This window comes from Pseudomonas helleri (genome assembly GCF_001043025.1).
Lineage (GTDB): Bacteria > Pseudomonadota > Gammaproteobacteria > Pseudomonadales > Pseudomonadaceae > Aquipseudomonas > Aquipseudomonas helleri.
Genome location: NZ_JYLD01000021.1, coordinates 1 through 57671, shown reverse-complemented (window position 1 = coordinate 57671; position 57671 = coordinate 1). Strand labels below are relative to the sequence as shown.

Below are 57671 nucleotides of genomic sequence, written 5' to 3'. Positions count from 1 at the left end.
GCCATGCCATTGCTGTGCTCGTTCAGCAGTTCAAGCAAACGGCTCAGGTACTTCTCGTTAACCCAGTCGAGCACAAAACGATTAGGCGCATACACGCGCAACTCGTCGCCTTCGGCTTCGACCTGTAGTGGACGGATCCAGGTGTTGAATTGCTGGGCAGGCAGCTCATCGCGCAAAAGCTCTACGCACTGCTGCCAAAGTTCCACTGACACGGATATCCCCTAAGTTGAAAGCCGGTGAGGCAAAAACAGGCGCCATTGTAGCGACCACTCGCCCACTTATCCACATGTAGGTTGCCTGCCTATAAGGAGAACGAGGTCTTTTTACTGTTAACAAAGCGACCAATGGTATGTGCATAAGGTCTGTGGATAAGCGGGTCTAAGCTCGTTGTACAAGTGGGGGTGAAACACTGTGCATAACTGGCCTGTGGATAAAGAGGCCTTTCGTACACAGCTTATCCGAGGTCGCAGCACAGGCAGAGCACGGCTTCTCGACAGTGTTGTCATTCTCTGTAGGCCATGATTTTTAAGGGCTGTATCGAGTTATCCACAGATAAGTGGCTCACTAAAGTTAATAACATCTTTAAAAAAGCTTTAAATACGCTGTCTTTTTATTTTTATGACTGGCTGAACAAATGCGTGTGCACAACCGTTGGTATCTATTTAGCCGTCAACGTTGGTTGGAAATTGACCTATGGGCCTGCATTCACTAGAATCGCCGGTCTCTTAAAACGGGGGCCATTCCGGCCCGTTGTGGACGAACCAGGTAGCACGACATGAAACGTACTTTCCAACCAAGCACTATCAAACGCGCCCGCACTCACGGTTTCCGTGCTCGCATGGCTACTAAAAACGGCCGTGCAGTCCTGTCGCGTCGCCGCGCCAAAGGCCGTGCGCGTCTGGCAGTTTGATAATCAGACAATGGTGGTGAGTCAGGACTTCAGTCGGGAAAAGCGGTTACTCACTCCCCGACACTTCAAGGCAGTCTTTGACTCCCCCACCGGCAAGGTTCCGGGGAAAAATCTCCTGCTCCTTGCGCGCAGCAACGATCTTGATCACCCCCGTTTGGGGTTAGTGATCGGGAAAAAGAGCGTAAAGCTCTCCGTTCAGCGCAATCGCCTTAAGCGTTTGATGCGTGAATCGTTTCGTCTCCACCAGGATCTACTGGTTGGTTGGGATATCGTTATCGTCGCGCGCAAAGGTTTGGGTGACGTAGAGAACCCCGAATTGATTCAGCATTTCGGCAAACTGTGGAAACGTCTGGCCCGTAACACGCCAGCTCCATCTGTTAAAACCGAAACTGTAGGGGTAGGCAGTCCTGATGCGTAAACTGGCGCTCGTTCCGATCCAGTTTTACCGTTATGCCATTAGTCCTTTGATGGCAAATCACTGCCGTTTCTACCCCAGTTGTTCCTGCTACGCGTTGGAAGCCATCGAAACTCATGGCGTTCTTCGCGGCGGCTGGCTGACCTTTCGTCGTTTAGGTCGCTGTCACCCGTGGAATCCCGGTGGTTACGACCCGGTTCCACCTATCCCTACCTCCCGTTCTTCTTGATGGCCGAGTAATCATGGATATTAAACGCACGATCCTGATCGTCGCTCTCGCAGTCGTGTCCTACGTTATGGTTCTGAAATGGAACCAGGATTACGGCCAAGCTGCCCTGCCGACTCAGAATGTTGCCGCCAGCAGTAATACCGCGCAGGGTTTGCCTGACTCGGTGCCAGGTAACAACGCTTCGAACAGTGCCGATGTACCCAGTGCCAATGCCGACACCAACACACCAACAGAAACGCCGGTGGCTGCAAGCAAAGACCTGATTCACGTCAAAACCGACGTACTGGATATTGCAATTGATCCACAGGGTGGTGACGTTGCCCAACTGCGTCTGCCGCTTTATCCACGTCGCCAGGACCACCCGGATGTGCCTTTCCAGCTGTTCGATAACGGCGGCGAGCGTACTTATCTGGCACAAAGTGGCCTGACTGGCGTTGACGGTCCGGATGCACGTGCCGCCGGTCGTCCGGTTTTCAGTGTGGATAAAAAGACCTATGAACTGGCTCCTGGCCAGGATCAATTGGTTGTTGACCTGAAATTCAGCGAAGACGGCGTTAATTACATCAAGCGTTTCACGTTCAAACGTGGCCTGTACGATGTTCAAGTCAGTTATTTGATTGATAACGAGAGTGGCAAGCCGTGGACCGGCAACCTGTTCGCGCAATTGAAACGCGACGCCAGCTCTGATCCTTCTTCCAGCACCGCCACCGGTACTGCCACTTACCTGGGCGCCGCCCTGTGGACAAGTGCAGAACCGTACAAAAAAGTGTCGATGAAAGATATCGACAAGGGTTCGCTGAAAGAAACCGTTCAAGGTGGTTGGGTTGCATGGCTGCAGCACTACTTTGTAACCGCGTGGATCCCTCAGAAAGGCGATAACAACGTCGTACAGACCCGCAAAGACAATCAAGGTAACTACATCATCGGTTTCACTGGCCCTACCTTGACGGTTGAGCCGGGCAAAACAGGTGAAACCAGCGCTACCTTGTACGCAGGTCCAAAGAGCCAGGGTGTACTCAAAGAGTTGTCCCCAGGCCTGGAGCTGACTGTCGACTACGGCATTCTGTGGTTCATTGCCCAGCCAATCTTCTGGTTGCTGCAACATATCCACAGCCTGGTGGGTAACTGGGGCTGGTCGATTATCTTCCTGACCATGCTGATCAAAGGGATCTTCTTCCCGCTGTCGGCCGCCAGCTACAAATCGATGGCTCGCATGCGCGCTGTGGCACCAAAACTGGCCGCTCTGAAAGAGCAGTTCGGTGATGATCGCCAGAAAATGTCGCAAGCGATGATGGAGCTGTACAAGAAAGAGAAGATCAATCCACTGGGCGGCTGCTTGCCGATCCTGGTGCAGATGCCGGTGTTCCTGTCCTTGTACTGGGTACTTCTGGAAAGTGTTGAAATGCGTCAAGCGCCTTTCATGCTCTGGATTACCGACTTGTCGATTAAAGACCCGTTCTTCATTCTGCCGATCATCATGGGCGCAACCATGTTCATCCAGCAGCGTCTGAACCCGACACCTCCGGATCCGATGCAGGCCAAGGTGATGAAGTTGATGCCAATCATCTTCACCTTCTTCTTCCTGTGGTTCCCAGCTGGTCTGGTGCTGTACTGGGTTGTGAACAACTGCCTGTCCATCGCTCAACAGTGGTACATCACACGTAAGATCGAAGCCGCTACCAAAAAAGCAGCTGCTTAACTTACTCTGTTAATCACCACTCAAAACGCCCCCTAGTGGGGCGTTTTGCTATCTGTCACTTTTGTTTTTGAGGCCTGTTTTTATGAGTGTTCCGGCACAAACCATTGCTGCTGTGGCAACCGCCCAAGGCCGAAGTGGTGTGGGGATCGTGCGTGTTTCCGGGCCACTCGCCCGGGCGGCGGCGCAAGCGTTCACTGAGCGCGAACTGAAACCGCGCTACGCCCATTACGGACCGTTTTATGGTGAAAACGGTGAAGTTTTGGATGAAGGCATTGCGCTGTATTTCCCGGGCCCAAACTCGTTCACCGGCGAAGATGTGCTGGAGTTGCAAGGTCACGGTGGGCCGATCGTGCTCGATATGCTGCTGCAACGCTGCATCGAGCTGGGTTGCCGTCTGGCACGACCAGGCGAATTCAGTGAGCGCGCGTTTTTAAACGACAAGCTCGATCTGGCTCAGGCCGAGGCCATTGCCGACCTCATTGAAGCAAGTTCTGCACAGGCTGCGCGCAACGCATTACGGTCTTTGCAGGGGGCTTTCTCACACCGTGTGCATAACTTGACTGAGCAGCTCATCAGTTTGCGCATCTACGTCGAGGCAGCGATTGACTTCCCGGAGGAAGAAATCGACTTTCTGGCCGATGGCCACGTATTGCGCATGCTCGATAAAGTCCGCGAAGAGTTATCCACCGTTAAGCGCGAAGCCGGTCAGGGCGCCTTGCTGCGCGATGGCATGACGGTGGTCATTGCCGGTCGGCCCAATGCAGGCAAGTCCAGTTTGCTCAACGCGCTGGCCGGCCGTGAAGCAGCCATTGTGACGGAGATCGCCGGTACGACCCGCGACGTGCTGCGTGAACATATCCACATCGACGGCATGCCCCTGCATGTGGTGGATACAGCAGGACTACGGGATACCGAAGATCAGGTCGAGAAAATCGGCGTGCAGCGAGCCCTCAAAGCCATTGGTGAGGCGGATCGCGTGTTGCTGGTGGTGGATGCGACGGCACCGGAAGCGGATGACCCCTTCGCGTTGTGGCCCGAGTTTTTGGAGCAGCGCCCGGACCCGGCCAAAGTCACCTTGATTCGTAACAAGGCGGACCTCAGCGGTGAAGCGGTGAGCCTTGAAGTGAGCGCCGATGGCCATGTCACGATCAGCCTTAGCGCCCGATCGACGGACGGTCTGGATTTGCTGCGTGAGCACCTCAAGGCCTGCATGGGATACGAGCAAACCTCTGAAAGCAGCTTCAGCGCACGTCGTCGTCACCTGGAGGCGTTGCAGCACGCCAGCGATGCCCTTGAGCATGGCCGGGCACAGCTGACGCTGGCGGGCGCCGGTGAATTGCTGGCCGAAGATTTGCGCATGGCGCAGCAATCGCTGGGCGAGATTACCGGGGCATTCAGCTCGGATGATCTGCTGGGGCGGATCTTCTCCAGCTTCTGTATCGGGAAATAATGCCTAGCAACCCGTAGGAGTTGCCGCCCCGTCTTCGACGCCGCGCTGTCGCGCAGCAAACAGGCCACCGAATATCTTCAGCATCCCCCAATCGGTTCCCTCTCCTTCGGGAGAGGGCTAGGGTGAGGGGGGCTCTTAGATCAAGATCAAAAGATCGCGAGCAAGCTCGCTCCTACAAGGTATTTAGAATCAATAACTTATGTTGTGTTTGATAGGAGCGAGCTTGCCTGGCGATCTTTTGATCTGTTAAAAGGTCACGAGACAAGTTCGTCTCCTACAGGTATTAGTCCAATGCGCCATTGATGCCGCCGCAAATCTTGCGGCCAGTTCTTGATTCCCCTGCAACAGGGGGTAGATCTGTGCATCTCTGGAGTGCGTATGACCCACGCGACCTGTGTAACGCTGGAAGGCGTTTCTTATCAGCTGCCCGATGGCAGCCCGCTGTTTTCTGATCTCAACCTGCATCTCGATCAACGCCACACCGGCCTGGTGGGGCGTAATGGTGTGGGTAAAAGTGTATTGGCTCGTCTGATTGCCGGGGATATTGCTCCTACCGCTGGGCGCTGCCTGCGCACCGCAAAGGTTTATTACCTGGCGCAGCACATCACCCATGCCCCCGGGCAGACGGTCGCTGATCTGGCCGGTGTGCAACCCATCATCAACGCGCTGGAACGCATCGAGCAGGGCAGTACCGCACCAGCCGACTTTGACGCGGTGGGCGAGCAGTGGAACATTCGCCAGCAGTTACTCGACCAACTGGCCCACAACAACCTCGAGCACCTCACGCCTTCAACCCCGACCTCACGGCTCAGTGGCGGCGAAGCCATGCGTGTCGCGCTGATGGGGGCGTTTATGTCAGAAGCCGAGCTGCTGATTCTGGATGAGCCGACCAATCATCTGGACCGTGAGCAACGTTTGGCACTGCAGGCGCAACTCAGCCATTGGCCCAAGGCGTTGCTGGTGATCAGCCATGACCGCGAGTTGCTGGAGACGATGACGCGCATCCTCGAACTCTCAGCCCTGGGGCTGACCAGCTACGGCGGGGGTTATTCGTTTTATGCACAGGCCAAAGCCCAGCAGCAATCGGCCGCCGAACAGCAACTGGCCCACGCCAAACTGGAACGAAATAGACAAGAACAACGGTTGCGCGAGCAGGCTGAACAGCTTGAACGCAGGCAGGCGCGGGGTAACAAGTCTGCCAGCACCCGTAATCAGGCGAAGATTTTGCTGGGCCGCCAAAAGGAGCGCAGCCAAAACAGCAGCGGCAAATTCCAGCAACATCAGCAAGCCGCGCGCGAGGCGTTGTCGGTGCGCGTCAGGCAAGCTGCCAGCCAGGTTGAAAGGCAGCAGGCCGTGTTTGTCTATGCCCCCTCAACAAGCCAGCACAGCGCTGCCCACATCGCTGAGCTGGTCGATGCACGTTTGCCGTATGGCCTCGAACCGTTGCGCACACTCAGCCTTACGCTTAGTCGGGGCCAGCGGGTGGCCTTGCTTGGCCCCAATGGCTGCGGTAAATCAACGGTACTTAAGGTGTTGGCTGGCCAAGTGCAGACTCTGGCTGGGCAGGCGGATGTCCATGTGAAAACAGCTTATCTTGATCAACACCTGGCGTTGCTTAACCTTGAATGTTCGGTGCTGGAGCAATTGCAGGCACTCAATCGGCAACTCACAGAGAGTGAATTGCGTACCCGGCTGGCGCAATTAGGGGTCGGCGCCGAGCAGGTGAATCGCCCTTGTGGACAACTCAGTGGGGGTGAACGGCTGAAGGCGGCAATGGCCTGTGTGTTCTATGCCGAGCAACCTGCGCAGTTGTTATTGCTCGATGAGCCCGCCAATCACCTCGATCTGGTGTCCTTGCTGGCGCTGGAAAGCATGCTCAATCAGTACACCGGCACGTTGGTTGTGACCTCACACGACCAAAGGTTTCTCGACGCTATTGGAATAACCCACAGGCTCATCGCGAGTGCCAACGGCTGGTTGAGCACCCCTGTTTGAATAGCCGATAAGCCGCCGTTCATCACCTTTATCCCTGTTGAATCTGCTGGCCGCTGGATGACGTGTTCATCCAGACGGCTTTCGGCCGCCTTTTTGTTGGCCTTGAAGGGGGGATTTCGTCGGATAAGCTCTGTGTATAACTGGCCCTTAGCTCAGTGGGTAAGTGGGCTCGAAAACTGAAGATAAACCCCCCTGTGGATAACGTTATCATTTACCCACAGGCTTAACGCACTTATTCACGCCCCTCATGGCCACATGACCACAGACTTTTGAATCTCTGTACAGTACGTAAAATAAGGCTATTAGCAATCTATCCACAGAAAGGTGCCGCTATAGAAATAAACATAAAAACAAAGCTTTAATAAATTTCTTCTTTATTTATTTTTCTATCTTGCCTTATCCACAAGCTGGTTAAATTTTGTGCAAAGGGTTCTTTAAGGAAGGCGAAGTCCCTATACTTCGCGGTCTATCCAAAAAACCCCTAGTAACAGGCACGAGGTGCGTGGTGAATTTCCCTTCCCGTTTTGCAGTGATCGTCATCGGTGGCGGTCACGCCGGAACCGAGGCTGCACTTGCTTCAGCACGCATGGGTGTAAAAACCCTGCTGTTGACCCACAACGTGGAAACCCTCGGGCATATGAGCTGCAACCCTGCGATCGGCGGGATTGGTAAAAGCCATCTGGTTAAAGAAATCGATGCCCTCGGCGGCGCGATGGCGACCGCAACGGATAAAAGCGGTATCCAGTTCCGCGTACTCAATGGCCGTAAAGGCCCGGCCGTGCGGGCAACCCGCGCACAGGCCGACCGCGCTATTTACAAGTCGGTGGTACGCGAAATTCTGGAAAACCAACCGAGCCTGTGGATATTTCAACAAGCAGCGGATGACCTGATTGTCGAAAACGATCAAGTACGCGGTGTTGTGACCCAGATGGGCCTGCGTTTTCTGGCCGACTCGGTGGTTTTGACCACCGGTACGTTCCTGGGGGGACTTATCCACATCGGTTTGCAGAATTACTCAGGCGGACGCGCCGGTGATCCACCTTCGATTGCCCTGGCACACCGTCTGCGTGAACTGCCTTTGCGTGTCGGTCGCCTGAAAACCGGCACCCCGCCACGCATTGATGGCCGTTCGGTTGATTTCTCGGTGATGACGGAACAACCGGGTGATACGCCGATCCCGGTCATGTCGTTCATGGGCAACAAAGAACAGCACCCGACTCAAGTCAGCTGCTGGATCACCCATACCAATGCACGCACCCACGAAATCATTGCGTCCAACCTCGATCGTTCGCCGATGTACTCAGGTGTGATTGAAGGGATTGGCCCACGTTACTGCCCGTCGATTGAAGACAAGATTCATCGTTTTGCTGACAAGGAAAGCCATCAGGTGTTTATCGAACCGGAAGGTTTGAACACCCATGAGCTGTATCCGAACGGTATTTCGACCTCGTTGCCTTTTGATGTTCAGTTGCAACTCGTGCAGTCGATCCGCGGTATGGAAAATGCCCACATCGTGCGACCTGGCTATGCCATCGAATATGATTATTTCGACCCGCGCGACCTGAAATACAGCCTCGAAACCAAGGTGATCGGCGGTTTGTTCTTTGCCGGGCAAATCAACGGCACCACCGGTTACGAAGAAGCGGGGGCACAAGGTTTGCTCGCCGGAACCAACGCAGCCTTGCTCGCACAGGGCAAAGAGACCTGGTGCCCGCGTCGCGATGAAGCCTACATCGGTGTATTGGTTGATGACCTGATTACCCTGGGGACTCAAGAACCGTACCGAATGTTTACTTCCCGCGCCGAATACCGCCTCATCCTGCGTGAAGACAACGCCGATATGCGCCTGACCGAAAAAGGTCGCGAGCTCGGTTTGGTCGATGACGCCCGTTGGGCAGCGTTCTGCACCAAGCGCGAAAGCATTGCCCTGGAAGAACAACGCCTGAAAAGCACCTGGGTACGCCCGGGGACTGAGCAAGGTGAAGCGATTGCGGCCAAATTTGGCACACCGTTGACCCATGAATACAATTTGCTCAGTTTGCTGACACGTCCGGAAATCGATTACGCCGGTCTGGTCGAAGTGACCGGTGAAGGGGCTAGCGACCCGCTGGTCGCTGAACAGGTTGAGATCAAAACCAAATACGCGGGCTACATCGACCGTCAACAGGACGAGATTGCGCGTCTTCGCGCCAGTGAAAATATCAAACTGCCTGTGGATATCGATTACACGACCATTTCCGGGTTGTCCAAAGAGATCCAGAGCAAGCTCGGTGCAACACGCCCCGAGACGCTGGGCCAGGCATCGCGGGTACCCGGTGTGACGCCGGCGGCGATTTCCCTGTTGATGATTCACCTGAAAAAACGCGGCGCTGGCCGCAAGTTGGAGCAAAACGCTTGAGTTCGCTGGTTACCGCACAACACGCTGAAGAGTTATCAACAGGTGCACGCCAACTGGGCGTCGCTTTGACCCAAACCCAGCATGACCTACTGCTGGGCTATCTGGCCCTGTTGATAAAATGGAACAAGGCCTACAACCTCACGGCTGTGCGTAACCCCGACGAGATGGTTTCGCGTCATTTGCTCGACAGCCTGAGCGTGATGCCGTTTATCGAAAACGGCCGTTGGCTGGACGTGGGCAGCGGCGGCGGCATGCCGGGTATCCCGTTGGCGATCCTGTTTCCTGAGTCGCAAGTAACCTGCCTGGACAGCAACGGCAAGAAAACCCGCTTTCTGACCCAGGTCAAACTCGAGCTCAAGCTGGACAACCTGCAAGTTATCCACAGCCGTGTTGAAGAGTTCCAGCCTGAGCAGGCGTTCAACGGAATTGTTTCCAGGGCTTTCAGCAGCATGGAGAACTTCACCAACTGGACGCGGCACTTGGGCAACAGCGAAACACGCTGGTTGGCAATGAAGGGCGTTCATCCGGCCGATGAGCTGGTAGCATTGCCGTCTGATTTTCGTCTAGATAGCGAACACGCCTTGACCGTACCGGGTTGCCAAGGCCAACGCCATCTGCTGATACTGCGCCGAACGGCATGATTGGGAACGCAAGCAAGAATGGCTAAGGTATTCGCAATAGCGAACCAAAAAGGTGGTGTGGGTAAAACCACCACCTGTATCAACCTCGCAGCATCGCTGGTCGCGACCAAGCGGCGCGTCCTGTTGATCGATCTAGATCCACAAGGCAACGCCACCATGGGCAGCGGTGTGGATAAACATGGTCTTGAGAATTCGGTCTACGACCTGTTGATCGGTGAATGCGACCTGGCCCAGGCCATGCACATCTCCGAACACGGTGGTTACCAGCTGTTGCCGGCCAACCGTGACCTGACGGCTGCCGAAGTCGTGCTGCTCGAAATGCAGATGAAAGAAAGCCGTCTGCGTACAGCGCTGGCGCCGGTGCGTGAAAGCTACGATTACATCCTGATCGACTGCCCGCCGTCGTTGTCGATGCTGACCTTGAACGCCCTGGTGGCTGCCGACGGGGTAATTATCCCCATGCAGTGCGAGTACTTCGCCCTTGAAGGCTTGAGCGACCTTGTGGATAACATCAAGCGCATCGCCGAATTGCTCAATCCGAACCTGAAAATCGAAGGCCTGCTGCGGACCATGTACGACCCGCGCCTGAGCCTGATGAACGATGTGTCGGCCCAGCTCAAGGAACACTTCGGCGAGCAGTTGTACGACACGGTGATTCCGCGAAACATTCGTCTGGCCGAGGCGCCGAGTTACGGCATGCCTGCATTGGCCTATGATAAAAACTCCCGTGGCGCGATTGCTTACCTTGCCCTGGCCGGCGAGCTGGTTCGTCGTCAACGTCGCACCTCCCGCACTGCTCAGCCAACTTAAGGATATTCCATGGCCGTCAAGAAACGAGGTCTAGGACGTGGACTGGATGCACTCCTGAGTGGTCCTACGGTCAGCTCGCTGGAAGAGCAGGCCGTCAAGGTCGATCAAAGCGAACTGCAGCATTTGCCCCTGGACCTGATCCAGCGCGGCAAATATCAGCCTCGTCGCGACATGGACCCGCAAGCGCTCGAAGAACTGGCGAACTCGATCAAGACCCAAGGCGTGATGCAGCCGATCGTGGTGCGTCCGATCGCCGGCGACCGTTTTGAGATCATTGCCGGTGAGCGTCGCTGGCGCGCCAGCCAACAGGCCGGTAAAGACACCATTCCGGCGATGGTGCGTGATGTGCCGGATGAAACCGCTATCGCGATGGCGCTGATTGAAAACATTCAGCGTGAAGACCTGAATCCGATCGAAGAAGCGATTGCCTTGCAACGCTTGCAGCAAGAGTTTCAGCTGACTCAACAACAAGTGGCCGACGCTGTGGGTAAGTCCCGCGTGTCTGTGGCTAACTTGTTGCGGTTGATTTCATTGCCCGAAGTGATCAAAACCATGCTGTCCCACGGTGACCTCGAAATGGGTCATGCGCGGGCATTGCTCGGTTTGCCGGACAACAAGCAGGTTGAGGGGGCGCGACACGTTGTCGCACGTGGTCTGACCGTACGCCAGACCGAAGCCTTGGTTCGTCAGTGGTTGAGCGGTAAACAAGAGCCTGCTGAACCGGTTAAAGCCGATCCCGATATCACTCGTCTCGAGCAGCGTCTGGCCGAGCGCCTAGGCTCTGCGGTGCAGATCCGCCACGGAAAGAAGGGAAAAGGCCAATTAGTGATTGGTTACAACTCCCTTGATGAGCTTCAAGGAGTGCTTGCTCACATCCGCTGAAACATTTCCTTTGTAGCGCGCAGTCGGAAATCACTACCTGACAGTTGAATAGGGGCTTCAGCGCCCCTATACTCTGCGCGCATTTTGTCGGCACAAATTATGCCAAGTTTTAGCTTTTGGCAGCCGACCATTGAGGAGCAGTTGTGATGGAGACACGCACGCCAAACCGCTTGCCATTCCATCGCTTGGCGGTTTTTCCGGTTTTGCTGGCTCAATTTGTCGTTTTATTGCTGGCTGCTCTGGGGCTCTGGCAATGGCATGGAGTTGTAGCCGGATACTCAGGACTCTGCGGAGGCCTGATCGCTTTGCTACCCAATGTGTACTTTGCTCACAGAGCTTTCCGGTTTACCGGCGCTCGAGCAGCGCAAGCCATCGTCCGGTCGTTTTACGCTGGCGAGGCGGGCAAATTAATTTTGACGGCAGTGCTGTTCGCGCTGACGTTTGCAGGTGTGAAGCCATTGGCGCCGCTAGCTGTATTCGGCGTCTTCGTGTTGACCCAATTGGTCAGCTGGTTCGCTCCCCTGCTAATGAGAACAACACTTTCGAGACCTTAGGGCGTTTGAGGCAACCATGGCAGAAACAACCGCTTCGGGCTATATCCAGCACCACTTACAGAACCTGACCTTCGGGCAGCTACCTGATGGCGGCTGGGGCTTTGCTCACACCGTTGCAGAAGCTAAAGCAATGGGCTTTTGGTCATTCCACGTCGATACCCTCGGCTGGTCTGTATTCGTAGGCTTGCTGTTTATCTTCATTTTCCGCATGGCGGCCAAGAAGGCAACTTCCGGTCAACCAGGCGCACTGCAGAACTTCGTTGAAGTGCTGGTGGAATTCGTTGATGGCAGCGTAAAAGACAGCTTCCATGGCCGTAGCGCCGTGATTGCTCCGCTGGCGCTGACAATTTTCGTCTGGGTATTCCTGATGAACGTCATCGACCTGATCCCGGTTGACTGGATTCCACAGTTGGCCATCCTGATCACTGGCGATGAGCACTTCCCGTTCCGTGCCGTACCGACGACCGATCCTAACGCTACCCTGGGCATGGCCCTGTCGGTATTCGCGTTGATCATCTTCTACAGCATCAAAATCAAGGGCATCGGCGGTTTTATCGGCGAACTGACCCTGCACCCGTTCGGCAGCAAGAATATCCTGGTTCAAGCGCTGCTGATTCCGGTGAACTTCCTGCTCGAATTCGTGACGCTGGTTGCCAAGCCAATCTCGCTGGCACTGCGTCTGTTCGGCAACATGTACGCTGGCGAACTGGTATTTATCCTGATCGCCGTAATGTTCGGCAGCGGCCTGCTTTGGCTTAGCGGTCTGGGCGTGGTGCTGCAATGGGCGTGGGCTGTATTCCACATCCTGATCATCACCTTGCAAGCGTTCATCTTCATGATGTTGACCATCGTTTACTTGTCGATGGCGCACGAAGAGAACCACTAAGACCCGTTTCGGCGAGTCTGGTGCCCCTCCCGTTCCGGCGGGAGGGTGTAGCAAATTGATTTTGTTTTACCGCTTTAATCTAAAAACCTAAACCATACGACGTAAAAGTCGGGAGGAAAGATGGAAACTGTAGTTGGTCTAACCGCTATCGCTGTTGCACTGTTGATCGGCCTGGGTGCACTGGGTACCGCAATTGGTTTCGGCCTGTTGGGCGGCAAGTTCCTGGAAGGCGCTGCGCGTCAACCAGAAATGGTTCCAATGCTGCAAGTTAAAATGTTCATCGTTGCCGGTCTGCTCGACGCCGTAACCATGATCGGTGTTGGTATCGCACTGTTCTTCACTTTCGCGAACCCTTTCGTTGGTCAACTCGCTGGCTAATCACTCGAATTTTCGAGTTGATTAGAGTGATGGACAACGAACGAGCGAGGTGTTGGCGTGAACATTAATGCAACCCTGATTGGCCAGTCCGTTGCGTTCTTCATTTTTGTACTGTTTTGCATGAAGTTCGTGTGGCCTCCGGTCATCGCGGCATTGCAAGAACGTCAGAAGAAGATTGCGGCTGGACTGGACGCTGCTAACCGAGCAGCTCGTGACCTGGAGTTGGCCCAAGATAAAGCGGGTCAACAACTGCGCGAAGCTAAGGCTCAAGCAGCTGAAATCATTGAGCAAGCCAAGAAACGCGGTACTCAGATCGTAGACGAAGCCCGTGAACAGGCTCGCGTTGAAGCTGACCGTGTGAAGGCTCAGGCTCAGGCCGAGATCGAACAGGAACTGAACAGCGTTAAAGACGCCCTGCGCGCCCAATTGGGTGGCTTGGCTGTTGAAGGCGCAGAGAAGATCCTGGGTGCCACAATCGATCAAAACGCGCACGCGGAGCTGGTTAATAAACTGGCTGCTGAAATTTAAGCGAGGGCGATCATGGCAGAATTGACCACGTTGGCCCGACCTTACGCTAAGGCAGCCTTCGAGCACGCCCAGGCCCACCAGCAACTGGCCTCTTGGTCAGCCATGCTCGGCCTGGCTGCAGCGGTGTCGCAAGACGACACGATGCAGCGCGTGCTCAAGGCCCCGCGACTGACGAGCGCAGAAAAGGCCGCCACGTTTATTGACGTGTGCGGCGACAAGTTTGATGTGAAAGTGCAGAACTTCATCCACGTCGTTGCAGAAAACGACCGTCTCCTGCTTCTGCCGGAGATCGCCGCTCTGTTTGACCTGTACAAGGCCGAGCAAGAGAAGTCGGTAGATGTTGAAGTGACCAGTGCTTTCGCATTGAACCAAGAACAGCAAGACAAACTCGCCAAGGTTCTCAGTGCACGACTCGACCGGGAAGTGCGCCTGCAAGTTGCGGAAGACAAGTCCCTCATTGGGGGCATTGTCATTCGCGCCGGCGACCTGGTTATCGATGGCTCGATTCGCGGCAAACTCGCGAATCTTGCCGAAGCATTGAAATCTTGAGTTTGAAGGGGCAGCAGAGCAATGCAGCAACTCAATCCTTCCGAAATAAGTGAAATTATCAAGGGCCGCATCGACAAGCTCGATGTGACCTCCCAAGCCCGTAACGAAGGCACTGTCGTCAGCGTATCTGACGGTATCGTGCGGATTCACGGTCTGGCCGACGTAATGTCCGGCGAGATGATCGAGTTTCCGGGCGGCGTCTTCGGTATGGCCCTCAACCTGGAGCAAGACTCCGTAGGTGCCGTAATTTTGGGCGCTTACCAGTCTCTGGCTGAAGGCATGAGCGCCAAGTGCACCGGCCGCATCCTGGAAGTTCCTGTTGGTAAGGAACTGCTGGGTCGCGTAGTCGACGCACTGGGTAACCCAGTTGACGGCAAAGGTCCTCTGGGCAACACCGAGACCGACGCGGTCGAGAAAGTTGCTCCAGGCGTGATCTGGCGTAAGTCGGTAGACCAGCCTGTACAGACTGGCTACAAGGCTGTCGATGCCATGATCCCTGTCGGCCGTGGCCAGCGTGAGCTGATCATCGGTGACCGTCAGATCGGTAAAACCGCTCTGGCGATCGACGCGATCATCAACCAGAAAGACAGCGGCATTTTCTGCGTCTACGTAGCTATCGGTCAGAAGCAATCGACCATCGCTAACGTGGTTCGCAAGCTGGAAGAAAACGGCGCACTGAAAAACACGATCATCGTGGCTGCCAGTGCTTCTGAATCGCCTGCGCTGCAATACCTGGCTCCTTACGCCGGTTGCACCATGGGTGAGTTCTTCCGCGACCGCGGTGAAGACGCGCTGATCGTTTATGACGATCTGTCCAAGCAAGCAGTGGCTTACCGCCAGATTTCCCTGCTGCTGCGCCGTCCACCAGGCCGTGAAGCTTACCCAGGCGACGTGTTCTATCTCCACTCCCGTCTGCTGGAGCGCGCATCCCGCGTTTCGGAAGATTACGTAGAGAAGTTCACCAATGGCGCAGTGACCGGCAAAACCGGTTCCCTGACCGCATTGCCGATCATCGAAACTCAAGCTGGCGACGTTTCCGCGTTCGTTCCGACCAACGTGATTTCCATCACCGACGGTCAGATCTTCCTGGAATCGGCCATGTTCAACTCGGGCATCCGCCCTGCAGTGAACGCCGGTGTTTCGGTATCCCGTGTGGGTGGTGCCGCTCAGACCAAGATCATCAAGAAGCTCTCCGGTGGTATCCGTACCGCTCTGGCTCAGTACCGTGAACTGGCCGCATTCGCCCAGTTCGCTTCTGACCTGGACGAAGCGACCCGTAAGCAACTTGAGCATGGTCAGCGCGTTACCGAGCTGATGAAGCAGAAGCAATACGCCCCAATGTCGATCGCTGACATGGCGTTGTCGCTGTATGCCGCTGAGCGTGGGTTCCTGACTGACGTCGAAATCGCCAAGGTCGGCAGCTTTGAACAAGCGCTGATTGCTTACTTCAACCGCGATCACGCCGACTTGTTGGCCAAGATCAACGTGAAGGGTGACTTCAATGACGAAATCGATGCTGGCCTGAAAGCCGGTATCGAGAAGTTCAAGGCCACCCAAACCTGGTAAGCCGCAGCGGGAGCCGCAAGGCTCCCGCTTGCTAACCTGATAGGTGTTACATGGCAGGCGCAAAAGAGATTCGCAGTAAGATTGCGAGCATCAAAAGCACGCAAAAAATTACCAGCGCCATGGAAAAAGTGGCGGTCAGCAAAATGCGCAAGGCACAAATGCGCATGGCTGCTAGCCGTCCTTATGCGGAGCGCATCCGCCAGGTTATTGGGCATTTGGCCAACGCCAACCCGGAATACCGCCACCCATTCATGATCGACCGCGCAGTTAAGCGTGTGGGTTATGTGGTTGTGAGCAGTGACCGTGGTTTGTGCGGTGGTTTGAATACCAACCTGTTCAAGGCCCTGGTCAAGGACATGGCGGTAAACCGCGATAACGGCGTCGAGATTGATCTGTGTGTTGTTGGTAGCAAGGGTGCGGCCTTTTTCCGTAACTTCGGCGGTAACGTCGTTGCAGCTATCAGCCACCTGGGTGAAGAGCCGTCGATCAATGATCTGATCGGCAGTGTGAAGGTGATGCTGGATGCGTACCTGGAAGGCCGGATTGACCGCCTGTCCGTGGTATCCAACAAGTTCATCAACACCATGACCCAGCAGCCAACCGTGGAGCAATTGATTCCACTGGTGGCGACCCCGGATCAGGAACTCAAGCACCACTGGGACTACCTCTACGAACCAGACGCCAAAGAGCTGCTTGACGGCTTGATGGTGCGTTACGTGGAGTCGCAGGTGTACCAGGCGGTGGTCGAGAACAACGCAGCTGAACAAGCGGCGCGGATGATCGCGATGAAAAACGCTACCGATAACGCCGGTGATCTGATCAGCGATTTGCAGCTGGTCTACAACAAGGCGCGTCAGGCTGCGATCACCCAAGAGATCTCGGAAATCGTCGGCGGCGCTGCCGCGGTTTAACGGTTCAAATATTCAGAGGATCCAGCTATGAGTAGCGGACGTATCGTTCAAATCATCGGCGCCGTTATCGACGTGGAATTTCCACGCGACAGCGTACCGAGCATCTACAACGCGCTGAAAGTACAAGGCGCGGAAACTACTCTGGAAGTTCAGCAGCAGCTGGGCGACGGCGTAGTTCGTACCATTGCGATGGGTTCCACCGAAGGCTTGAAGCGCGGTCTGGACGTAGTCGACACTGGCGCAGCCATCTCCGTACCGGTCGGTAAAGCGACCCTGGGCCGGATCATGGACGTACTGGGTAACCCGATTGACGAAGCTGGCCCGATCGACACCGAAGAGCGTTGGGGCATTCACCGTCCAGCACCTTCGTTCGCCGAGCAAGCTGGCGGCAACGATCTGCTGGAAACAGGCATCAAGGTTATCGACCTGGTTTGCCCGTTCGCCAAAGGCGGTAAAGTAGGTCTGTTCGGTGGTGCCGGTGTAGGCAAAACCGTAAACATGATGGAACTGATCCGTAACATCGCCATCGAGCACAGCGGTTATTCCGTGTTCGCCGGTGTGGGTGAGCGTACTCGTGAGGGTAACGACTTCTACCACGAGATGAAGGATTCCAACGTACTGGACAAAGTAGCGCTGGTTTACGGTCAGATGAACGAGCCGCCGGGTAACCGTCTGCGCGTAGCACTGACTGGCCTGACCATGGCTGAGAAGTTCCGTGACGAAGGTAACGACGTTCTGTTGTTCGTCGACAACATCTACCGTTACACACTGGCCGGTACTGAAGTATCCGCACTGCTGGGCCGTATGCCTTCGGCAGTAGGTTACCAGCCGACCCTGGCTGAAGAGATGGGCGTTCTGCAAGAACGTATCACTTCGACCAAGGAAGGTTCGATCACTTCGATCCAAGCGGTATACGTACCTGCGGATGACTTGACCGACCCGTCGCCAGCGACCACCTTCGCCCACTTGGACGCCACCGTCGTACTGTCCCGTGACATCGCTTCCCTGGGTATCTACCCAGCGGTCGATCCACTCGACTCGACTTCGCGCCAGCTGGACCCGAACGTGATCGGTCAGGAGCACTACGACACCGCTCGCGGCGTTCAGTACGTGCTGCAGCGTTACAAAGAACTGAAGGACATCATTGCGATCCTGGGTATGGACGAGCTGTCGGAAGCCGACAAGCAGTTGGTAAACCGTGCTCGTAAGATCCAGCGCTTCTTGTCGCAGCCGTTCTTCGTGGCTGAAGTCTTCACCGGTGCTTCGGGTAAATACGTTTCCCTGAAAGACACCATTGCTGGCTTCAAAGGCATCCTCAACGGTGACTACGACCACCTGCCAGAACAAGCGTTCTACATGGTTGGCGGCATCGAAGAAGCGATCGAGAAAGCCAAGAAACTGTAATTCGGGCGCCCGGAAACGGGCGCTAATCAGGTTGAGGCAATCAGATGGCTAATATGACAGTCCATTGCGATATCGTCAGCGCGGAAGGAGAAATCTTTTCCGGTCTGGTTGAGATGGTGATTGCGCACGGTGCACTGGGTGATCTTGGTATCGCTCTGGGTCACGCTCCGCTGATCACCAGTCTGAACCCAGGTCCGATCCGCCTGATCAAACAGGGTGGCGAAGCCGAGGTGTTTTACATCTCTGGTGGTTTCCTCGAGGTTCAGCCGAACATGGTCAAGGTGCTTGCCGACACCGTGCAACGTGCTGCCGACCTGGATGAAGCCTCTGCTCAGGAAGCCGTTAAGGCTGCCGAGAAGGCCCTGAACGAAAAAGGCGCAGATTTCGATTACGGATCTGCTGCCGCACGTCTGGCCGAGGCTGCAGCTCAGCTGCGCACCGTCCAGCAAATCCGCAAGAAGTTCGGCAATTAAGCCGTTACTGATTGTGTGATTGATTAAAAAGGGTAGCCTCGGCTACCCTTTTTTCATTTCCGCGAACTACTTTTGGTCGCATTCGCTGACCACCCAGGATTGGTAGCCAGTCATGTCTCTCGATATCGTTATTCTCGCCGCAGGCCAGGGCACCCGCATGCGTTCGTCCCTGCCCAAGGTCCTTCACCCGGTGGCCGGCAACTCCATGCTTGGGCATGTTATCCACAGCGCCCGCCAACTTAAGCCGACCGGTATTCACGTGGTTATCGGCCATGGTGCCGAATTGGTCCGCGAGCGTCTGGCTGCTGATGACCTGAACTTTGTGCTGCAAGACAAGCAACTGGGTACCGGCCACGCCGTGGCGCAAGCCTTGCCATTTTTGACCGCCGAAAATGTGCTGGTGCTGTACGGCGATGTACCGTTGATCGAAGTCGACACCTTGCAACGCCTGCTCAAGCAAGTGAGCCCCGAGCAACTGGGCCTGCTGACCGTGAACCTGGCTGACCCGACGGGCTATGGCCGTATTGTGCGTGATGCCACCGGCAAGGTCAGCGCCATTGTTGAGCATAAAGATGCCACCGATGAGCAACGTGCCATCACCGAAGGCAATACGGGGATTCTGGCTTTGCCAACCGCACGCCTGGCTGACTGGATGAGCCGTTTGTCGAACAACAATGCCCAGGGCGAGTATTACCTGACTGACGTAATCGCCATGGCGGTTAACGATGGTTTGGTAGTGGCCACTGAGCACGCCCATGACCCGATGGAAGTGCAGGGCGCTAATGACCGTAAACAGCTCAGCGAGCTGGAACGTCATTACCAGTTGCGTGAAGGCCGTCGACTGATGGCACTGGGCGTAACACTGCGTGACCCGGCCCGTTTTGATGTGCGCGGTGAAGTGACCGTCGGTCGTGACGTGCTGATCGACATCAACGTGATTCTTGAAGGTCGCGTGGTGATCGAAGATGACGTGGTGATTGGTCCGAACTGCGTGATCAAAGACAGCACCTTGCGCAAAGGTGCGGTGGTCAAAGCCAACAGCCACCTTGATGGCGCGGTACTGGGCGAGGGCAGCGATGCCGGTCCTTTCGCGCGATTGCGTCCGGGCAGCGTGCTCGATGCTCGCGCCCATGTGGGTAACTTTGTAGAGTTGAAAAACACCCACCTGGGTGAAGAAGCCAAGTGCGGTCACCTGACCTATTTGGGCGATGCCGAAGTGGGCCCGCGCACCAACATCGGCGCGGGCACCATCACCTGCAACTACGACGGTGCCAACAAGTGGAAAACCGTGTTGGGTGCGGATGTGTTCATCGGTTCCAACAACTCGCTGGTAGCGCCTGTGGATATCTCTGATGGAGCCACCACTGCGGCCGGTTCGACCATCAATCAAAACGTTGAAGCCGAGCAATTGGCTGTGGGCCGTGCCCGCCAGCGCAATATCGATGGCTGGAAACGCCCGGTGAAACAACCGAAGCCGTAAGTTAATTCCCCACTGTAGGAGCGAGCTCGTCTCGCGATCTTTTGACCCATCGAAAGATCACCGCCTTCGGCAGCTCCTACAAAGGTAGTTATCCACAGCTCGAAATGGTTGTTTTGTTACACATTTAAGTCATCGTATAACTGTTTTAAATCAATAACTTACACAAAGCCTTATCCATCACCTGTGGATAAGGCTTTGTTTTATCTGCTCTTTATTGCCCGCCAAACCCCCGCCTGGTGGGGGCGAAAGTGAGTTATTCACAAAATAATCTGCAACAAATTCTTGACGTGAATTTCGAGATCGGGTTTCATTGCTTTCGTTATCTTTCGAACCGAAACTTAGAGCCCACATGTCCAAGCGCAACACGCCCCAACGCAGACACAACATCATGGCCTTGCTCACCGAGCAGGGCGAAGTCAGTGTGGATGAATTGGCCAAGCGCTTCGAAACCTCCGAGGTTACGATTCGCAAGGATCTGGCGGCACTCGAAAGTAATGGCTTGTTACTGCGTCGTTATGGCGGCGCCATCACCATGCCGCAAGAACTCGTGAGTGACGTCCCTCAGCCTGTCTCCCTCTATAAGCAAGCCATCGCCCGTGTGGCCGTCGGCCTGATTAAAGAACACGCGCGGATCATCATCGACAGCGGCAGCACCACGGCGTCGATGATTCCGCAACTGGGCCTGCAACCGGGTCTGGTAGTGATGACCAACTCGTTGCACGTGGCCAACGCGCTCAGTGAACTTGAGCACGAACCTGTGCTGTTGATGACCGGCGGCACGTGGGATCCGCACTCCGAGTCCTTTCAGGGACAGGTGGCGGAGCAAGTGTTGCGCTCTTACGACTTCGACCAATTGTTTATCGGTGCTGACGGGATCGACCTGCAGCGTGGCACGACAACTTTTAACGAGTTGTTGGGTCTGAGCCGGGTCATGGCTGATGTCGCGCGTGAAGTGATTGTGATGGTCGAGTCCGACAAGATCGGCCGCAAAATACCCAACCTGGAACTGCCCTGGAGCAGCGTCCATACCCTTATTACAGATGATCGCCTGCCCAAAGAGGCACGCGAACAGATTCAGGCCCGGGGCATAACACTGTTATGCGCCGCCCTCGATTAGGAGAAATTTATGTGTGGAATCGTTGGCGCAGTCGCCGAACGTAATATCACGGCCATTCTGCTCGAAGGCCTGAAGCGTCTTGAGTACCGTGGCTATGACAGCGCCGGTGTTGCCGTGTTTACCAACAACGGTACGCTGGAGCGCACGCGCCGTAACGGCAAAGTGTCTGAGCTGGAACAAGCCCTGGCCGGTGAACCGCTGGTGGGCCGTCTGGGCATCGCCCACACCCGTTGGGCCACCCACGGTGCACCGTGCGAGCGCAATGCGCACCCGCATTTTTCGGGCTCGGATCTGGCTGTTGTGCACAACGGCATTATTGAAAACCACGAAGCCCTGCGCGAACAGCTTAAAGGCCTGGGTTACGTGTTCACCTCGGACACCGACACCGAAGTCATCGCCCACCTGCTGCAACACAAACTCAAAGAACAAACCGACCTGACCGAAGCCCTGAAGGCCACCGTTAAAGAGCTGCACGGTGCATACGGCCTGGCCGTTATCAGCGCCAAACAACCTGATCGCCTGGTGGCTGCCCGCAGTGGTAGCCCGCTGGTGATTGGTCTGGGCCTGGGCGAAAACTTCCTCGCGTCCGACCAATTGGCCCTGCGCCAAGTGACTGACCGCTTCATGTACCTGGAAGAAGGCGACATCGCTGAAATCCGTCGTGACAGCGTGCAAATCTGGGATGTGGACGGCCAGACCGTTCAGCGCGAAACCGTTCAATACCGCGACGGTGCCGAAGCGGCCGATAAGGGCGAGTTCCGTCACTACATGCTCAAAGAAATTCACGAGCAGCCAAGCGTTGTCCAGCGCACCCTGGAAAACCGTCTGGGTCAGGACCACGTTCTGGTGCAGGCCTTTGGCCAAAACGCCAAAGAACTGTTCGCCAAAGTGCGCAATGTCCAGATCGTGGCCTGCGGTACCAGCTACCACGCCGGTATGGTTGCGCGTTACTGGCTGGAAAGCCTGGCGGGCATCCCGTGCCAGGTCGAAGTGGCCAGCGAGTTCCGCTACCGCAAAGTGGTGGTTCAGCCAGACACCCTGTTCGTGTCGATCTCACAATCGGGCGAAACCGCTGACACCCTGGCAGCGCTGCGCAACGCCAAAGAGCTGGGCTTCCTCGGCAGCCTGGCGATTTGCAACGTCGGCATCAGCTCGCTGGTTCGTGAGTCTGACCTGACCCTGCTGACCCAAGCCGGTCGTGAAATTGGCGTGGCCTCGACCAAAGCTTTCACCACTCAATTGGTCGGCCTGCTGCTGCTCACCTTGTCCCTGGGCCAAGTGCGCGGCACCCTCGAAGCCGGTGTTGAAGCGCAACTGGTTGAAGAACTGCGCCGCCTGCCGACACGTTTGGGTGAAGCCCTGGCGATGGACGCTACCGTTGAGAAAGTCGCTGAACTGTTCGCCGACAAACACCACACCCTGTTCCTGGGCCGTGGTGCGCAGTACCCGGTGGCGATGGAAGGCGCGCTCAAGCTCAAAGAAATTTCGTACATCCACGCTGAAGCGTACCCGGCGGGCGAACTGAAACATGGCCCGTTGGCACTGGTGGACAACGACATGCCGGTGGTCACCGTTGCGCCGAACAATGAACTGTTGGAAAAATTGAAATCCAACCTGCAAGAAGTTCGCGCCCGTGGCGGCGAGTTGATCGTCTTCGCTGACGAACAAGCCGGCATGAGCAACGGCGAAGGCACCCATGTGATCAACATGCCGCACATCCACGACGTGCTGGCGCCGATCCTCTACACCATCCCGTTGCAACTGCTGTCTTACTACGTGGCCGTGCTCAAAGGCACCGACGTAGACCAGCCGCGCAACTTAGCTAAATCGGTGACTGTGGAATAAGTTTTTCCACGGCATTGGGTGAACACATTCAACCCGCACCCAGCGGGTTGAATGTTGAGCATTGAAACTTCCACAAACCTGCCAGACACGAAGCGTGTGAAAACCTTCGCGCCTGATGGATCAACACGCAGTAAAAGCCGCAATTAAAGGTGGAAGTCGCCCGCAGCCTCCGGCTGGTAAAGCACTTTCCTGATTTCTATCCGGCGGGTCTTGTCTGATATTCGCCAGTCAATGGCGTCCCCTTCCTGATAACCCAGGATGGCGGCACCGATGTCGGAATAAACGGAATGTTTTCCGCTGTTGCTGTCGGCGTCTTCGGGGTAGACCAAGGCCACTTCGATCTCTTCGTCGTCCAACTGCAGCAAGGCTCTGGAGTTCATCGTGACGACATTGGATGCCACCTGCTGCGGCTTGACGACAATGGCACGCTCAAGCTCATGTTCGAGCTCAACGACGGCGGGGCCTGTTTCGAGCGCGATCAGTTGTTCGAGCCTGGCCTTGTCGATTTCAGTAATGAAGATTTTGGTGGCGTTACTCACGGCCCCTTCGCGCAAGAGCTGGAGATAGCGTCCTGCCGCCATGGAAAATGACTTCAATGTCGGCGTTTCGCTCTCAAGCACAAAACCACTGCGCACAAAGGCTTTGAGCGAGCGCGTGTTGTCCGGATGGATCTTGGCGATGAGCTTCTTGGCCCGCATGTCGAGGAAGGCCAGTTTCATGCCTTCCTGGATCGTGCGGGCGCCAAGGTTGCGGCCCCATTTGTCGCTGTCTCCGATGACCAGGACTATCTCGCAATCCGGGCCGGTTTTGATCAGACGGACAAAGCCGACCGGAGCGTCATGCCTGTCAAAGGCCATGAAGAACCGGCCGCCCTGGTTGAATAGATGAGTCAGGATCGGCAGTTGTGTCCGATCAATGGCGTGCCCAATGGCGCGCGAAACATGACGAGAATCGCTCAGGTAGCAGGTGACACGTTCATCCTCCAACCAATCCATCAACGTCAGCGCGTGCGCCCGAGTAATTTCAGGGCACAGCGAAATGAAAGGCTTGTTCATCTTGACCACACTTATTTGTTAAGGATGGAAGCCCTTCATGGCCAGAGTCATGACGGTTCTTCGGCAACCGGCCATTTTATGGCATGACGCCTGTAAAGCCGAATTCAAAGCCGCTTTTGGAGGGATGGCTACGGTTTTTTGGTTGTTTTACCCAACTCTCTACGTTCAAACCCTTCGACCCACTTTATGCAGATCGCAGGCAATCAGGAGCTCGAAAATCGATGGACAGCACCTTTAAAAACATCAGCCAACGCATGAACAATCGCCGGTTCGCCGTGGCGAGTAACGCTAGCGGGTTATCCGACGCCAGCACGGTGTTCCACTACCACGTCGATGGCAATGCGATCACCGGGACTTACCAGGGCGGGCATATCTGCACGGGGCATTTGGTCGGTCGCGCCACCGGCCCCGACAGCATCGAGTTGCTGTACCACTGCCTGACCGCAGAGGGCGAGTTGCTGGCCGGTTGGTCGCGGGGCACGGTCGGTGTCGATCACGCCGGGCGCACCACACTGGAGTTTGTCTGGGGCTGGTTATCGGGTGCGACCGGGGGTGGGGAGTCGAGCTACGTTGAGCTGGATGCGTGAGGCGTTATGAGCTAAATCAACACGCCTAGGCCAAACAGTTATTTCATATCTAAAAAAATGCTCGTTAGGCTATAAAAACCGGGCCGCCGGATATGCACATTTCATTTTCCGATGGCCGGTTCTGCCTGCTCCAGCAGGAGCCGCATCGCACTGACGATGCCGTGATTAATGAGCAATAAACTCTTAAAAAATATAAATCCAATTTACACCGACTTTTATAAATCCATGGACCGTGACAGCAGCTCTCGCCAGGATGCCGGGGATATTGCGCAGGCCAGTGTTGAGCGGTTGCTTAAGCTGCCCGCTGAGCAAGAGGTTCGATCACCTGCGGGGTTGCTTCGGCAAATCGCCCGTAATTTGAAAATCGATCTTGCGCGGCATCGTCGGCGCCTGCCTATGGAATCTTTGGAGTCGCGGGTGGATGCCGAGTCGTTGCCGGCGCTGTCCCACGACATCGACCCGGAGCGCATTGCCTTGGGGCAGGAGCGGGTGGAGCTATTGTCCAAAGCCATTGATAGCATGCCGGCGCGCTGCCGCGAGGCGTTTATCCTCTCGCGCATCCACGGTCTGGCGCATAACGAGGTTGGCGCCAGCATGGGCATTTCGCCCAGCATGGTGGAGAAGCATGTGGCACTGGGTTTAAAAATTTGCCGGGAGTTTATGGATTAATGCGCGTGCCGAGGTGGGTTACTTGTCTTTCATTGCTGCTTTGCTAGCACTCTAATCAGGCGATGAACTTGCCTTTAAATGACTCGGATTACGTTAATCGCTTATTGGCGCGCAGCCGTTGCGGCGACCCACAACGCGAAGCGGACGCTCGCCTGGAATTAGAGCAGTGGGTGGCCGTGAGTGACGACAATCGGCGCTGCTATGAAGCCCAGCGACAAACCGTTATCGCGCTGGATGCCTCACTCGACAGTTTGCGCCAGCGCTACCCGCGCCACCTGGCCCCGGCGTCTGCTGCGCAGGCCCCGGCCGTTCGCAACCCCCGTCGTGGCTGGGCCTGGCCCACATGGAGCAGTGCGCTGGTGCTGCTGCTCGGGGTTGGCCTGACCTTGTGGTGGGTCAACCCGGTGTTGTCCCAGGGCGAATACGTGACCGGTTTGGGCGAGCACCGGGAGGTATCTCTCAGCGACGGCAGCCGGGTGCAGCTCAATACCAATACCCATCTGGATTTCGTGCGCAGGCTGCGCTCGCGAGAGGTGCAACTGGTCCAGGGTGAGGCGCTGTTCGAAGTCACTCACCAGGCCAATATTCCCTTCGAAGTCACGTCTTTGGACACGCGGGTGCGGGTGCTCGGCACGGTGTTCAACGTGCGTCAGTGGCAGGAGGGTAACCAGGTCACTGTGCTTGAAGGGCGGGTTCAGGTGACGCCGGACCACGAAGCCGATGCGTTGCAAATCACCCGTGGCCAGCAGTTGCGCACGCGGCATGGGTTGTTTGTCGATGGCATCCGCGATGTAGACGCCACCCAGGCGGTGAGCTGGCGTGACGGGCGTCTGGTGTTTTCTGGCGAGACCCTGGCCGAAGCGGTGGCCGAACTGCAACGCTACCGCAGCGGGCGTATCCGTATTCATGACAGCAAGCTGGGGGCGTTGCGCATCAGTGGGTCGTTCTCACTGGCCAAGCCCGATGAGCTGCTGCATGTGCTGCCGGAGTTGTTTGCGCTGAATCTGGTTATCAATCCTGACCAGAGTGTGGATATCCGCGCCCGCTAAGAGTTTGCGCAGCCGACCTGAGGCAATCCGCTGATTAAACGTCCCTGAATCAAGGGGGGTAATTTCACCCCCCTGAACCTTCAGGAACCGTTATGACCCTTCAAGAATCCCGGCCTGTCTCTGACCCTTTGCTGGCGTTGCAACAATTTGAGCAAGCTTTCTCCCAAGCGCGCCAATTGCTGATCGATACGCAAACCCTTTCGCCGACCCATGCGGGCAATATTAGCCTGCGTGTAGGGGATCAAGAGAAGCTGTTGATTGCTTCTCTGGCTGGCCCAGACGCGGGTACGGCGGTCCTGCTGGATTTCGATTTGCGCACGCACCAAGGCACGTTGTCCGCCAATCTGCAGGAAGTCGCAGCGCTGCACGTGGCCATTTTGCGCGAGCGTCCACAGGCCACGTCAGTTATCCACACCCACTCGCTGTACCTCACCGCCCATGCCATTGCCCGCCGCCCGTTGCGCCCTTACAGCTCAGGCCTGTTGGGCCTGCTGCGTGAAGACCAGCAAATCCCGGTGAGCGAGTGGGGCCCGCGTTACGCCTCTCAGCCGGTGATCGATTTGCTGCGCGACGACACCACCGCGCCAGCGGTATTGCTCGCCAACCACGGCCCGTTTGCCTGGAGTGAAAAGGGCGTGTTGGGGGCTGCGCGTTTGCTGGTCGCTCTGGAAGATGCCGCCCACCTGGCACTGCTCGCCGAACAACTGGGTGGCGCCCAGGCATTGCCCGCAGGCGCTGCCGAGTTGGCCCGTCGCGGTTGGCAAGCGCCCTGAGCACGGGCATATCTAAAGATCAAAATGATCTTATTGATTGTTGTTTTATAACCTGAGGCTGTTCGCGACCTGGACGTCATTTGTTTCGAGGACCACAAATGATGGCCAGGGAGCTCATAAATGTTTCAACCTCAATTAACGCTGTTAAGTACTGCGATTCTGTCTGGTGGTCTTCTGTTCGGGAGTGTCGCCTACGCCGCGCCGCAAGCCGGTGACGCTGTCACCGTGGCGCAGAGCATCGACCTGCCCGCACAACCTCTGCAACAAGCGCTCAACCAACTGGCGGAACAAACCGGTACCAACGTGCTGGCGCCCCAGGCATTGGTGGCGGGCAAGCAGGGCCGTTCGGTGCGGGGTAGCTTGTCGGTGGAACAAGCGCTGAACAAGTTGCTCGAAGGCTCGGGCCTGGCCGCACGCCAGACCGCCCAAGGCAGCTTTGTGATTTATGCCCTGGCGCCTTCGGCAGCGCAGGTGCCACCGCAGCTGGATCAGGTCGTGGTGGTGGGGACCCGACGCACTGACCTGACCGCGCTGCAAAGTTCTTCGCCAGTCGACACCATCAGCGCCAATGCGATTCAGGAAACCGGCTTCACCAACTTGAGCCAAGCGCTGCAAGCGCTGGTGCCGTCGTTCAACTACCCGCTGGTCAACGGTGTGGATGGTCTGTCGAGCTTCCGGGCTGCCGCCTTGCGCGGGTTGTCGCCTGACCAGACGCTGGTGCTGATCAACGGCAAGCGCCGGCACGTCTCGGCCTTCGTGAACAACAAACCGTTTTTTGGTCGCGGCTCGAACGCCGCCGACCTCAACACCATCCCGATCAGCGCCATCGAGCGCGTCGAAGTACTGCGTGACGGTGCGTCGGCGCAATACGGTTCGGACGCGATTGCCGGGGTCATCAACGTCGTGCTCAAGGAGCGCGACAGCGGCGGCGAAGTCAACACGACGATGGGCAAGTTCACCAAAGGCGATGGCTTCAGCAAAAACGTCGAGACCTGGAAAGGCTTCACCTTGCCGGGCGATGGTTTCCTCACCTTGAGCGGCGACTGGAGCAACAAGAAGCGCACCTACCCCAGCGGCAAGACCGATGACAGCGTGTACTTCTGGAATGCCAACGACCCGCGCGAAGCCACGGCCAACCGCGAATACGCCACCGGCTCGCCCGCGCTGGATGATTACAACCTGGCGCTTAACGCCGAGAGCAGCGTGACCGACCAGGTTCAGCTCTATGGCTTCGCCACCTACGGGCACCGCATTAGCCATTCGCAAAACGCCTATCGCTACCCGTATGACCAGCAAGGCCGTAACTGGCTGTCGGTGTACCCGGAAGGCTTCCAGCCGTGGCTGGACCTCAAAAGCGAAGACTACGAGGCCACCTTCGGTTCGCGCTTTGGCGATGACGATATCGGCAAGTTCGATTTGGCCGCCAGCTACGGGCGCAGCGACATCGAATACATCCTCAACAACTCCATCAACCCTTCGTTCGGCCCCGACAGCCAGCGCCGTTTTCACGCCGGCGGGTATACCTCCGACCAGACCAGCCTGACCCTCGACTACGTCAAGGATCTGCAATGGTCACTCACGGACTTCCCCGTGACCCTCGCTGCGGGGGCGGCCTGGCGCAAGGAAAACTATGACGTTAACGCCGGTGAGTATCAGTCGTGGGCCCGTGGGCCTTACGAGTTCACCGACGTGCCGCGCCGTGGTCCTGGTGTAGACCCGGGGCCTAACCCCAATGCAGGCTTTGGCCCTGCGGCGCCGGGTTATGACGTGCGGGCGGGCGTCGGCTCGCAGAGCTTCCCCGGCTACCAGCCCGGGGATGCCGGCAGCTACGACCGCAACGTCAAGGCGCTGTATGTCAGCCTGGAAAACAACCTGACCGAAAAGCTGCAAATGGGCGTAGCGGCGCGCTACGAAAAATATTCCGACTTCGGTTCGACCCGCACCGGCAAGGTGTCGGCGCGCTATGAGTTCAACCCGATGTTTGCGTTGCGCGCCACCGCCAACACGGGTTTCCGTGCCCCCAGCCTTGGGCAGATCGGCCACTCCTACACCCAGAGCACCTGGAACGGTAGCGTGATGTACGACAGCCGTACCTTCCCGGTCGACCACCCGGTTGCGCGTCTGCTTGGCGCGCAAGACCTCAAGCCCGAGAAGTCGACCAACTTCTCCTTGGGTGCGGTGTTCACCCCGTTGCCCAATGCATCGCTGACTGTGGATGTTTACCAGATCAAGTTGCGTGACCGCGTCACCCTGTCCGAGAACCAGACCAACCTGGGCGGTTTCCTCAACCCACTGGGCTATGACGTGAGCGCGGCGAGCTTCTACACCAACGGCCTGGACACCAAAACCAAAGGCGTCGACGTGGTGGGTAACTACGTGTTCGACCTCAAGCAATACGGCCGGTTGGCCTTCAGCGGCGGTTACAACTGGAACGACACCGAGATTCTCAAGCTGCCGCAAACGCCTTCGCAGTTGCTGGCCATCAACCCCAACGCGGTGTTGGTCAACCGCGAGACGGAGTACCTGATCACCGACGCCGCGCCCAGCTCCAAGCTCAACCTGACCGCGCATTACAGCTATGGCGATTGGGGCCTGCGCATCTCGGAAACACGTTTTGGTGAGTTCAAATCGGCCGATGCCCAGAAGCCGCCACGCCCCGGTTACGACCAGACGTTCGGCGCCCAATGGGTGACCGACGCCAGCGTCAGCTACCAGGTGACCAAGAACGTACGGGTGGATGTGGGTGGCAACAACATCTTTGACAGCTTCCCGGACAAGGTCAACAAACAGCGGCTGAACACCAACAGCCGGACCGTTTACTCGCTGCTGTCACCCGGTGGATACGAAGGCGCTTATTACTACGCCAACCTCAACGTGAAGTTCTGACGCCCCCTTTTCAATGCGCCGTCCGAGCCGATCGGACGGTGATGCATGGAGCCTGAGTAATGTCTTTGATTCATCAACGTGCCACCGCCGTTCGCCACACTCTCGACGCTGTACGTGCCGCAGGCCTGGGCGCCGGGCACAACACTGCCGAGCAGATAGACGCCGCCCGCGAGGCGTTGCGTAATCTCGCCGCACAGCCCGAATTGTTCCCGACCGAGCAGTATCCGTTTCGCAGCGAACTGGCCAGCGGCTTCTACCGTCTGGGCGAAGACGCCGACCGGCGCAACGCCTTGTACGTGCTGGTGGGTAAAGCACGCGCCAGCAATGCGCCGCATCGGCACCCGTCGTGGGCGCTGATTGCCGGGGTGTCCGGCAACGAACACAACGTGCTGTTTGAGCGCATCGACGATGGCTCGGAGCCGGGCAAAGGCAAACTGCGCAAGCGCGGCGAGCACTCGATCGTGGCGGGGGATGTGCTGTACATGCCCGCAGGCGATTACCACACCATCCAGGTCGACGGTGATGAGCTGGCCGTTCACCTGCACATCTACGGCATCGGCGTCGACGGCCCAGAAAACCGTGGCGCGCCGGTGTTTCGTGGCCCGGACAGCGAAGCATACGACGTGAACAACCGTGGCCCGCTGAGCCTTGGGGTACAGCGCGTGTCACTGGCGCACGTCGTCGAGGCTCACCAGGCCAAACCGCTGGCCTTTTTCGCGGTGGACCACGCCGTGCAATTGCCAGAAGAGTTGCCCCCAGCCGTGCCTGTGAGCAGCGCCGAGGGCGCGGTTTTGCCCGCCAGGCTGCCTGCGGACACGCATCAGGTGCTGGTGCTGATCGGCGACGCCGAGCCTGTGGAAGTGGTCGCCGAGCGCCTCGCCCGCGCCGGGTATGCCACGGCCTTGCGTCTTGACCCCGCCGAGCTTGCGGCGGGCTAACCCTCGCCAATTCTCCTTCACCCACTTCTTTAGCGAGGGCCTCAACATGCACCAGGTGTGCGCTGTACTCGAGTTTCTATCCGTTCGTCGCACGTTGCTGCGCCTGAGTTTTGGCCTGTTGGCACTGCTCGGCTGGAGCGTGGCACAGGCCGAGGTGCTGCTGGAGCGGGCGGTTTCCCGTGGCAGCCTGAGCGTTTGCACCGGCGAGGAATTCCCGCCTTTCAAGTTCATCGATGCCGAGGGCAACCACAGCGGCCTGATCTACGACCTGGTACTGGATCTGCAACACCAGCTTCAGCAGGCCACCGGCAAGGACCTGGGCCTGCAACTGGTGTTGGTCACCCCGGTCAACCGCTTGGCGTTTCTCAATCAGGGGCGCTGTGAACTGTTGGTAACGTCGTTGCTGGACACCCCGAGCCGTCGCCGGGAAGTGGACTTCGTCGAGCCGGGTTATTACAGCTCGGCGGCCACGGTTTTCGCCCCCAAAACCACTCGCCTCGAACACTGGGAAGACCTGCGCGGCAAGGTGCTGTGCTCGAACCCTGCCAGCGTTTGGGTGCGCCCTTACGAGGAGCGTTACGGCGTACGTTTTGCCTCTTACACCGGCAACGCCGAAGTGCGCAAAGCCGTGGCCGACGGGCGTTGCCTAGGCACTCTTGCCGATGACGTGTTCTACCGCGAGCTGGCCAAAGACCCGAACTGGCAAGACTACGAAATCAAATTGCCCAGCCAGGATGCCGCGCCTTGGGGTATCGCCCTGCGCAAGGGCCAACCTGAGCTGCAAGCCTTGCTCGGCAAAGTGGTTGAAGGCTGGCATCGCTCCGGGCTGATCATCGAGCTTGAGAAAAAATACGGCATCGAAGCCAACCCTTGGGTGGCCGAGCAGCACGCCCGTTATGCGCAGGGGAGTGCAGGCCAGTGATTGAACGCTATGTGCGACCGTGGCTTGAAGGCCAGGGCTTTCACCTGAGTATTCTCTGGGACCCGACGGACGCCCAGCGCTTTCTGTTGGGGCTGGGTTTCACCCTGGGCCTGGCGATTGCCAGCGTGCTGCTGTCGCTGGTGATCGGCGTGCTGGGCGTGGCGTTGAAGTCTTCACCGTGGCGGCCAGTGCGTCAGGCGGTCACCGCCTATGTCGAGCTGTTTCGTAATACGCCGTTGCTGGCCCAGTTGTACTTCTTCTACTTCGGCCTGGGTTCGCTGTTGCCGATGGTCGAGGACGCCGACGGCCATGCGGTGCGCATGATCGGTAACTTTCAGTGGGCAGTCATTGTGCTCGGGCTGCACTCGGGCGCCTTCCAGATCGAGGCGCTGCGCGGCAGCATCGACGCCGTGCCGCGCTCGACCATTGAGGCCGCGCAAGCCCTGGGCTTGCACGGGCGCAAACTGTTTCGCCACCTGATCTTGCCGCTGGCGCTGCGCAACAGTTTGCCTGCGTTGGGCAACAGCCTGGCGCAGGCGGTCAAGTCCACCTCGGTGGCCTACGCCATCGCAGTGCCGGAGTTGCTCTACGCCTGCAACCGCATCTGGACTGACAACTTCAACGTCGCCGAGATGATGCAGGTGCTGCTGCTCATGTACTTCATCCTGCTCGGCGGTTGTGCCTTGCTGATGTCGCGGATCGAAGCGCGCTTTCGCCTGCCGGGGTATCACAGCCGATGAGCCCTTTGACTCTGTTGTCTCAACGCATCCGCCCACCGCTCAACGCCTCGCGCTTTATCGCGCTGGGCGTGTTGTGGCTGGCGGCGGGTGTCGGCGTGGGGGCGGTGGCCTGGGCCTATCGCGACATCATTGCGCTGTTGCTGAACTGGACCCCCGCGCTGGCCCGCGGTTTTGCCCTGAACATTCTGATGGGCGTGGTGGCGATGCTGGCAGCGACAGTGTTCGGCACGCTGCTGGGGTGCTTGCAGGTCTCGCTGCATCGCGGGTTGCGCCAGATGGCGGTGCTGCTGACTCAATTGCTGCGCAATGCGCCGTGGCTGGTGGTGGTGTTTTTGGTGATGAACCTGCTGCCGTTTGAGTTCCAGGCGCTGGACCGCTGGTGGCAGATTCCCGATTGGCTCAAGGCTGCCTTGGGGCTCGGTTTGGCGGGCAGCGGTTACGTCTCGGAGATTGTGCGTGGCGGCATTCGTTCGATCCCCGTGGCCCAGTGGGAAGCCGCCGCCTCGCTGGCGCTGCCCCGGCGCAAAAGCCTGCGTTTGGTGATTCTGCCCCAGGCCCTGCGCAGCATGGTGCCGCCGTGGATGAGCCTGTACTGCGCCGTGACCATGGCCACCTCGCTGGCCAATTTGATGGGCGTAGAAGAGCTGATGACCAGCCTGCAACTGCGCCTCACCGGCCAGACCCGCCCGGACCTGCTGCTGCCTGCCTACCTCTACGTGTTCGTTGCCTTCTTTATCTACATCTACCCGATCTCCCGTTACTCACGGTACCTGGAGCGCAAATGGAGCCTGTACTCATGAGCCAGCCGCTGCAAATCCAGTTGGAGGACGTGTACAAATCCTACGGTGACCAGCCCATTTTGCAGGGCATTTCACTGTCGGTTCGGCGCTCGGAAATCGCCTGCCTGATTGGCCCGTCCGGCTCGGGCAAGTCCACTCTGCTGCGCACCCTCAACGCCTTGACCCCGGTGGACAGCGGGCGCATCGAGGTCTGCGGGATCCGCGTCGATGACCCGCAACTCGACGTGCCCGGCCTGCGCCGCCACGTCGGCATGATCTTTCAAAGCTACAACCTGTTCCCGCACCTCAGCGTGCTGGACAACATCACCCTGGCGCCGATTCAAGTGCTTGGCCAGTCCCGGCAAGAGGCCGAGGCGTACGCCATTGAGCTGCTGGCCAAGGTGCGTCTGGAAAACAAACAGGGTGCCTTCCCCGGGCAGTTGTCCGGCGGCCAGCAGCGCGTGGCGATTGCCCGCAGCCTGGCGATGCGCCCCGACGTGATGATGTTTGACGAAGTGACCGCGGCCCTCGACCCGGAGACGGTCAAGGAAGTGCTCAACACTATCCGCGATGTTGCCGCCAGCGGCATGACCTGCCTGATCGTTACCCACGAGATGCGCTTCGCCCGCGAAATCGCCGACACGGTGTATTTCACCGATGGCGGGCGAATCGTCGAAAAGGGCGACCCCGAGTTGATTTTCAGCCGCCCCGCCGACCCCCGAACCCAACGTTTCCTCGAACGAGTACTGTGAAGATGTCCACAAGAGAATCGCGTAGTCATTGGCTGGCCGACACCCAGCTGACCCATTTGGGGCGTAATCCGGCGAGCCACGAGGGCACGGTCAACACCCCGGTTTATCGCGTGTCGACTTACGTCTGGGAAAACACCCAGGCGCTCGCCGAATTTCGGCGCAAGTCGGCCGATCCGGAGTTTCGTGGCAATGCTTACGGGCGCAACGGCAACCCCACCACCGCAGCGTTTGAAGATGCGGTGGCCGAGCTGGAAGGCGGCTATCGCGGGCTGATCATGCCGTCGGGGCTGGCGGCGATTACCGGCGCAGTGCTGGCTGTGGCCAAGGCCGGTGACCACGTGCTGGTCACCGACAATTGTTATTGGCATGCGCGCAAAGTCTTCGACGACGTGCTGTCGCGCTATGGCATTGAAACCACCTATTTCGACCCTGAACTGGGCGCCGACATCGCGGGCCAACTGCGGCCCAACACCAAGGTGGTGTTTGTCGAGGCGCCGGGTTCCACCACTTTTGAAGTCCAGGACATCCCGGCCATCGCCAGGGCCGCCCATGCCCACGGCGCGCTGGTGTTGATGGACAACACCTGGGCCACGCCGCTGTTCTTCCGGGCTTTTGAGCATGGTGTGGATATCTCCATTCACGCGGCCACTAAGTACCTGGTGGGCCATTCCGACGCGATGCTCGGCGTCATCGTGACCACCCAGCCGCTCTATGCCCAGGTGCGTTCAGTGGTGCGCGACCTCGGCTATATCGCCAGCGCCGACGATGCGTATCTGGGCCTGCGCGGTCTGCGCACTTTGGGCGTGCGCCTGCGTCAGCATCAACAGTCGGCGCTGCGCGTGGCGCACTGGTTGCAGCAACGCAGCGAGGTGCTTGAAGTGCGCCACCCGGCGCTGCCCGGCAGCCCTGGGCATGAGATCTGGAAGCGTGACTTTTTGGGCTCGTCAGGCCTGTTTGCGTTCGTGCTCAAGCCGCTGCCCGATGAAGCGGTCAATGCCTTCCTCGACAGCCTCCAACTGTTTGCCATGGGCGCCAGCTGGGGCGGGTTCGAGAGCCTGATTGGCCGCCAGACACCGCAGCGGGCGGTCACGCCGTGGCAGGTGCCGGGCGTGCTGTTTCGCATTCATGTCGGCCTTGAAGCGGTGGACGATTTGATCGCCGATCTCGATCAGGGGCTGGCCGGTATTGCCCATCACTTTTCACCTGAAGAGGCCTGAACCATGAGCCAGACCCAAGCCCCCGTGCAGGGCGTGATCGACCTGCACAGCCATTGGTTTTCACCCAGCTCGCTGCGCTTTTTGAGTGAGCGCCAGAGCAGCCCGCGCCTTTTACCGGGCGCCGATGGCGCACCGAATTTGCACCGCGCCGGCGCTGGCACCACGGCCCAACCGTTTGCGCTGGGCAACCACTGGTTTGATCTGGACGCGCGCATCGAGCACTTCGATCAGGTCGGGGTGGCGCATCAATTGCTGTCCTGGCCGACCACTTTGGGCATCGACGCGGCGCTGTCTGCCAGCGAATCGTTGGGCTTGTGGCGCGACTACAACAATGAACTGGCGGGCGTGGTGCGCCAGTACCCGACGCGGCTCAGCGCCGTGGCGGCGTTGTCGACCTCGGACATTCAGTGGTCGGTGGGCGAGTTGCAGCGCGCCCATGAAGAGCTGGGGCTGATCGGTGCGGTGCTGCCGGTCAATGCCTTTGCCAGCTTGGCCTCCGCCAGCCGTTTTGAGCCGTTGCTGGCCAAAGCCCAGGAGCTTGGCAGCCATATTTATTTGCACACCGGTTACGCCCACCCGCAGGTGCCGGGCCAGCCACCGGTGCTGTTGCACAGTGACGCCATCGAAGCGCGGCGGGTGCTGGACATCGCCTGGCAGTTTGCCTCGGCCACCATCACCTTGGCCCACAGCGACCTGCTGGACCGCTACCCCGACGTCACGGTGCAAATCGCCATGCTCGGCGGCGCCGGCATCATCGCCAACCTGGTGGAGCTCAGCCAGGTGGCAGGCCACTTCGATGCGGTCGGCCACAGCCCGCGTTATCAGCGCTTGTTATTCGACACCGGCGCCGCTGGCCGAGGTGCCCAGGCCATCGCCCTGGCAACCCGCGTGCTGGGCGCCGAGCAACTGGTGTTTGGTTCTGACTATGCCCCGGTGCCTGACATCGCGCCGGGTATCGCCCAAGTGCTGGCCGCGCCGATTTCGGCAGCCGAGCGCGAGTTGATCCTGCAAGGCAACGGGCAGCGCCTGTTGGCCAGCAAAGGTATTTCCCTGGGTAGCTAAGGCTACCTCTCTGCCCCAAGGAGTGTCGCAATGAGTACCGTACTGCATGAAAAACCGCGTCTGGTCGCTGACCCGGTAGAGGCCTACTACACCATCTGCCCGGTGTTGGTCGCGTCCAATATTGCCGTGGAGCTGGGTTGGCTGGATGAAGAGTTCAAGCGCGCTGGCGGCAAGGCCACCTTCCTGCGTTCGTTGCCTGAAAATGGCGGCTGGCTGCCGCATTACCGTCACTCGTTTAACCCGCTGTTTCGCGATGGCGGGGCGATTCCGACCCTGTGGGCCAAGGCTGATTTGACCGACACCACGCTGATCGCCACCACCGCCAGCCAGCGCGCCGGCCAAGTGGTGGTGCGTGCAGGTTCGGGGATCCGCCGGGTGCAGGACCTGGCCGGACGGCGTATCGGCCTGTTCAAAAGCCAGAGTGACGACAAGATCGACTTCGCCCGCGCCACGGCCCAGCACGGTTTGCTGCTGGTATTGGAACTGGCCGGGTTGAGCACCGAGCAGGTGCAGTGGGTTGATCTGGCTGACGACGATGACCCAAGCTTCCTGCAACCGTCGCAGCGCCCGGTTGAACTCTGGACGCAAATCAAGGCTCATCGTGGTCAGCCGCCTGTGGATATTCAGGCCCTGGCCGATGACCGCGTCGATGCGATTCTGGTACAGGCCAGCACCGCCGCATCGCTGGTGGCGACGGGCAAATACACAGTGATCGAAGACCTGGAGCGCTACACCGACTGGACCCTGAAAATCTCCAACGGGCCATACACCACCGCGGTCAATACTGACTTCGCCCGCCAGCATCCTGAACTGGTGGTGGCCTTTCTGCGCGCCGCGATTCGGGCTGGTCGCTGGATCAATGCCAACCCCGACGCTGCCGCTGAACTGTTCACCCGTGTGACCTTCAACAGCGACCCGGCGCTGGTACGTGCGGCCCTGCACGGGCGTGATTTTGTGCCACAACTGTCGGCACAAAACCTCGCTGCGCTGGAATTGAAAAAGACATTCCTGCGCGAGCACGGCTACATCAAAGGCGACTTCCGCGTGACCGATTGGGCTGATGCGAGCTTCCTGGAACAGGCGCACGCGTCGTTGCAGGACTAATCGGGAATGCGTGGGAGCGGGCTTGCTCGCGATGGTCTTCAGGGTGCCTCATGGGCTCAGCGGATACGCGCCATCGTTAACGACCATCGCGAGCAAGCCCGCTCCCACAGAGGCAGGTTCACTGCCACATGAAGCTATACAAGCTAACCTCTCATACCGCAGGGTAGTGCGCGGCTATGGGTTGGTAATGGAACAATCAACTCAGCGCTTGGCCGGGTCTCGTTCCTTTATTGAGGCGTTTGTATGCTTAAGCATTTGTTCAAACCCGCACGCACAAGCGTGGTGTTCTTGCTGTCTTGCCTGGCAGCGTCCATCGCCTGTGCTGGCGATAAAACGACTTACCCCGATGCCGCCGCCAGTGACCCCAAGACCCTGGGTTGGATGGTCGGCGCGCCTCCGCCGCCTGACCGGATTGTGCGGTTTGCCGATGGCAGTTATTTCAAGTTTCCGGCCATGCGCTGGAGCGTTTCCAACTTCCGCCAACTGATGCCCACCACCAATGTGTCCCGTGGCTTGGACGCGCCCGTGCCGTTGGCGCAGGCGTTGCGCAGCGATATCGACGCCCTGACGTTTACGCCCCTCGGTGGGCAAAAAACGATGACCTGGGAGCAGTCGCTGGCGGCCAATTACACCGACGGCATTGTGGTGCTGCACCGCGGCAAAATTGTCTATGAGCGGTATTTCGGCGTGTTGAGCCCCCAAGGCCAGCATGCCGCCATGTCCATGACCAAATCGGTGGTGGGCACGATGGGCGCCATGCTGGTGGCCGATGGCACCCTGGATGCCAATAAAAAAGTGGCGGATTACGTGCCCGAGTTGGCCAAGTCAGCCTTTGGCAGCGCAACGTTGCGCCAGGTGCTGGACATGACCACCGGGCTTAAATTCAGCGAAGACTATGCCGATCCCAACGCTGAGGTCTGGAAGCACGCACAGGCGGGTAACCCGCTGCCCAAGCCCAAGGATTACACCGGCCCGCAAACGTATATGGAGTACTTGCAGACCGTGCAACCCGAGGGTGAACACGGTAAAGCCTTCGCCTATAAAACGGTGAACACCGATGTGCTGGGCTGGGTGATTGCCCGTGTCACCGGGAAAAACGTGGCACAACTGTTGTCAGAAAAAATCTGGCAGCGCCTGGGCGCCGAACAGGATGCGTACTTCTCTGTGGACTCCATCGGTACGCCGTTTGCCGGTGGTGGGTTGAACACCGGGCTGCGGGACATGGCGCGGTTTGGCGAGATGATCCGCAATAACGGCCAGTACCTGGGCGAGCAAATCGTGCCCAAGGCCGTGGTGGATGATATTCGCGCCGGTGGCGATAAAGCCGCGTTTGCCAAAGCCGGTTATGACCTGCTCAAAGGTGGCAGTTATCGCGACATGTGGTGGGTGACGCACAACGCCGATGGCGCCTTCATGGCGCGGGGTGTGTATGGGCAGCGCACCTACATCGACCCTAAAGCCGAGATGGTGATCGTGCGCTATGCGTCCAATCCGATTGCCGGCAACGCGGCAAACGACCCGGTGACCATCCCGGCATTCGAGGCGCTGGCCAAGCACTTGATTGCCCACCCGCAGCCGTAGACCTGCGGCTCAGGCCTGTTGAACGAACGCCAGGCGCAAGGCGAAACCGATCAGCAGGCTGCCAAATAACCACTGTTGAACACGCTGTGCCCGGGGGCTGTTGTTGAGCCATTGACCCAACGAGGCCCCGGCCATGGCGTAAAGGCTGTCAAACATCAGGCCGACGATCACCAGTACCACGCCCAAGCCAAAAAACTGTGCACCCACGGTGCCTGCCTGGTTGTCGATAAATTGCGGCAGCAGCACCGAGCAAAACAGCAAGGCCTTGGGGTTGAGCAGGTTGGTCAACGCGCCACGTCGCAGCGCGCCAGACCAGGTCAATTCAGGTTCTTTGACCACGCCCGTGGCGAGGGTCAAGTGGGTGAGCATGCCGGGTTTGAGCATGCGCACGCCCAGCCACACTAAATAAGCTGCGCCGATCAAACGCACGCCATCAAAGGTCCAGGGCGCTGTTTTAAACAGTGCAGCCAAGCCCACCGCGGCCAGAAAAACATGACAGGCCCGGGCAATGCCCAAGCCCAACGCGGTGCTGAGGGCCAATGCACGCCCATGTCGGGCACCGGTTTGCAGCAGCAATATCATGTCCGGCCCGGGCATCAGGTAAATCACAACCAGCGCAATCAGAAACATCCCCATGGCGATCCATCTCGATAGCAGGTGAGCCACGATTTTAGGGGGGAAGGCACGCGCAGGTGGTTGCGTATTCAGCCTCAAGAAGGTCTAGTCTTGGCAGAAACCACCTTTTTGATCATCAAAAGAATTTGAATATGCCAAAAATAAAATTGGATGCTTTTGACCGGCGCATTCTCGACGCTTTGCAGCGTGATGGGCGCTTTAGCAATGTGGACTTGGCCGACGAAATTGGCCTGTCTGCGTCGCCGTGTTTGCGTCGGGTTCGGTTGCTGGAAGAGGCGGGGGTGATTCGCGGTTATCAGGCCAACCTGGATCGCGATGAGGTCGGTTTGGGGTTAACGGTGTTTATCGGGATCAAGGTTGAGCGCCATCACGAAGATGAGGCGGAGGCGTTTCGTGTCGCTGTAACGGCATTGCCAGAAGTGATTTCGGCTTTTTTAGTGTCAGGAGAATCTGATTTTTTACTGCAGGTTGTGGTGCCAGACTTACGCGGGTATGAGCGATTTTTAACCGGCGTGCTGCTCAAATTGCCGGGTGTCAGTGATATTCGCAGTAACTTTGCGATCCAGACGGTTAAGGCGCCGGCTGTCCTGCCACTCAATCATTTACCGGTTTAGCCGCTTTAAATACGGTCCACGTTTCGGACTGTTTATCGCCGGCTCCGCGCCAAGATGAAGATCGCTGGCCGCCCGCAGAAGTTTCACACTGTTTGTTATATCGTAACTATATTCATCAAACAGTGGAGCTTCCATGCGTGTCGATTTAGATGCCGAGGAGGGTGGCCTTGAGTCTTTGTCTCGTTTTCAAAGTGCCACCGTTCAGGCGCGTCAACTTTTTCAGTTAGGCGTTGGACTGGCCGCCCTGGCAATCATGCTCTGGACGGTCGGTTTTTTTATTGGTCTGTTTGCCCCGAGCTCGTTGTGGCCTGCGCTGCTCAATAACAACGTCGCCGCGTTATTGGTGGTGGCGGCAGGGGCGCAATCGGCGTTTTGGGTGGCGGACTGGCGCAAGGTAGCGCTCAATCCTGCACCTGAATTGATCGAAGAACAGCCCGCCGAGCCACTCAGTGCCTACGAGCGTTTTTGCCAACGGTTGAGTCGCGGGTCGCATCGGTTTTTGGCCTCGATCGGGGCGCCGGTCTTTTGGCTGGCGGGCGTTGGTGGCCTGGCCGTGTGGTGTGTGCAGCACAGTTGGGACGTGTCGCTGGCCGGTGCCGATTTAGGCACGGCCGGGCGAGTGGCTGCTGGGGTGGCGGTGTTGCTGGCGTTTGCATTGCTGGTGTTCGAACGCTACCTGGCGCAGCAACCCGAAGCACGCTGGCCGGAAGCCCGCTTACTGGCGCCGCTGGTGCGTGTGCCGATCCTCACTTTTTTGCTCAGTGCGTTATGCCTGCTGTTCAGCAGCGCCGAGGCCGAATGGCCCGCTCGCCTTGCGGTATTGCTGGGCGTGCTGCCCGCGGCGGTGGCGATTGAGTTAATCCTTCGGGCCGTGGCGGCGATTTTCAGCCCACGCCGCGACCGGCTTGAACCGCGCATGATTGCGCAGAGTTTTATTGCCGGGATGCTGCGCTGGCCACCGCAACCGCTGCTGGCGCTGCAGCACGAATTGCATAACCGGTTTGGCATCGACCTGCGGCAAATCTGGGCGTTCAGTTACATGCGCAAAGCGTTTCTGCCGGTGCTGGCGGTCATCGTCGCGGTGGGCTGGATACTCAGCGGTGTGAATGAAGTCCCGCTGCAAGGGCGCGGCATTTATGAACGTTTTGGCAAGCCGGTTGAAGTATTCGGGCCGGGTTTGCACGCAGGGCTGCCTTGGCCGTTGGGCCGGGTGCTGATGGTCGAAAACGGGGTGGTGCATGAACTGGCGACCAGCACCGAGTCGGCGGCGGACCCTGTGCTGGCGTCGGCTGACGGCTTGCCACCGTTGACTGCCAACCGCTTGTGGGACGCGACGCATGTGAACGACAAATCCCAGGTCATTGCCAGTGGTGGCGGTGACAAGCAGGGCTTTCAGATCGTGAACATGGACGTGCGTTTTGTGTACCGCATTGGCTTGAGCGATCAGGCCGCGATTGCCGCGACGTACCACAGTGCCGATGTGCCGACGCTGATTCGCAGTACCGCGAGCCGCATCCTGGTGCACGACTTTGCCTCGCGCACCCTCGATGATTTGCTCGGCGAACAACGTACCGAGTTGGCCAGTGACATTGGCCGTGCCGTGCAGGCCGATCTGGATTCGCTGGACAGCGGCGTCGAGATTCTGGCCACGGTGGTTGAGGCTATCCATCCGCCTGCCGGGGCGGCCAACGCGTATCACGCCGTTCAGGCGGCACAAATCAGCGCCCAGGCCTTGATTGCCCGCGAGCGTGGCGCGGCCAGCGAGCAAGCCAACGTTGCGCAATTGCAGGCCAGCATGGCGCTGGACCAAGCCAATGCCTCGGCGCGTGAAGTGAACGCGACGGCGCAGACCTCGGACCTGCGCTTTGGCGCCGAACAAAAAGCCTACCGCGAGGCCGGTCACGCCTTTGTTCTTGAGCAGTATTTGAGCCAGCTCAGCCAAGGCATGAACAACGCCAAACTTTTGATTCTCGACCACCGCCTTGGGGGCAACGGCAACGCGCCGACCCTCGATCTGCGTTCTTTCACGCTGCCGGCCGATCCTGTCGCGCCGCGTAAAGCTGTTCAGTAAGGAGCTTTGTTTTGAGCCACTCACACGATCATCACGCGCACGGCGGCCACCACCACGGCCACGCGCATCACGGCCATCATCACCACCATCATGGTGACGAACATGAGCCGAGCCCGTTCCCATGGCGGCGCATGGGCTGGGCCGCTTTGCTGGTTTTATTTGCCGTAGCAGCCGCCAGCCTGGTGCAGGTGCGTTCCGGCGAAGCCACTGTTATCACCCGTTTCGGTAACCCGGCGCGGGTGCTGCTGGAGCCTGGATTGAGCTGGCGCTGGCCCGCACCGTTTGAAGTCAGCGTGCCGGTAGACCTGCGTTTGCGCACCACTTCCAGCGGTCTGCAAGACGTCGGCACCCGCGACGGCCTGCGCATTATCGTGCAGGCCTACGTGGCCTGGCAGGTGCAGGGCGATGCCGAGAACGTGCAGCGTTTTATGCGCGCGGTACAGAACCAGCCCGATGAAGCCGCCCGGCAAATTCGGACCTTTGTCGGCTCGGCGCTGGAAACCACAGCCGCCAGTTTTGACCTGTCCAGTTTGGTCAACACCGATGCCAGCCAAGTCAAAATTGCCGACTTCGAAGCGCAACTGCGCCAGCAAATCGAACAGCAATTGCTCAGCACCTATGGCGTGCGTGTGTTGCAAGTTGGGGTTGAGCGGCTGACGTTGCCGTCGGTCACGCTCACCGCCACGGTCGATCGCATGCGCGCCGAGCGTGAAACCATCGCCACTGAACGCACTGCGGTGGGCAAGCGCGAAGCGGCACAAATCCGTTCGGCGGCCGAGCGCGATGCGCGCATTCTGCAGGCCGATGCCAGTGTGAAAGCAGCGGACATCGAAGCGCAGTCGCGGGTCGAGGCGGCGAAAATTTATGGTCAGGCGTACGCCAGTTCGCCAGAGCTGTACAACATGCTGCGCTCGCTCGACACGTTGGGGACCATGGTTAACCCCGGCACCAAAGTGATTTTGCGCACCGATGCGGCGCCGTTCCGGGTGTTGGTCGATGGGCCGCCGTCCATGGATAACAAGGCTGGGTCGCATCCATGAGTGGCTCATCTGAAGACACGCCACGTGTCAGCAGCCCGTGGCAACAAGCGGGGCGTTTAGCGTTTTTGGGCTTGTATGCCGTGACGGTGTTCGCCGCCGTGGCGTGGGGTGTGTCGAATGTGCGGCAGATCGATCCGCAGAACCGCGCAGTGGTGTTGCGCTTTGGTGCGCTGGACCGCATCCAGAATGCCGGCTTGCTGCTGGCCTGGCCGCGGCCTTTTGAACAAGTGGTGATTGTGCCCGCCGCCGACCGCGTGAGTGAGCGCCGGATCGAAAACCTGCTGCGCTCGGACAGCGCCCTGCAGGCGGATCGGGTGGCCACTTTTGCCACGCCCATCAACGATGCCCTGGCTGGTTCCGGGTATTTGCTGACCGGTGATGCGGGCGTTGTGCAACTGGATGTGCGGGTGTTCTACAACGTCACCGATCCTTATGCCTACGTGCTGCAAGCGGAGCATGTGTTGCCAGCACTGGATCGTGTGGTCACCCGCAGCGCGGTGGCGCTGACCGCCGCACGGGATCTGGACACCATTTTAGTGGCGCGCCCGGAGCTGCTCGGCAGCGATAAACAGTCGGCGGAACGCCGTGAGCGTTTGCGCGGTGATTTGGTGCAAGGCATCAATCAGCAACTGGCGGCGCTGACGGCAACGGGGCAGGGCATTGGTCTGGAGGTGGTGCGGGTCGATGTGCAATCGAGTTTGCCGGGCCCGGCCGTCAACGCGTTTAACGCGGTTCTGACGGCCAGCCAGCAAGCCGACAAAGCCGTGGCCAACGCACGCAACGATGCCGCTAAAACGACCCAAAACGCCACCCAGGAAGCCGACCGCACGGTTGAGCAAGCCCATGCCCAAGCCAGCGAACGATTGGCCTTGGCGCAATCGGACACGGCGGCCATCGTCAATTTGGCCAAGGTACAACAGGCCGGTAATGACCCTGGTTTGCTGCTGCGTTTGTACCGCGAGCGGGTGCCAAAAATTCTCGGGCAGGCGGGCTCTGTGACCACCGTTGATCCTAAAGATGATTCCCGTCTGATTATTCAGGGAGCCGAACAATGAGTACGTCTGCAACGCAACCCGTGGTCAGCATGCTGAGCAGCGCCGAGCAACGCAGCGCTGCGCGGCAACTGACGCTGGCGATGCTGGCGCTGGGGTTGCTGGCCTTGGGGCTGGTGTGGCGCTGGTTCATGCCCCTGCAAGTGGGCACCAGCCAATTGTTATTGGGGTTTGCCTCGTTGTTGGTGGCGGTGCCGGTGATGCGTTCGGCATGGTACAGCCTGCGTTATCCGAGCCTGCACGGCATCACCGATCAACTGATCGCCCTGGCGATGTTGGGCGCGTGGGCCACCGGCGATTTGCTGACCGCTGCACTGTTGCCGATCATCATGATTTTTGGCCACGTGCTGGAAGAGCGCAGCGTGATCGGTTCGCAAGAAGCCATTCATGCGCTGGGCAAACTGACCCGCAGCCAGGCGCGGTTATTTCAGGCCGACGGCCGTTTGCTGGAGGTCGACAACAGCACGCTCAAGACCGGGGACCAGGTTGAAGTGCGCGCCGGGGATCGTGTGCCGGCCGATGGTGTGGTGTTGGCGGGCCAGGCCAGCCTCGACACGGCGTCGATCACCGGGGAATCGGTACCGCTGGAAGTCAGCGTGGGCATGCCCATTTACGGGGGGGCGATCAACCTGGACGGCCTGCTGCGCGTTGAGGTGACACGCACCGGTGAAGAGTCGACGCTGGGCAAAGTCATTGCCCTGATGCAAAACGCCGAACGCGCCAAGCCGCCGATCACCCGTTTGCTTGAACGCTATGCGGGCGGGTACATGGTGCTGGTGTTGATGATTGCCGCCGTGACCTGGTTTATCACCAACGATGCCCAAGCCATGCTCGCGGTGTTGGTGGCGGCGTGCCCATGCGCGTTGGTGCTGTCTGCACCGGCCACCGCCATTGCCGGGATCGCCGTGGCGGCGCGTCACGGGATCTTGATTCGCAGCTCGGCGTTCCTTGAAGAACTGGCAGATTTGACCTCCCTGGTGGTGGATAAAACCGGCACCCTGACCTACGGCACGTTGCGCCTGCAAGCCATCGACACACCGCTCACGGAGCATCAGACGTTGCTGCAACTGGCCGCCAGTTTGGGCGCTGCCAGCAGCCATCCGGTGAGCCGGGCGTTGGCCGGGCTGGTCAGCCATGACCAATTGCTGACGCTGGAGGATGTGCGCGAGCGCCAGGGTTTGGGCGTCGTGGCCAGAACCGCACAGGGCGAAGCGGCGTTGGGGCGGCCGGAGTTATTCGACCAATTGACTATTACCACAACCCCGGTGCCGGACCATGATGGCCCTATTGCAGGTCTTTCATTGGACACACAGTTTCTTGGCTGGTTATTGTTGGCAGACAGCGTTAAGCCCGAAGCCCAACAGGCGCTGCGCGAATTGCGCGAGCTGGGGCTGGGGCGTCAGGTCTTGCTGACGGGTGACCGGCAAAGTGTGGCGGACCATTTGGCGCAGGCGGTGGGCATCAGTGAAGTACAAGCCCAAGCCTTGCCCGAAGATAAATTGAAGCGTGTACTGGGCGAAATCGACAGTGGCTTCAGGCCCATGGTGGTCGGTGACGGGATCAACGATTCGCTGGCACTTAAAGCCGGCGTGGTGGGTGTTGCGATGGGGGCGGGCGGTGCGGACATTGCCCTGGCGTCATCCGACATCGTGTTGATCGGCAGTGACTTGCGGCGTTTGGGAACGTGTGTACGACTGAGCCGTGAATGCCGGCACACCCTGCAGGTCAATGTGGTCATCGGGCTGGGCTGGACACTGGCGATTGTTGCCGCCGCTGCATTTGGTTGGTTAGGGGCGGCTGGCGCCATGATTGCCGCGCTGCTGCACAACTTGAGTACGTTATTGGTGTTGGGGAATGCTGGACGTTTGCTTCGTTTTCATGAGCCGTTGGTGGCGTCAGAAACGCCGCAGTAAGGGTCTGAAAACGCATCACGCACGCTCTGGCTTCTGGCTGTCAGCTCACTGAGCTGACAGTTTCGGTTAATCGACTACCCTATAGTTTCGATGTCTGAATTGAAGGAGGACTTACTGATGCTCGCGCAACTGCCACCGGCTTTACAGAAACTTCATCTTCCATTACGCCTTAAACTTTGGGATGGAAACCAATTCGATCTAGGGCCAAAGCCTAGTGTCACGATTGTGGTCAAAGACCCGCAATTGGTTGCCGAGTTTACCCACCCCAGCCTTGATCTGTTGGGCACCGCTTTTGTTGAGGGGAAGCTAGAGCTGGAAGGCTCCGTCAAAGAAGTGATTCGTGTGTGTGATGAATTGAGCCAAGCGCTGGTGGAGGAAGAGGACACTCGACCTACGCGTATTCACCACGACAAAGAAATCGACGCCGCTTCCATCTCTTACCACTACGACCTGTCCAATGATTTTTATCAGCTGTGGCTTGATAAGGACATGGCCTATTCGTGTGGCTATTTCGAGACCGGCGAAGAGACCCTTGATGAAGCTCAGATAGCCAAGTTTCGCCTGCTGTGCCGCAAGTTGCGCCTGAAGCCGGGTGAGTATTTGCTCGACGTTGGTTGTGGCTGGGGCGGGTTGGCGCGTTTTGCCGCACGCGAGTACGGCGTCAAAGTTTTCGGCATTACCCTGAGCAAAGAGCAACTGGCGTTGGGCCGTGAACGCGTCAAGGCCGAGGGCCTGCAAGACAAGGTCGACCTGCAACTGCTCGACTATCGCGATCTGCCGCAAGACGGCCGCTTCGACAAAATCGTCAGTGTGGGGATGTTTGAGCACGTGGGGCACGCCAACCTCAATGAGTACTGCAACATCCTTTTCAACGCGGTGCGTGAAGGCGGCCTGGTGATGAACCACGGTATTACCGCCAAGCACACTGATGGCCGTCCGGTTGGTCGTGGGGCCGGTGATTTTATCGACCGCTATGTGTTCCCGAACGGTGAGTTGCCGCACCTGTCGATGATCACCGCCGAAATCAGCGAAGCAGGGTTGGAAGTGGTCGACGTCGAAAGCTTGCGTCTGCATTACGCGCGCACGCTGGATCACTGGAGTCAGCGTCTGGAAAACAATCTGGAAGCCGCTGCGAAAATGGTCCCGGAAAAAACCCTGCGTATCTGGCGCCTGTACCTGGCAGGTTGTGCCTACGCGTTTGCCCATGGCTGGATCAACATCGATCAGATCCTGGCGACCAAACCGCATGCCGATGGCTCTATTGAATTGCCACCGACACGCGCGGATATTTATCGCTGACCGTGTGAATCCCACGTAATTGCAACAGGGCTTACTTCAGGGTTTATTTCCTGGAGGTAAAGCCCATGTTGCAGTGGGATGTTTTGATCCACCTGTGCCACGGCTTTCTGTTCGAAGGTCAGGCCCTCCTTTTTAAACACAAGATCATGACGCGCTACGTTTCCACCCCAGTCAGTTGAGGGCAAGGATATGTAGCTGATCTTGTATTCCTCATCGGTAAACGCCCCTTCAACCACATAGGCGCCGTAGTGGTTTTCGCCTGGGGAAATGATCTTGTATAAGCCATTGTCGTAGTAGTACAGGATGGCTTCTTCAAAAGGTTTTTCGCTGTACATCTTCTTGTAGTGCAATCGATGAATGTACGTTGGCTTGCCGAACTCGACGGTAATGGCGGGGACGACGGGCGGCGGGGTGGTTTCAGCCTGAGCCAGCGAAGTGATGCTGAACAGCAAACCCATCAGCGAAAATTTCATGAGTGTTGATCCTTATATTGAGTAGCTCGGCATTGCACCGAGCTACGCAGCTTAAGGAGCGGCTAAGAGACTGTCTCAACGCGGGAGGCTTTTCAGACATGCCCGATCGCAGGTTCAGACATGTCTTACGTGTACTTATAAAACCGGTGAAACCAGACGCGCCACACGCATACCTAGTTGCTGCAGGCGGTGAGTCGACTTGATGTCTTCACTGGTGATTTCGCGGCTCAGAGCGAAGTCGTCCATCAGCATGTGTTCCACATCGGCGGCGAACGCCTGGTCTACCGTGAGCAGCATCACTTCGAAGTTAAGACGGAACGAGCGGTTGTCCATGTTGGCGCTGCCAATTGCGCTGATCTCGTTGTCTACCAATACGGCCTTCTGATGGATAAAACCGGGCTGGTAACGGAACACCCGCACCCCTGCGCGAACCGCTTCGAAGGCATACAGGCTGGACGCGGCGAAGACGATTTTATGGTCGGGGCGCGACGGTATCAGGATGCGCACATCCACGCCGCGCAACACGGCTAGGCGCAAGGCTGAGAACACTGCCTCGTCGGGCACAAAGTATGGGCTGGTGATCCACACCCGTTCATTGGCAGCATGGATGGCTTCGACGAAAAACAGCGAGCAGGTTTCGTAAGGATCGGCCGGGCCGCTGGCCATGAATTGGCAGAGCACGCCCGTCTCGGGATAGCTCTTGGGCAGGATCAACGGCGGTAATTGTCGCGATGCCCAGAACCAGTCTTCAGCAAACGACTCCTGCAAGCAGGCCACCACCGGGCCGCTAACTTCGACGTGGGTGTCTCGCCATGGCGAGAGCGGAGGCTTGGCGCCGAGGTATTCATCGCCCACGTTATGCCCGCCAACAAAACCCAGCAGGCCGTCTACGACCACCACTTTTCGGTGGTTGCGGAAGTTGATCTGGAAGCGGCTGATCCAGCTGCCGCGTGTGGCAAAGGCGTAGGTTTGCACGCCACCGGCACGCAGTGTTTCGCCGTAGCTTTTGGGCAAGGCGTGGCTGCCGATGCTGTCGTACAGCACATACACCGCGACGCCTTCGGCGGCTTTTTCCAGCAAGAGCGCCTGGAGCTTCTTGCCGAGGTCGTCGTCGTGAATGATGAAGAACTGCACCAGCACGACTTTTTCAGCAGCGCGAATGGCTTTGAAGATCGCGTCAAAGGTGGCGGTACCGTTGATCAACAAACGCACGCTGTTATTCGCCAGGCACGGCATTCGCCCCAATCGAGGCATAGCGCGCAACGAACCGTATGCTTTGGAGTTCCGAGCGGTGAGGGCTTCTTCCACCCAGGGGCGCCAGTTCAAGTCACTGATGGCTTCACGCATTTCCTGGTTGGCTTCGCGGCGCGCCTTGATGTAATCGTCAAAGGTGCTGCGGCCAAAGATCAGATACGGGATGAGCGTCACGTAGGGAATAAAGAACAATGACATGGCCCAGGCAATGGCGCCTTGTGCTGTTCTGACGGTTAACACTGCATGCACGGCGGCAATCAAGCCTAAACTGTGGAGCAGTAATATCAGGTATCCAATGACGTGCGGGCCTAAAAAATCCATGCGTATCCTTACTCCTCAATGTCCAACGCTAAGTACAACAGACCGTGTTCTGATGCGAATGTGCTATTCAGCTTCGAGTGCAACACTCGCGATCATTCGGCGTCTAACGCTGACAATTCCATAGGAGTGACTTAATGAATGTTCGTCTGCTAGGGGTGTTTCTAGCGTGTGGTTTTTCGATCCCTGTGGCCCAAGCGCAAATGCTGCAGCCGGGTCTGTGGGAAGTGACCTCGAGCAATATGCAGGTAGACGGCCAACAGTTGCCAGACCTGCAGGTAATGTTAGGACAGTTTCAGAACATGATGACCCCGGAGATGAAAGCTCAGCTGGAAAGCCAAGGCGTCACCCTGGGCGGTAAAGGTATCCGTGTATGCCTGACACCCGAACAGGTGCAGTCGGATGATATTCCGCTGGCTGATCCCAAGTCCGGGTGCAATCAGCAGATCACTGAGCGTAGTGGAAATCAGTGGAAGTTTCGCTTTAGTTGCCCAAATGCTCAGGGGGCAGGAGTCGCCACATTTGCCAGTGACCGTGAGTTCACCACCGCGGTGATCGGCTCATTCAATGCAACGGGCGTTGCGCAAAAAGGCAGCATGGACACGCGTGCTGTGTGGCTGGGGCAAAACTGCGGCGCCGTTAAACCCCGCACGTAATTCAGAGGGGCCGCGCAACGTGTTCCACGCGGCGCGACCCCTCCATTGGTTTAATGCGCTTTCCAGTTCCAGCGACTCTCTGCCACAGCGTCATGGCTGTGCAGACTTTCAGCGTGAACAACCTTCAGATTAAAACCCTGCACCCCTGGCACTGTCTTCAGTGCCACATTCAACCGCCGCGCCGCGTCCTCACAAAACATCAAGTTCTGCCCATTGGCCAAGGCGAAGGCTTGTTCGTCAGCACGTTTCACAGCGGTCTGTACGGCGGTGCCCAGCGCCGCTTCGGCCTCATCAATGATCACTTCGATCGGCAGGGCTCGCTGATCGCTGCTGAGCAGTGTTTGCAAAATCGCCGTACTTCTTTGGCTGTGAGGCGTCGCCACAATGCCTTGCGAACTGCCTAGCCAGGCTAAAACATCGGCGTGTTCTAACGGCTTGTTGGCGAAGTCATTCACGAATTGCTGCTGGATAAGTTGGCGAGCCAAGGCCGCCGAGCAGGGGCAAGTCGATGAGTAGTTCACTTCAATTTTTAGTTCCACGTGGAACATTCCGTTTTTCAGAGACGCATCGATGCTCACCGGATAGGTCTTCCAACCACTCAGTGGGCTGACCAATGCCGGACGTTTTAACAGCATCTGGGTGTGGATTCGCAGGTAAGCACAGATCGATAAATCATCGTGACTGTCGAGAAATTGCTGCAAAATTTTTTTCAAAAGTAGCGGGTTCAGGTCCTGCGACTCGAGCATTTCGAGCGCTAAATAAAGTCGTGACATATGAATGCCACGCGCTTCGCCGTCGTCCAGACTCACGCCGGCGTCGGCTGTTGCCGTGAGCCGCTGACCTTCAATAACAATCGGCAAGGCAATGCCACACATCCCGACCCAATCCAGTGGAACAATTTGTCGGGCGTTTTGTGAAGCAATGTCGGGAAGGGTTAAAGCATTCATAAAGGTCTTCCATCGGGAGGTTGGGCTGAGTGTTACAAGATAACAATTCTGATGCTTTGTATTGTTATAATGTATCATTATCGGCAGGCCCGAATAGGGTCAGTCTTCAAGCGGGCGCTTTGACCTGCCAACCCTGATGAGGAAGTCCCATGCGTAAACGTCTACCAGTGACCGTGTTGTCTGGTTTTCTCGGTGCAGGAAAAAGCACCCTGTTGAATTACATTTTGCGAAACCGCGAGGATTTGCGCGTGGCGGTCATCGTCAATGACATGAGTGAAATCAACATTGATGGTGGCGAGGTTCAGCGAGACGTCAGCCTGAACCGAGCCGAAGAAAAATTGGTTGAAATGAGCAACGGCTGCATCTGCTGCACCTTGCGTGAGGACCTGCTGGAAGAGGTCAGCAAGTTGGCCAATGACGGCCGCTTTGACTATTTATTGATCGAATCCACGGGCATTTCAGAGCCGTTGCCAGTGGCTGAAACCTTTACCTTCCGCGATGAGTCGGGCCAAAGCCTGGCCGATATCGCCCGCCTGGATACGATGGTGACGGTGGTCGATGGCCTGAATTTTCTGCATGACTATCAAGCCGCAGAAAGCCTGGCGTCCCGTGGCGAGACCTTGGGCGAAGATGATGAGCGCTCAATTACTGACCTGCTAATTGAGCAGATCGAATTCGCTGATGTGATTTTGATCAGCAAAATTGACCTGATCAGCAGTGTCGAGCGCCAGGAATTAATCGCCATTCTTGAGCGTTTGAATGCACACGCCGAAATCATCCCGATGGTGATGGGTGAAATCCCGCTGAAAAAGATCCTCGATACCGGCCGTTTTGACTTTGAACGTGCAGCTCAAGCACCGGGTTGGCTGCAAGAATTGCGCGGTGAGCACGTGCCGGAAACCGAGGAATACGGCATTGCTTCTACGGCTTATCGCGCGCGCCGTCCGTTTCATCCCGAGCGTTTTTTTAACTTTATTGATCGCCCCTGGACCAACGGCAAACTGCTGCGTTCCAAGGGTTTTTTCTGGCTGGCCAGCAAGTACCAGGAGGCGGGCAGTTGGTCACAGGCCGGTGGTCTGATGCGCTACGGATTTGCCGGCCGCTGGTGGCGTTTCGTGCCCCGTGAACAATGGCCACAAGACGCAGAAACCAAGGCCGAAATTCTTAAAAAATGGCTGCCGGAGACTGCCGATTGCCGTCAGGAGCTGGTGTTTATCGGGCAGCACATCGACTTTGCCCTGCTTTCGGCCGAGCTGGATGCCTGCCTGCTCACGGACCAGGAAATGGCCCTCGGCGTAGAGGGCTGGCAGCAACTGAATGATCCGTTCGGCGACTGGTATGAAGAGGTGGCGGCATGAGTAACGTTGTACGACTTATCCGGCCGTTGGTCGGACATGTCAGTGGGCAAACGCCTGAAACCATGACGCGGATCCTCGATGATGAGGTCAATCTGGCTATTTGGCAGCGCCAATTACCAGTGCACATCAGCCATTTTGCAGAGCTGTTGCTCTCGCTCGGTGAACCGCTGGCGGATGCCTTGGTGCTTGAGATGGGCGATGAAAATGCCCAGCCCAACCTCAAGGGCTTGGCCTCCCGATTTAACGATCTGGACGGCTATGAGGGCTTCATTGCTGATATTTCCTGGCTGGTCAGTGCCTACGCCTGTTTATTAGGCGCAAAACGCGTGGGCCTGCGTCTCAGGGCCTTGGATAAGGCCATGTGCCCGCGGTTTCACGTCGACCATGTGCCTGTCAGGCTTATTACCACGTACGCAGGGCTTGGGAGCCAGTGGTTGCAGGAAGGCGTGATGAACCGTCGTCATCTCGGTCAGGCTCAGGCAGAACCCGCCGAGCCATCGCGTATTGAGCAGGTGAACACCGGTGATGTGGCGTTGCTCAAAGGCGAGAAATGGCAAGGCAACGAGGGCGCGGGGTTGATTCATCGTTCTCCGGCCTTGGCAGACGGTGAACGGCGACTGATTTTGACCCTGGATTGGTTGGCCTGAGGCATATTGCTGCTTTCGATCAAAACAGAAGCTGGCGATGATGTTGCAGAACATTCCTACCCACGTAATTGCCGGACCGTTGGGTGCCGGCAAAACCAGCCTGATTCAGCACCTGATGACGCAAAAGCCCGCCGACGAACGCTGGGCTGTACTGGTCAATGAGTTCGGCCAAATTGGCCTGGATGCGGCCCTGATGGGCGCTGGAAGCGACGCCATAGCCATTGCTGAAGTGGCCGGTGGTTGTGTGTGTTGCGTCAACGGTGCGCCATTTCAAATCGGTTTGAGCCGTCTCTTGCGCAAGGCCCGCCCTGATCGCTTGTTTATCGAGCCGTCGGGGTTGGGGCATCCCGCGCAAATTTTAAAACAGCTCAGTGAAGCGCCCTGGTTGGGTGTTTTGGCGTTGCAGCCATGCGTGATGGTGCTCGATGCAGAGGCGATGGCTCAGGGAAAAACGCTCCCCGAAACCCAGCAAACAGCCCTGAAAAGTGCCGGTTTATTGGTCATGAATAAATCTCATAGTGTGCAAAAAGAGCAACGTGAGCAGATTGCATGCGGCCTGCCAAAGTGCCCGATTTTGTGGGTCGAGAATGGCCGAATCCCTTTAAAATCGCTGCCTGCAGCCGACATGAAAGATATTCATCCTGTGGATAAGTCATTGATTTATAAGGATATTATTCAGATTGGCAGCATTTTTACTGACCCTGGAATTCCTATTCAGCAGGCTCAGCTTCAACCTGAAGGCTGGAGTGTGGGGTGGCGCTGGCATGCCTCGCGGCAATTTGATGTGAGTCGCTTGCAGCAGTGGCTGAAAAGCCTCGATTGGCGGCGCGCCAAGCTGGTTGTCAGGGCTTCAGAGGGCTGGTTTTCGAGTAATTCTGTGGATAACTCGCTGCAATCCTGGAAACCCAGCGAGTGGCGCCAGGATTCACGCCTGGAATTGATCTTTGAGCAGCCGCAAGACCTGGATGTGCTCCGCGCCGGGCTGGAAAGTTGCCTGATAAAGGCAGAGGGCTGAGCCAAGAAGGGCCTGAAACCCAGTGTTTACGGGATTTTGTGCTGGTAAAATTGTCTTACAATTTAAACTGTGTGCAGCCGATTTATCGCCTAAAAATCGGCGCGAGGCTTCTAAATCAAGGGTTTCAGCGAAGTTATCCACAGGCGCTCTCAACTCGCGTCTTTCTGGACAACCAGAAGATCGCGAGGCAAGCGCAGACAGATGCGGACGTTATGAAGGCGACTCAGTGGCGGGTCTTGCTGTGTTCCTGGCGCCATTGGCTGAGTTCAATCACCTGAGCGCTGTGCACGACCGCTGGCTCAGGTTCTTCCTCGGCCCTGACCGGGTAGGGCGGCAGGTCAATTTTGGCGCTATGGGCGCCGAACTGAGTGATGGTCCCGGTATGGCGCTGATCGCCAGTGACCGTAAATTCGAAGTTATACACACGGGCCAAGCGCTTTTGCCCATTGGCATCAGCGATAAAGCCAATTTTTTTCAGCGCCACGTTGTCATCGAGCAACTCAATATCGAGTTTTCGACAATGCTGTTTGACCCGTTCGAGCGCACGCTCACGCAGGCCGTGGTTGTGCCACAGCCAGGCAGCGCCCGTTGCCAGCAGCATCAGCACAAACATATTTCCCAGGGTCAGCATTCAATGCGCTCCAACAGATTGGGTTCAGCTTAACTGTGTCTTCAGCCTGTCGTACAGGTCATGTTTAGTCGCATACTGCGTGGCTTGAATCCACCCGCAGTATGGAATCCGGCATGAAACGTACACCTCACTTACTCGCCATCCAATCCCACGTGGTTTTCGGCCATGCCGGCAACAGCGCAGCTGTGTTTCCTATGCAGCGTGTTGGCGTGAATGTCTGGCCTCTGAACACGGTGCAGTTCTCTAACCACACTCAGTATGGTCAGTGGGCGGGCGAAGTGTTGGCCCCAGAACAAATTCCTGCACTGGTTGATGGCATTGCTGCGATTGGCGAGCTGGGCAACTGTGATGCCGTCCTGTCGGGCTACTTGGGCAGCGCGGCACAAGGGCGGGCGATTCTGCGCGGCGTGGCCCGTATCAAGGCCACCAACCCGCATGCGCTGTATCTGTGCGACCCGGTGATGGGGCACCCGGAGAAGGGCTGCATCGTGCCGCAGGAGGTAAGTGATTTTCTGCTCGACGAAGCGGCCGCCGTCGCTGACTTCTTGTGCCCTAATCAGTTGGAGCTGGACAGCTTTTGTGGTCGTGCGCCGCAATCACTTTTCGATTGCCTGGCGATGGCGCGCAGCCTGTTGGCGCGTGGGCCAAAAGCGGTGTTGGTGAAGCATTTGTCGTATCCCGGCAAGCCTGCAGAAAGCTTTGAGATGCTGCTGGTGACTGCCGAGGGCAGTTGGCACCTGCGCCGCCCGCTGCTGGCCTTTCCGCGTCAGCCAGTGGGCGTGGGCGATCTGACGTCCGGGTTATTCCTGGCGCGCGTGTTGCTGGGTGACAGCCTGGTGGCGGCCTTTGAATTCGCAGCGGCAGCGGTGCATGAAGTGCTGCTCGAAACCCAGGCCTGCAGCAGCTATGAGTTGCAACTGGTGCGCGCGCAAGACCGCATTGCCCACCCGCGTGTGCGGTTTGAGGCGGTGCCGATCAGTTTGTAGGCTGCCACTTTCGCCAATGCCGTGCAGGAGCGAGCTTGTCTCGCGATCTTTTTAATCGTTTAAAAGATCGCGAGGCAAGCTCGCTCCTATGTATGGACTCGCCCCCCACTGTCAACCCGCTTTTGCCCACTGACACCCGGCTGCATCTATGTATAAGGCCTATTCTAGGAAGCCATAATCGGCTTCTGGCCAACATTTTATGAGCTCGCGATATGCCAATTACAGTTAGGCCTCAAGGGCCGGTAGGAGCGCAGGCATAAATTCGCGACGGTCTGACCTGTGATCAATGTTCTTAAGCATGGGTTGGAGCGGTTTACACCCCGGTGGCAGAACTCTTTGGATCCTTAGCTCATCGCTTTCTCCAGGTCATTGTTCACTTGGCGGCGATAAGTTTGGTCGTTTTGTAACAGCACCCAGATGATGCGCAAGTTGCGGTTGGCTAACCGGACGGCCGCCTCTTTACGGCCCAACCTGGACACCCAGCGTTGCAATCGCCGGTCATCTGGATCCTCTGAATTAGCTTTCACCTGCCTCAACACCGCGTGAGCGCCCTGAATCGCCAAGCTTCGCAAGTAGGCATCGCCATGCTTGCTCATCTTGCCCAATCGGACTTTTTCTCCGCTGCTGTTCTGCTTGGGCACCAATCCAAAGTAAGCAGCGAACTGCCGCGCGTTGGCGAAGCGCTCAGGCTCGGTTTGTTTAGCGATCACTGCTGTAGAAATAATCGGACCGATACCGCGTACGGTCATCAGCCGCTTGGCTGTTTCGTCATTTTTTGCAGCTGTTTCCAGTCGACCGGTCAGTACGTTGATACGCTCGCCCAACTGACTCCATTCGCCCAGTAACTCATCAATTAATTCGCGCAACATGTCAGGCAATGGCTGAGTGGCATCTTCCAGAATGCGGGGGATGCCTTGGCTAAACGCGGAATCGCCCTGCGCCATGGCAAGACCGTGCTCCAACAGCAAACCGCGCATCTGATTACTCATTGCCGTGCGACGGCGCACGTAACCTTGCCGAACACGATGCAGAGCTTGCATAGCCAAGGCTGCAGCACTCTTGACCGGTACCGACGAGATGCTGGTATCTCTGCCTGCGCGCAATATGGCCAGTGCATCGTTACGATCGTTCTTGGGGCCGCTGCGGTGATTGGCGACATGCTGGGCTGGCAATATCCGGACAGGATTGCCTTGAGTTTTCAGCAGTTGCGCCCATGCCTGAGCCCCCGGACCGGTCTCCACCAGCACGGTTATGCTTGTTGGCAGCTTACGAAGAAATGCATGAAAGGACTCACGCGAATTGATGCGTTCCTCATACACCGTAAGGCCAGCAGCATCCTGACCAGCCACCTGGAAGACCCTTTTAGCAAGGTCTACGGCAATGACGGTGCATTTCAAAACATCGGTTGGCACGTACTGATTGGTCGTCGTATTCTTTTTCATGGACTCGCCCTCGCTGTCGTTGGCTTCTAATAGAATGCCACCGTGGCGCACAGACGCCTCGGCTTGGGCGAGTCCATGTAATTAC

General features: G+C 57.8%; 55 protein-coding genes and 1 pseudogene (1 of these 56 running past the window's edge). 47 read left to right on the top strand and 9 right to left on the bottom strand.

The annotated features are described in order from the left end of the window. On the bottom strand, positions 1–212 hold the beginning of the coding sequence (gene dnaA / locus TU84_RS23840) for a chromosomal replication initiator protein DnaA (RefSeq protein WP_048373579.1). Its footprint begins 1306 nt before the window's first position; the window shows 212 of its 1518 coding nt (coding positions 1–212); the start codon lies at positions 210–212; the stop codon falls past the left edge of the window. Positions 213–775: 563 nt separating this feature from the next. Between dnaA and rpmH the strand changes: the two genes are divergently transcribed. The 22 genes from rpmH to glmS all read left to right on the top strand — a co-directional run bounded on the left by rpmH (position 776) and on the right by glmS (position 23120). Further along, positions 776–910, top strand: coding sequence for a 50S ribosomal protein L34 (rpmH, locus tag TU84_RS25835; protein WP_003213577.1), 135 nt, complete (start codon positions 776–778; stop codon positions 908–910). Positions 911–926: 16 nt separating this feature from the next. Next, positions 927–1328, top strand: a complete 402-nt coding sequence (gene rnpA, locus TU84_RS23835) for a ribonuclease P protein component (protein ID WP_206540848.1) — start codon at positions 927–929, stop codon at positions 1326–1328. Further along, positions 1321–1554 (top strand): membrane protein insertion efficiency factor YidD, encoded by a 234-nt coding sequence (gene yidD / locus TU84_RS25830; RefSeq protein WP_082148803.1) that lies wholly within the window; start codon positions 1321–1323, stop codon positions 1552–1554. Before rnpA ends, yidD begins: the two co-directional genes overlap by 8 nt. A gap of 13 nt (positions 1555–1567) precedes the next feature. Beyond that, positions 1568–3253 (top strand): membrane protein insertase YidC, encoded by a 1686-nt coding sequence (gene yidC / locus TU84_RS23830; RefSeq protein ID WP_048373576.1) that lies wholly within the window; start codon positions 1568–1570, stop codon positions 3251–3253. An 82-nt stretch (positions 3254–3335) separates the two neighbouring features. Then, the gene (mnmE, locus tag TU84_RS23825) at positions 3336–4703 is read left to right on the top strand and encodes a tRNA uridine-5-carboxymethylaminomethyl(34) synthesis GTPase MnmE (protein ID WP_048373575.1); all 1368 of its coding nucleotides are present in this window, start codon (positions 3336–3338) and stop codon (positions 4701–4703) included. A 378-nt stretch (positions 4704–5081) separates the two neighbouring features. Next, the gene (locus TU84_RS23820) at positions 5082–6698 is read left to right on the top strand and encodes an ABC-F family ATP-binding cassette domain-containing protein (RefSeq protein WP_048373573.1); all 1617 of its coding nucleotides are present in this window, start codon (positions 5082–5084) and stop codon (positions 6696–6698) included. Between the two features lie 505 nt (positions 6699–7203). Beyond that, complete coding sequence (gene mnmG, locus TU84_RS23815) at positions 7204–9096, top strand: tRNA uridine-5-carboxymethylaminomethyl(34) synthesis enzyme MnmG (RefSeq protein WP_048373612.1); 1893 nt, start codon at positions 7204–7206, stop codon at positions 9094–9096. Further along, positions 9093–9737, top strand: coding sequence for a 16S rRNA (guanine(527)-N(7))-methyltransferase RsmG (rsmG, locus tag TU84_RS23810; RefSeq protein WP_048373571.1), 645 nt, complete (start codon positions 9093–9095; stop codon positions 9735–9737). Before mnmG ends, rsmG begins: the two co-directional genes overlap by 4 nt. Positions 9738–9755: 18 nt before the next feature. Then, positions 9756–10547, top strand: coding sequence for a ParA family protein (locus TU84_RS23805; protein WP_048373569.1), 792 nt, complete (start codon positions 9756–9758; stop codon positions 10545–10547). A gap of 9 nt (positions 10548–10556) precedes the next feature. Further along, positions 10557–11429, top strand: coding sequence for a ParB/RepB/Spo0J family partition protein (locus TU84_RS23800; RefSeq protein ID WP_048373567.1), 873 nt, complete (start codon positions 10557–10559; stop codon positions 11427–11429). 146 nt (positions 11430–11575) lie between these two features. Beyond that, the gene (locus TU84_RS23795; RefSeq protein ID WP_048373565.1) at positions 11576–11983 is read left to right on the top strand and encodes a F0F1 ATP synthase subunit I; all 408 of its coding nucleotides are present in this window, start codon (positions 11576–11578) and stop codon (positions 11981–11983) included. A 16-nt stretch (positions 11984–11999) separates the two neighbouring features. After that, positions 12000–12869, top strand: a complete 870-nt coding sequence (atpB, locus tag TU84_RS23790) for a F0F1 ATP synthase subunit A (protein WP_048373563.1) — start codon at positions 12000–12002, stop codon at positions 12867–12869. 120 nt (positions 12870–12989) lie between these two features. Further along, complete coding sequence (atpE, locus tag TU84_RS23785) at positions 12990–13247, top strand: F0F1 ATP synthase subunit C (protein ID WP_002555987.1); 258 nt, start codon at positions 12990–12992, stop codon at positions 13245–13247. A gap of 57 nt (positions 13248–13304) precedes the next feature. Continuing rightward, the gene (locus TU84_RS23780) at positions 13305–13775 is read left to right on the top strand and encodes a F0F1 ATP synthase subunit B (protein ID WP_048373561.1); all 471 of its coding nucleotides are present in this window, start codon (positions 13305–13307) and stop codon (positions 13773–13775) included. Between the two features lie 12 nt (positions 13776–13787). After that, on the top strand, positions 13788–14324 hold the full coding sequence (locus TU84_RS23775; protein WP_048373558.1) for a F0F1 ATP synthase subunit delta: 537 nt from the start codon (positions 13788–13790) through the stop codon (positions 14322–14324). A gap of 21 nt (positions 14325–14345) precedes the next feature. Further along, positions 14346–15890: a F0F1 ATP synthase subunit alpha gene (gene atpA, locus TU84_RS23770; RefSeq protein ID WP_048373556.1), complete on the top strand. Its 1545-nt coding sequence runs from the start codon at positions 14346–14348 to the stop codon at positions 15888–15890. Positions 15891–15940: 50 nt separating this feature from the next. After that, the gene (gene atpG, locus TU84_RS23765; RefSeq protein ID WP_048373555.1) at positions 15941–16801 is read left to right on the top strand and encodes a F0F1 ATP synthase subunit gamma; all 861 of its coding nucleotides are present in this window, start codon (positions 15941–15943) and stop codon (positions 16799–16801) included. A 27-nt stretch (positions 16802–16828) separates the two neighbouring features. After that, positions 16829–18205, top strand: a complete 1377-nt coding sequence (atpD, locus tag TU84_RS23760; protein WP_017135118.1) for a F0F1 ATP synthase subunit beta — start codon at positions 16829–16831, stop codon at positions 18203–18205. A gap of 53 nt (positions 18206–18258) precedes the next feature. Then, complete coding sequence (locus TU84_RS23755; protein ID WP_371928897.1) at positions 18259–18678, top strand: F0F1 ATP synthase subunit epsilon; 420 nt, start codon at positions 18259–18261, stop codon at positions 18676–18678. A 112-nt stretch (positions 18679–18790) separates the two neighbouring features. Continuing rightward, on the top strand, positions 18791–20158 hold the full coding sequence (gene glmU / locus TU84_RS23750; protein WP_048373549.1) for a bifunctional UDP-N-acetylglucosamine diphosphorylase/glucosamine-1-phosphate N-acetyltransferase GlmU: 1368 nt from the start codon (positions 18791–18793) through the stop codon (positions 20156–20158). A 349-nt stretch (positions 20159–20507) separates the two neighbouring features. After that, positions 20508–21275 (top strand): DeoR/GlpR family DNA-binding transcription regulator, encoded by a 768-nt coding sequence (locus TU84_RS23745; protein WP_048373548.1) that lies wholly within the window; start codon positions 20508–20510, stop codon positions 21273–21275. A gap of 9 nt (positions 21276–21284) precedes the next feature. After that, complete coding sequence (glmS, locus tag TU84_RS23740; RefSeq protein WP_048373545.1) at positions 21285–23120, top strand: glutamine--fructose-6-phosphate transaminase (isomerizing); 1836 nt, start codon at positions 21285–21287, stop codon at positions 23118–23120. A gap of 143 nt (positions 23121–23263) precedes the next feature. Here glmS and TU84_RS23735 read toward each other — a convergent pair whose 3' ends face one another. Further along, positions 23264–24175: a bifunctional GNAT family N-acetyltransferase/nucleoside diphosphate kinase regulator gene (locus TU84_RS23735; protein WP_048373544.1), complete on the bottom strand. Its 912-nt coding sequence runs from the start codon at positions 24173–24175 to the stop codon at positions 23264–23266. Between the two features lie 221 nt (positions 24176–24396). Between TU84_RS23735 and TU84_RS23730 the strand changes: the two genes are divergently transcribed. The 14 genes from TU84_RS23730 (at position 24397) to TU84_RS23665 (ending at position 39234) form a co-directional block, all read left to right on the top strand. After that, positions 24397–24762 carry a hypothetical protein gene (locus TU84_RS23730; protein ID WP_048373542.1) on the top strand — a complete coding sequence of 122 codons (366 nt, stop codon included), beginning with the start codon at positions 24397–24399 and terminating at the stop codon, positions 24760–24762. Between the two features lie 168 nt (positions 24763–24930). Continuing rightward, entirely contained in the window at positions 24931–25431 is a 501-nt protein-coding gene (locus tag TU84_RS23725; protein ID WP_053225304.1) for an RNA polymerase sigma factor, read from the top strand. A 68-nt stretch (positions 25432–25499) separates the two neighbouring features. Then, complete coding sequence (locus TU84_RS23720; RefSeq protein WP_162207699.1) at positions 25500–26480, top strand: FecR family protein; 981 nt, start codon at positions 25500–25502, stop codon at positions 26478–26480. Positions 26481–26572: 92 nt separating this feature from the next. Next, complete coding sequence (locus tag TU84_RS23715) at positions 26573–27253, top strand: class II aldolase/adducin family protein (RefSeq protein ID WP_048373540.1); 681 nt, start codon at positions 26573–26575, stop codon at positions 27251–27253. Positions 27254–27373: 120 nt separating this feature from the next. Then, positions 27374–30139, top strand: coding sequence for a TonB-dependent receptor (locus TU84_RS23710; protein WP_048373538.1), 2766 nt, complete (start codon positions 27374–27376; stop codon positions 30137–30139). 59 nt (positions 30140–30198) lie between these two features. After that, positions 30199–31077, top strand: a complete 879-nt coding sequence (locus TU84_RS25315) for a hypothetical protein (protein ID WP_053225302.1) — start codon at positions 30199–30201, stop codon at positions 31075–31077. A gap of 46 nt (positions 31078–31123) precedes the next feature. After that, the gene (locus tag TU84_RS23700; protein WP_048373537.1) at positions 31124–31999 is read left to right on the top strand and encodes a transporter substrate-binding domain-containing protein; all 876 of its coding nucleotides are present in this window, start codon (positions 31124–31126) and stop codon (positions 31997–31999) included. Continuing rightward, on the top strand, positions 31996–32739 hold the full coding sequence (locus TU84_RS23695; protein ID WP_048373535.1) for an amino acid ABC transporter permease: 744 nt from the start codon (positions 31996–31998) through the stop codon (positions 32737–32739). Before TU84_RS23700 ends, TU84_RS23695 begins: the two co-directional genes overlap by 4 nt. Next, a complete protein-coding gene (locus TU84_RS23690; RefSeq protein WP_048373533.1) occupies positions 32736–33539 on the top strand; it encodes an amino acid ABC transporter permease in 804 nt (267 codons plus the stop codon). Before TU84_RS23695 ends, TU84_RS23690 begins: the two co-directional genes overlap by 4 nt. Continuing rightward, positions 33536–34270 (top strand): amino acid ABC transporter ATP-binding protein, encoded by a 735-nt coding sequence (locus TU84_RS23685; protein WP_048373532.1) that lies wholly within the window; start codon positions 33536–33538, stop codon positions 34268–34270. Before TU84_RS23690 ends, TU84_RS23685 begins: the two co-directional genes overlap by 4 nt. Positions 34271–34272: 2 nt before the next feature. Further along, positions 34273–35487 (top strand): cystathionine beta-lyase, encoded by a 1215-nt coding sequence (gene metC, locus TU84_RS23680; RefSeq protein ID WP_048373530.1) that lies wholly within the window; start codon positions 34273–34275, stop codon positions 35485–35487. A 3-nt stretch (positions 35488–35490) separates the two neighbouring features. Beyond that, entirely contained in the window at positions 35491–36549 is a 1059-nt protein-coding gene (locus TU84_RS23675) for an amidohydrolase family protein (protein ID WP_048373528.1), read from the top strand. A gap of 30 nt (positions 36550–36579) precedes the next feature. Next, on the top strand, positions 36580–37653 hold the full coding sequence (locus TU84_RS23670) for an ABC transporter substrate-binding protein (protein WP_048373525.1): 1074 nt from the start codon (positions 36580–36582) through the stop codon (positions 37651–37653). Positions 37654–37896: 243 nt separating this feature from the next. After that, positions 37897–39234 (top strand): serine hydrolase domain-containing protein, encoded by a 1338-nt coding sequence (locus TU84_RS23665; protein WP_048373523.1) that lies wholly within the window; start codon positions 37897–37899, stop codon positions 39232–39234. A 9-nt stretch (positions 39235–39243) separates the two neighbouring features. Here the strand turns inward: TU84_RS23665 and TU84_RS23660 are convergent, their stop codons facing one another. Further along, positions 39244–39864, bottom strand: a complete 621-nt coding sequence (locus tag TU84_RS23660) for a LysE family translocator (RefSeq protein ID WP_174479347.1) — start codon at positions 39862–39864, stop codon at positions 39244–39246. Positions 39865–40010: 146 nt separating this feature from the next. Between TU84_RS23660 and TU84_RS23655 the strand changes: the two genes are divergently transcribed. The 6 genes from TU84_RS23655 (at position 40011) to cfaB (ending at position 47859) form a co-directional block, all read left to right on the top strand. Continuing rightward, positions 40011–40484: an Lrp/AsnC family transcriptional regulator gene (locus TU84_RS23655; protein ID WP_048373604.1), complete on the top strand. Its 474-nt coding sequence runs from the start codon at positions 40011–40013 to the stop codon at positions 40482–40484. A 133-nt stretch (positions 40485–40617) separates the two neighbouring features. After that, a complete protein-coding gene (gene hflK, locus TU84_RS23650) occupies positions 40618–42555 on the top strand; it encodes a protease modulator HflK (RefSeq protein WP_048373519.1) in 1938 nt (645 codons plus the stop codon). Positions 42556–42566: 11 nt separating this feature from the next. Beyond that, the gene (hflC, locus tag TU84_RS23645) at positions 42567–43595 is read left to right on the top strand and encodes a protease modulator HflC (protein WP_048373516.1); all 1029 of its coding nucleotides are present in this window, start codon (positions 42567–42569) and stop codon (positions 43593–43595) included. After that, entirely contained in the window at positions 43592–44650 is a 1059-nt protein-coding gene (gene hflK, locus TU84_RS23640; RefSeq protein WP_048373514.1) for a protease modulator HflK, read from the top strand. Before hflC ends, hflK (TU84_RS23640) begins: the two co-directional genes overlap by 4 nt. After that, positions 44647–46560, top strand: coding sequence for a cation-translocating P-type ATPase (locus TU84_RS23635; RefSeq protein ID WP_048373512.1), 1914 nt, complete (start codon positions 44647–44649; stop codon positions 46558–46560). The genes hflK (TU84_RS23640) and TU84_RS23635 overlap by 4 nt, the downstream gene beginning before the upstream one ends. A gap of 117 nt (positions 46561–46677) precedes the next feature. Next, on the top strand, positions 46678–47859 hold the full coding sequence (cfaB, locus tag TU84_RS23630) for a C17 cyclopropane fatty acid synthase CfaB (protein ID WP_048373509.1): 1182 nt from the start codon (positions 46678–46680) through the stop codon (positions 47857–47859). On the opposite strand, the gene TU84_RS23625 is transcribed toward cfaB, so the two are convergent. The 3 genes and pseudogenes from TU84_RS23625 to TU84_RS26805 all read right to left on the bottom strand — a co-directional run. Then, positions 47850–48332, bottom strand: coding sequence for a hypothetical protein (locus tag TU84_RS23625; protein WP_053225301.1), 483 nt, complete (start codon positions 48330–48332; stop codon positions 47850–47852). The two genes, cfaB and TU84_RS23625, sit on opposite strands and share 10 nt — an antisense overlap. 135 nt (positions 48333–48467) lie before the next feature. Continuing rightward, a complete protein-coding gene (gene cls, locus TU84_RS23620; protein ID WP_227024798.1) occupies positions 48468–49847 on the bottom strand; it encodes a cardiolipin synthase in 1380 nt (459 codons plus the stop codon). After that, positions 49840–49926 (bottom strand): annotated as a pseudogene (locus TU84_RS26805) (hypothetical protein); the annotation flags it as partial. The gene cls and the pseudogene TU84_RS26805, both read right to left, overlap by 8 nt. A 115-nt stretch (positions 49927–50041) precedes the next feature. On the opposite strand from TU84_RS26805, the gene TU84_RS23615 reads away from it, so the two are divergent. Further along, positions 50042–50560, top strand: a complete 519-nt coding sequence (locus TU84_RS23615; protein WP_048373504.1) for a DUF3617 domain-containing protein — start codon at positions 50042–50044, stop codon at positions 50558–50560. Between the two features lie 50 nt (positions 50561–50610). Here the strand turns inward: TU84_RS23615 and folE2 are convergent, their stop codons facing one another. Continuing rightward, positions 50611–51507 carry a GTP cyclohydrolase FolE2 gene (folE2, locus tag TU84_RS23610; RefSeq protein ID WP_048373502.1) on the bottom strand — a complete coding sequence of 299 codons (897 nt, stop codon included), beginning with the start codon at positions 51505–51507 and terminating at the stop codon, positions 50611–50613. A 149-nt stretch (positions 51508–51656) separates the two neighbouring features. On the opposite strand from folE2, the gene zigA reads away from it, so the two are divergent. Genes zigA through TU84_RS23595 form a run of 3 tightly spaced genes read left to right on the top strand, consistent with a single transcriptional unit; the run spans position 51657 to position 54527 of the window. Next, entirely contained in the window at positions 51657–52865 is a 1209-nt protein-coding gene (zigA, locus tag TU84_RS23605) for a zinc metallochaperone GTPase ZigA (protein WP_048373500.1), read from the top strand. After that, entirely contained in the window at positions 52862–53512 is a 651-nt protein-coding gene (locus TU84_RS23600; protein WP_048373498.1) for a DUF1826 domain-containing protein, read from the top strand. Before zigA ends, TU84_RS23600 begins: the two co-directional genes overlap by 4 nt. 40 nt (positions 53513–53552) lie before the next feature. Further along, positions 53553–54527 (top strand): CobW family GTP-binding protein, encoded by a 975-nt coding sequence (locus tag TU84_RS23595; protein WP_048373600.1) that lies wholly within the window; start codon positions 53553–53555, stop codon positions 54525–54527. A 223-nt stretch (positions 54528–54750) separates the two neighbouring features. Here the strand turns inward: TU84_RS23595 and TU84_RS23590 are convergent, their stop codons facing one another. Then, entirely contained in the window at positions 54751–55158 is a 408-nt protein-coding gene (locus TU84_RS23590; protein WP_048373496.1) for a DUF3301 domain-containing protein, read from the bottom strand. 113 nt (positions 55159–55271) lie between these two features. Here TU84_RS23590 and pdxY point away from each other — a divergent pair, with 113 nt between their 5' ends. Continuing rightward, complete coding sequence (pdxY, locus tag TU84_RS23585; protein WP_048373495.1) at positions 55272–56144, top strand: pyridoxal kinase PdxY; 873 nt, start codon at positions 55272–55274, stop codon at positions 56142–56144. 344 nt (positions 56145–56488) lie between these two features. Here the strand turns inward: pdxY and TU84_RS23580 are convergent, their stop codons facing one another. After that, the gene (locus TU84_RS23580; RefSeq protein ID WP_048373599.1) at positions 56489–57586 is read right to left on the bottom strand and encodes an IS110 family RNA-guided transposase; all 1098 of its coding nucleotides are present in this window, start codon (positions 57584–57586) and stop codon (positions 56489–56491) included. Positions 57587–57671 lie beyond the last annotated feature (85 nt).

What these genes read in the sequence shown, in the direction of transcription:
- TU84_RS23580 (WP_048373599.1), bottom strand. Translation starts at nt 57,586, where the DNA reads ATGAAAAAGAATACGACGACCAATCAGTACGTGCCAACCGATGTTTTG.
- TU84_RS23625 (WP_053225301.1), bottom strand. Translation starts at nt 48,332, where the DNA reads ATGAAATTTTCGCTGATGGGTTTGCTGTTCAGCATCACTTCGCTGGCT.
- TU84_RS23685 (WP_048373532.1), top strand. Translation starts at nt 33,536, where the DNA reads ATGAGCCAGCCGCTGCAAATCCAGTTGGAGGACGTGTACAAATCCTAC.
- atpG (WP_048373555.1), top strand. Translation starts at nt 15,941, where the DNA reads ATGGCAGGCGCAAAAGAGATTCGCAGTAAGATTGCGAGCATCAAAAGC.
- TU84_RS23820 (WP_048373573.1), top strand. Translation starts at nt 5,082, where the DNA reads ATGACCCACGCGACCTGTGTAACGCTGGAAGGCGTTTCTTATCAGCTG.
- yidD (WP_082148803.1), top strand. Translation starts at nt 1,321, where the DNA reads ATGCGTAAACTGGCGCTCGTTCCGATCCAGTTTTACCGTTATGCCATT.
- TU84_RS23755 (WP_371928897.1), top strand. Translation starts at nt 18,259, where the DNA reads ATGACAGTCCATTGCGATATCGTCAGCGCGGAAGGAGAAATCTTTTCC.
- TU84_RS23600 (WP_048373498.1), top strand. Translation starts at nt 52,862, where the DNA reads ATGAGTAACGTTGTACGACTTATCCGGCCGTTGGTCGGACATGTCAGT.
- TU84_RS23735 (WP_048373544.1), bottom strand. Translation starts at nt 24,175, where the DNA reads ATGAACAAGCCTTTCATTTCGCTGTGCCCTGAAATTACTCGGGCGCAC.
- glmU (WP_048373549.1), top strand. Translation starts at nt 18,791, where the DNA reads ATGTCTCTCGATATCGTTATTCTCGCCGCAGGCCAGGGCACCCGCATG.
- yidC (WP_048373576.1), top strand. Translation starts at nt 1,568, where the DNA reads ATGGATATTAAACGCACGATCCTGATCGTCGCTCTCGCAGTCGTGTCC.
- hflK (WP_048373514.1), top strand. Translation starts at nt 43,592, where the DNA reads ATGAGTGGCTCATCTGAAGACACGCCACGTGTCAGCAGCCCGTGGCAA.
- TU84_RS23635 (WP_048373512.1), top strand. Translation starts at nt 44,647, where the DNA reads ATGAGTACGTCTGCAACGCAACCCGTGGTCAGCATGCTGAGCAGCGCC.
- TU84_RS23710 (WP_048373538.1), top strand. Translation starts at nt 27,374, where the DNA reads ATGTTTCAACCTCAATTAACGCTGTTAAGTACTGCGATTCTGTCTGGT.
- cfaB (WP_048373509.1), top strand. Translation starts at nt 46,678, where the DNA reads ATGCTCGCGCAACTGCCACCGGCTTTACAGAAACTTCATCTTCCATTA.
- atpA (WP_048373556.1), top strand. Translation starts at nt 14,346, where the DNA reads ATGCAGCAACTCAATCCTTCCGAAATAAGTGAAATTATCAAGGGCCGC.
- mnmE (WP_048373575.1), top strand. Translation starts at nt 3,336, where the DNA reads ATGAGTGTTCCGGCACAAACCATTGCTGCTGTGGCAACCGCCCAAGGC.
- metC (WP_048373530.1), top strand. Translation starts at nt 34,273, where the DNA reads ATGTCCACAAGAGAATCGCGTAGTCATTGGCTGGCCGACACCCAGCTG.
- TU84_RS23805 (WP_048373569.1), top strand. Translation starts at nt 9,756, where the DNA reads ATGGCTAAGGTATTCGCAATAGCGAACCAAAAAGGTGGTGTGGGTAAA.
- TU84_RS23800 (WP_048373567.1), top strand. Translation starts at nt 10,557, where the DNA reads ATGGCCGTCAAGAAACGAGGTCTAGGACGTGGACTGGATGCACTCCTG.
- TU84_RS23725 (WP_053225304.1), top strand. Translation starts at nt 24,931, where the DNA reads ATGAGCAATAAACTCTTAAAAAATATAAATCCAATTTACACCGACTTT.
- TU84_RS23595 (WP_048373600.1), top strand. Translation starts at nt 53,553, where the DNA reads ATGTTGCAGAACATTCCTACCCACGTAATTGCCGGACCGTTGGGTGCC.
- rpmH (WP_003213577.1), top strand. Translation starts at nt 776, where the DNA reads ATGAAACGTACTTTCCAACCAAGCACTATCAAACGCGCCCGCACTCAC.
- TU84_RS23775 (WP_048373558.1), top strand. Translation starts at nt 13,788, where the DNA reads ATGGCAGAATTGACCACGTTGGCCCGACCTTACGCTAAGGCAGCCTTC.
- TU84_RS23700 (WP_048373537.1), top strand. Translation starts at nt 31,124, where the DNA reads ATGCACCAGGTGTGCGCTGTACTCGAGTTTCTATCCGTTCGTCGCACG.
- TU84_RS25315 (WP_053225302.1), top strand. Translation starts at nt 30,199, where the DNA reads ATGTCTTTGATTCATCAACGTGCCACCGCCGTTCGCCACACTCTCGAC.
- TU84_RS23690 (WP_048373533.1), top strand. Translation starts at nt 32,736, where the DNA reads ATGAGCCCTTTGACTCTGTTGTCTCAACGCATCCGCCCACCGCTCAAC.
- TU84_RS23675 (WP_048373528.1), top strand. Translation starts at nt 35,491, where the DNA reads ATGAGCCAGACCCAAGCCCCCGTGCAGGGCGTGATCGACCTGCACAGC.
- TU84_RS23730 (WP_048373542.1), top strand. Translation starts at nt 24,397, where the DNA reads ATGGACAGCACCTTTAAAAACATCAGCCAACGCATGAACAATCGCCGG.
- TU84_RS23670 (WP_048373525.1), top strand. Translation starts at nt 36,580, where the DNA reads ATGAGTACCGTACTGCATGAAAAACCGCGTCTGGTCGCTGACCCGGTA.
- TU84_RS23665 (WP_048373523.1), top strand. Translation starts at nt 37,897, where the DNA reads ATGCTTAAGCATTTGTTCAAACCCGCACGCACAAGCGTGGTGTTCTTG.
- TU84_RS23745 (WP_048373548.1), top strand. Translation starts at nt 20,508, where the DNA reads ATGTCCAAGCGCAACACGCCCCAACGCAGACACAACATCATGGCCTTG.
- TU84_RS23590 (WP_048373496.1), bottom strand. Translation starts at nt 55,158, where the DNA reads ATGCTGACCCTGGGAAATATGTTTGTGCTGATGCTGCTGGCAACGGGC.
- atpD (WP_017135118.1), top strand. Translation starts at nt 16,829, where the DNA reads ATGAGTAGCGGACGTATCGTTCAAATCATCGGCGCCGTTATCGACGTG.
- TU84_RS23795 (WP_048373565.1), top strand. Translation starts at nt 11,576, where the DNA reads ATGGAGACACGCACGCCAAACCGCTTGCCATTCCATCGCTTGGCGGTT.
- folE2 (WP_048373502.1), bottom strand. Translation starts at nt 51,507, where the DNA reads ATGAATGCTTTAACCCTTCCCGACATTGCTTCACAAAACGCCCGACAA.
- TU84_RS23715 (WP_048373540.1), top strand. Translation starts at nt 26,573, where the DNA reads ATGACCCTTCAAGAATCCCGGCCTGTCTCTGACCCTTTGCTGGCGTTG.
- atpE (WP_002555987.1), top strand. Translation starts at nt 12,990, where the DNA reads ATGGAAACTGTAGTTGGTCTAACCGCTATCGCTGTTGCACTGTTGATC.
- atpB (WP_048373563.1), top strand. Translation starts at nt 12,000, where the DNA reads ATGGCAGAAACAACCGCTTCGGGCTATATCCAGCACCACTTACAGAAC.
- glmS (WP_048373545.1), top strand. Translation starts at nt 21,285, where the DNA reads ATGTGTGGAATCGTTGGCGCAGTCGCCGAACGTAATATCACGGCCATT.
- TU84_RS23660 (WP_174479347.1), bottom strand. Translation starts at nt 39,864, where the DNA reads ATGTTTCTGATTGCGCTGGTTGTGATTTACCTGATGCCCGGGCCGGAC.
- zigA (WP_048373500.1), top strand. Translation starts at nt 51,657, where the DNA reads ATGCGTAAACGTCTACCAGTGACCGTGTTGTCTGGTTTTCTCGGTGCA.
- hflK (WP_048373519.1), top strand. Translation starts at nt 40,618, where the DNA reads ATGCGTGTCGATTTAGATGCCGAGGAGGGTGGCCTTGAGTCTTTGTCT.
- TU84_RS23615 (WP_048373504.1), top strand. Translation starts at nt 50,042, where the DNA reads ATGAATGTTCGTCTGCTAGGGGTGTTTCTAGCGTGTGGTTTTTCGATC.
- pdxY (WP_048373495.1), top strand. Translation starts at nt 55,272, where the DNA reads ATGAAACGTACACCTCACTTACTCGCCATCCAATCCCACGTGGTTTTC.